We start from the raw sequence: 47050 nt of genomic DNA on the forward strand, positions 1-47050 counted from the left end.
GGGTCTGGAGGCGTACGACTCCGAGGTCACCGGCCAGACCGCCGTCCCGTCGCTGTCGCCCGAGGCGCTGGCGGCCGTCGAGTGTCGGGCGGCCCGGGGTCGGGCGGGCGGGTCCGGTGCGGGTTGCCACGAGAGAAGTGCGTCACAGGGCCGTGTGGTTCCGCCATCGGCCCCTCGGACCTACGCTCAAGGTCATGTTCGCTGCCTACGCCGCCCGAATCGACCGCGATCAGCCCCTGACCGGACTTGAGCTCGGCGAACGTCCCGAGCCCGAGGCCCGTGCCGGCTGGACCACCGTGACCGTCAAAGCCGCTTCGCTCAACCACCACGACCTCTGGTCGCTGCGCGGGGTGGGGCTGCCCGAGGAGAAGCTGCCGATGATCCTCGGCTGCGACGCGGCGGGCATCGACGAACACGGCAACGAAGTGGTCCTGCACTCCGTCATCGGCCAGACCGGCCACGGGGTCGGCCCCGACGAGCCCCGCTCCATCCTGACCGAGCGCTACCAGGGGACCTTCGCCGAGCGGGTCACCGTTCCCTCGTGGAACGTGCTGCCCAAGCCCAAGGAGCTCTCGTTCGAGGAGGCCGCCTGCCTCCCGACCGCCTGGCTCACCGCGTACCGCATGCTCTTCACCAACGCCGGGGTGCGGCCGGGCGACTCGGTCCTGGTGCAGGGCGCCGGCGGCGGCGTCGCCACCGCGGCGATCGCGCTCGGCAAGGCCGCCGGGCTGCGCGTCTTCGCCACCAGCCGTGACGAGGCCAAGCGGAAGCGGGCCGTCGAGCTCGGTGCCGTGGAGGCGTACGAGCCGGGCGCGCGGCTCCCGGCGCGCGTGGACGCGGTCATCGAGACCGTCGGCGCGGCCACCTGGTCGCACTCGGTCAAGTCGCTCAGGCCGGGCGGCACCCTCGTCATCTCGGGCGCCACCAGCGGCGACCGGCCCTCGAACGCCGAGCTGACCCGGATCTTCTTCCTGGAGCTCAAGGTCGTCGGCTCGACGATGGGTTCCAAGGACGAGCTGGAGGACCTGCTGTCGTTCTGCGCGGCCACCGGCGTGCGGCCGGTGATCGACGACGTACTGCCGCTGGACCGGGCCCGCGAGGGCTTCGAGAAGATGGCCTCGGGCGAACTCTTCGGAAAGATCGTGCTGACGACGTCTTGATGGACCGTCAGGTCTACTGATGGGATCTCCGGCACCGCGAACACACCGTCGTGCCGGAGGTTTCCCGTGTTACGTACGCCCCTCGCCGCAGCCGCCGTCGTCGCGGCCGCCCTCGCCGCCCTGCTCGCCCCGCCCGCCGCCCACGCCGGGAGTCACGGCGATGACGCCGGTCCGACACCCGCCGGCCGGACACCCGCCCTCACCGACGCGCACGGCCGGACCCTGACGCTGCGGGGCTGGAACGTCGAGGACAAGGCCGGCCGCGGCGAGAACGCCCTGGCCGCGGTCGCCGAACGGCACTTCCGCGACATGCGGGCCAAGGGCTTCAACTTCGCCCGGCTCCTCGTCTTCTGGGACGACCTGGAGCCCCGGCCCGGCCGGTACAGCCAGGCGTACCTGGAGAAGATCGAACGCGTCCTCGGCTGGGCGCAGAAGCACGACGTCCAGGTGCTGATCGACGCCCACCAGGACGTCTTCGGCCCGGCGTTCGGTCACCGCGGCGTACCGGAGTGGGCCACCCGGACGGACGGGCTGCCCTTCACCCCGCACCCGGACGACTGGTTCGCCGAGTACTTCGAGCCCGCCGTGCAGCGCGCCTTCACCCATCTCTACCAGGACGAGGACCTGCGGCGCGCCCAGGCGGAGATGTGGCGGGTCCTGGCCGATCGCTTCGCGGACCATCCGGCCGTCCTCGGCTACGACCTGATCAACGAGCCGATGGGCGAGCTGCGGGAGGGCGAGGACCTGCCCACCGCCGCCCGGCGGATCGAGCGGGAGCAGCTGACCCCGATGTACAACCGGCTCGCGGACGCCGTCCGCACGGTGGACCGCGACACCTGGCTCTTCGTCGAGCCCACCCCGATCGTCGGCGAGGGCGTCCCCACCGGCCTCGGCAGGATCGACGACCCGAAGGTCGTCTACGCCCCGCACTTCTACAACACGGCCATGGAGGCGGGCGCCGACTACGACCCGGCCGCGGGCTGGATCGAGGCGTACGAGCAGGCCGTCACCCGCTACCCCGAGGAGTACGGGGTCCCGGTGGTGGTGGGGGAGTGGGGGCCGCTCAACAACGCCCTGCCGAACATGAACCGCTTCTACCGGGACGCGATGGCCTCCCTCGGCCGGTACGGCTCCGGATGGGCCGGCTATGTGTGGTGCTACGGCGGCGGGTACTGCGCGGTGGACGGCGCTGGAGCCTTCCGTACGAACAAGGAGCTGACGGCCGAGCCGTACGCGGAGGCGGTCGCGGGCACGGTCCGCTCCTCCGCGTACGACTCCGGGAGCGGGGTCTACCGGCTGGAGTACGACTCCGCGCGGCGCGGCCCCCGGCAGACGGAGCTCTCCCTGCCCCCGGGGCGGTGGAAGGTGGCGGCCGACGGCAGGGCGGTCGTGCTGCGCGTGGAGCCCGGCAGGGCCTGGATCCTCGCCGCGCCCGGCACCCGGGTGACGGTCACCGCCACCCGGGGCTGACGGCAGCCGTCGCCCCCGTCAGCCAAGACCGTCCTCCGGGGGTGGTACGGCCGGGGTGGCAGCCCCGGCCCGACACCGGTCCGGGGGATCAGCGGTCGTGGTTCCGGCCCGGCGGGTGCAGCAGGGCCGTGATGTGAGCCGCCGCCGTCGACAGATGGCGGCGGGTCTCCGCCAGCTGGGCCGCGTCCACCCCGTGGTCGCGCGCCGCGTCGCGGATGTCGTCGCGGAAGCGGTCCAGGAGCCGGTCCAGATCGCGGGCCGGGTCGCCGGTGGGTTCGTACTCCTTCGCCCACTCCGACGCGGCCTCCTCGGCGGTCTCCGGCTGCTGAGCCGCCGCCTTGGGGTGCGTCGTCCCCGTCACCAGGCCGCCGAGCTGGGCGGTGAGGTCCGAGATGCCCTCCCAGACGCCCGAAGGCCAGTCGCCCCGCGCGAACCGGTCCTGGACCTGTTCCTGGATCTGCCGGGCGATCCGCTGGAACTCCTTCGCCTCTCGGCGCGCCGACTGGGCCTCGGCGCGGGCCTGGCGCGTCTGCTCCTTCCACTCCTGCTGGGCGCGGCGCAGCTCCTCCTTGGCGTCGGCGAACGGGGAGTCCTTGCGCCGGGTCTCGCTCGCCGCCGCGCGCATCTCGCTGCGCAGCTTGCCGGCCGCTCCGCGTACGTCGTCGCGGATCTCGGCGGCCAGCTCGGAGACCGACTCGCGGATCTCCCGCTCCAGATCGGCCAGTTCACCGCCGCGCCCGGCCAGCTCCGCGCGGCCGGCGTCGGTGATCGAGTAGACCTTGCGGCCGCCTTCGGTGGCGTGCGTGACCAGGCCCTCGGCCTCCAGCTTGGCCAGGCGTGGATAGACCGTGCCCGCCGAGGGGGCGTACAGGCCCTCGAAGCGCTCCTCCAGGAGGCGTATCACCTCATAGCCGTGCCGGGGGGCCTCGTCGAGGAGCTTGAGCAGATAGAGGCGCAGTCGGCCGTGGGCGAAGACGGGCGGCATGTCACAGCACCTTTCCGGGGGTGGTGGGCGCGTCGGGGGCGGACGACGCGAAAGGCTCGTCCTCGGCCGGTTCCGGGCGGCGCAACAGCGCGATCGAACCGGAGAGCGTGGTGGCCTTGAGTGTGCCCCGGCCCGTCCCGAGCGTGCCGGTGATGCTCTTGGCGCCCCACTGCCCGCCGACCCGCAGGTCGTCGAAGGCGTTGGAGACGGCGCCGCTGGTGGTGTTCGCCTCGACCCGGGCGTCCGCCGGGTGCGGCAGGCGGATGGCGACCTCGCCGGAGACGCTGGTCAGCCGGATGTCCGCAGGCGGCCCCTCCCGGTGGCTGGGGTCGAGGTCGATGACCATGTCCCCGCTGACCGTCTCCGCCTTGACGGAGGCGCCGGCGCCCTCGATCACCGTCACGTCGCCGGTCACCGAGTTGATCCGCAGGGCGCCCGTGACGGACTGGGCCTCCAGGCTGCCGGAGACGCTCTCGGCGCGGACCGGGCCGGAGATACCGACGAGCGTGGTGTCGCCCGTGACGCCCCTGATGTCCGTACGGCCCCGGATGCCGGAGATCACGGCGCCGGCGCCGACCACGCCCACCTCGACGTCCACGCCGGCCGGGACGGCGACGGAGACGACGGCCCTACGGTGGTGGCCCTTGCGGTCGAACCACTTGAGGAAGCCCTTCCAGTGCAGGTCCTCGTAGGTCACGGTCAGCGTCGAGCCGTCCTGGGTCACGATCAACGGCGGGCCCTCGATCTCCGAGACCTCCAGCCGCACGGTCGCCTCGTCGGTCCCCACGACGTTCACCGCGCCGTTCACGATGCGCACCTGGAGCCGGGACACGGGATCGGTCAGCGTGAGTTTCCTGGGCTCGGCGACGGACCACTCTGTCATGGTGCTGTCCTCCCGTATCGACGGCGCGGCGGCGCGGTGACGCAACATATCGCGTCTCTCCCTGAACACGATATATCGCGGTGCGGGGAAGTCAACCCCCTTCAAGCGGTGGCATTCGCCTACGTATGCGGACAAATTGACCTAGCGTATGGGCCATGAACGCGAGAACCGGACCGCGCCCCGTCGGGGCGCTGCTGCTCTGCCGTGCCGATCCAGCGGCGGTGCGTCCACCGGCCCAACTGCTGCGGGAACAGCTGCTCCTCGCCCCGGCCGGGACCGACTGGAGCGTGCTCGTCCCCGAGGGGAAGCCCTGGCTGCACGGCGGAGAACCCGTCGACCGGGTCGTCACCGGCTGGGCCACCGCGCTGGCGGTCTCCGCCGCCACCTGGCCCGTCCTCGCGCTCTGGTGGGACGCGGACCGGGCCGGGTTCACCCTCGCCGCCGGATTCCGCCGCACCGTCGGCTACACCTGGCTCACCGACGGCACCCCGGTCGGCGAGGACGAGGCCATGCGCACCTTCGCGGCCCGGCTCGCGCTCGATCCCGTTCTGGACCTCCAGGCCCTGGGGCAGCTCACCGAACCCGACGCAGAGGCCGACGCCGACACCCGGCTCCTCGGCCTCGTGGCCGTCCTCGCGCGCGTGGGCCTGCGGCTGCCGACCGGGCTCACCCCGGGCGAAAGCGCCGACCGGCTCCGCTCGGTCGCCCTCGCCCAGGGCGCCGAACAGCTCGAATGGTCCGGCTGGCGCGATGCCGTGCGGGCGGAACTGGACGCGATGGAGGGCGGCCGTCTCGGCCCGTACCTGCGCGGACCCCGGGCCCGGCTGATCGGCGCGGCGCAACTGGGCGCCGGTCTGCCGTTGCTCGCCTGGGGCATCACCCGCCGCAGCGGCGGCTGGACGGCGGCGGGGGCGCTCCTCGTCACGCACGGGGCGCTCGGTCTCGCCTACGACCGGCTGCGCGGGGCGTAGCGCTCGCGGGCCCGTCCGCCGGGGGCCCGCGGGTCTCAGGTCCTACGCGTCGTCCTCGTCCTCGTCGTCCAGACGGGCCAGCCAGGTCGCGAGGCGCTCCACCGGCACCTCGAAGTCGGGGTTGAGATCGACGAACGTACGCAGCTGCTCGGCGAGCCACTCGAAGGAGACTTCCTCCTCGCCGCGCCGCTTCTCCAGTTCCTCGATGCCACGGTCAGTGAAGTACATGCGATCAGGATAGGCCGTGTGTCCGACGGCCCCTCGCGCATGTCAGCGCCACGGTCTAGCCTTCTGCATCATCGTTCCGGGGAGCGGGGGGCCGCTGTGACGCATGGGATCGCTCGTGTACGGCTGGACGACGGGACGCCCGTCTGGGCCCGGATCAGCGGAGCCGAGGAGCTCGACCGGGGCGACGGTTTCCAGGACACCGGGATCGGCGACCGGGTCGTCTCGATGGCCGGCGGGCTCACGGACGTGGTGCGCGGGGTGGTCGGCTCCCTGCGGGCCGGGCTCGACCCGCAGGCGCCCGTGGAGGTCGCGGTCAGCTTCGGCATCGAACTCTCCGCCCAGGCGGGCAAGGTGATCGGAGTCCTCGCGGACGGCGGCGGCACGGCCTCGGTGTCCGTCTCCCTGACCTGGACCGAACCGGGCCCGACCCCCGAACCGGGCCCGACCGCCGGACCCGGCCCGACCGCCGAACCTGCCCCAACCCCCGGACCCGCCTCCGGGGCCGGTTCGGCGGAAGGTTCCGCCTCCGGCACCGGCCCCGGGCAGGCTTCCCCGCCGGTTCCCGCCCAGGCCACGTCCGGCGCCGCGCCCGACACCGGCCCGCGTCACCGCCCGGCGGCCGATGGCACCGTATGAGCGCCCTCGACGCTCTCGTGCGCTCCGCCCTGGTGCGCATCTCCGACCCCGCCGATGGGTATGACGGGCGCAGCGAGCGGTACTGGGGCTCCGGCTTCTTCATCGCCCCGGGCTGGGTCCTGACCTGCGCCCATGTCGTGGCCAAGGGGGGAAGCGCGGTGTGGAGACACGAGCGGGCCGTCGGCGTGGCCTGGCAGGGCGGGGCGGCCGCCGGGCAGGTGGTCCTCGCCGAACCGCACCCCGAGCGGTCCGAGCAGCGGCTCGACCGCTGGGACTTCCCCGACATCGCCCTCGTCCGCGTCCCCGGCGCCCAGGACGTCTCCTGCGTACGGCTCAGCGAACGCCCGCCCGTCATCACCCGGCCCATCCCGGTGAGCCTGCACGGCTGGTCCCGGCAGACCGGCAGGGCCGGGGTCCGCCAGGCCGTCGGCGAGGCCCACGCCGTCGACGGGCAGGCGCTCCTGCTCCGCTGGACGCTGCCCGTGGAAGGGTGCTCCGGCGGACCCGTCGTCGATCTCAACAGGGGCGCCGTCATCGGCCTCAACAAAGGACGGGGCAGGGACGAGGGCGCAGCCGTCCCCATCACCGCACTGCGCCGGCTCTACGACACACCCGGCGGCGAGATCCTCCACGAGGTCATGCGCGACCACGACCGCCACCACCTCGGCCGGTACCGCTCGCTCTCCGGCGACCCCGACTGGACCCGCGAGCAGATCCGGCTGCGGCCCCCCACCACCCAGGGCGTCGGCCCCGGGCGCCGCATCCACCTGTACGGGCGCCTCGCCGAACTGCCCCCGCCCGCAGGGCCCGGCGAGGTGATGAACCTCGTCGACGACGTCAAGCGCCGCGTCCTGCACGACGACTTCCGCTCCGTCCTCGAAGCCGACCCGCGCACCTGGCGGGAGGGCGTCGGACTCCTCCACGAACTGCGCGACCCGCTCCGGGAGGCGATCCAGGACCTCGGCCTCAACGCCGTCTTCCTGTACGCCGCACGGGTCGCCCGGCACGTCGTCGACCTGCACGGGGACAGCCCGGCCGTCGAGAGCCTCGTCCGCTGGATCACGGACGAGGCCGTGGAGGCCCATCCCGCCATCCAGCAGGAGATCGCCCAACTCCTCGCCTCCGGCCGCCCGGACGCCGTCGCCCCCGTCCCTGCCCCCGCGGCCGCCCTCGCGACCGCGACCGTACGAGAACCCGGGGCGCGCGCCGACGTCCTCGTGGAGATCGACACCCCTCACTACGGCACCCGCTTCCCCTGGCGGGTGAAGCTGCTCTTCGACGGGCGCACCGTCAGCCCGCTGCACGGCGACGACCGGGGGGTGGAGCGGGAACGGCTGCCCGAGACCCTGCGCGGACCGCTCACCGACGCGCTGCGCCGCGGCGACAGCGGCGAGCATCTGGCCGCCGTCGAGGCGGTGTTGCCGCGCGAGCTGTTCGACCTGCCCATCGACAGCTGGCGCCCCTCCTCCGACGACGAGCTCGTCGACGAGTTCTCGCTGACGCTCGGACAGCGCCGGATCGTGGTCATCCGTGACGCCGGCCGCCGCGCCCGGCCCCCCTCGCACGAGTGGCTCAAGCGCTGGCGGGCCGCCGAACACGAACCTCTCCGGGCCGTTCCACTGCGCGCCGAGGTCCTCGGTGCCGGCCTGAGCCCGCACACCGCGCACATCCGGCGCGAGACCCCGAGGGAGGCCTACGCCCGGCTCTCCGACGCCGAGGGCGGCGCGGTGCCCGTCTACTGCGGACGGGTCGGCAGCGGCGACGGCCTCAAGGCCATGGCCGCCGCGCTGGCCGCCGGCCACCCCCTGGCCCTGTGGCGGACCGGACCGCACGACCACACCGACTGCGCCGAGTTCCACGAGCGGGCCGGGCGGCTGCTCCTGGAGGCCGGGAAGGCCGAGGGCCTGCACCGCCCCGTCCGTACCCTGCGGATCAGAGCCGGCGACGAGGAGGCCGATCCGCGCGACCGGTCCGCCTACGCCTGGGCCGAGAACCTCGCCGTCCTCTTCGACCCGCCCGACCGGCCCCCGCACGACCCGCCGCTCCACGGTCCGCCGATGCTCGGCGAGGACCCCGCGTGAGGGCGCGGCGCGCGCGCCCGGCGCCTGCGCCGGCCAAGGCTCCGCACGGGCCGGCCCCGGGAGAATTGGTCCGGTTTGAGCATCGGCAGCTCCGCCCACGGAGCGGTACGTTCGACCTGCCCGGCCACCCCACCACAGCCAGGAGGAGTCCAGCGTGAACGATTGGCGGATCTACCGTGGTGCCGGCCATCCGCACGACGAGATACGGCGGTTGCCGCCTCCGCCCCCGTGGCGCGACTTCACCACCGGTCCCGACGACACCGACCCCGGCTCCGAACGGCGGCTCGGAGTCCGCCGCCGGCTCGTCCAGAACCACCATCCCCGGCCCGCCGAGACCGACGCCGTCAACGCCGCGCTCTACCTGCGCAGACCGCTCCTCGTGACGGGCAACCCCGGCACCGGCAAGTCCACGCTCGCCCACGCCGTCGCCCATGAGCTGGGGCTCGGCCGCGTGCTCCGCTGGCCCATCGTCAGCCGCTCGACGCTGCAGGACGGCCTCTACCGCTACGACGCCATCGGACGCCTCCAGGACGTCCAGCTGGAGCGCGCCCAGGCCGGGTCGCCCGTGCCCGCCGCCGCCCCGGCCGGCATCGGCTCGTACATCCGGCTGGGACCGCTCGGCACCGCGCTGCTTCCCTCCGAGCGGCCCCGCGTGCTGCTCATCGACGAGCTCGACAAGAGCGACCTCGACCTGCCCAACGACCTGCTGAACGCGCTGGAGGAGGGCGAGTTCGCCATCCCCGAGCTGGAACGGCTCGCCGACCGGGAGCCCGTGGTCGAGGTGCTCACCGACGACGGCCGCAAGGTGCCGGTGCACGGCGGCCGGATCCGCTGCAGCACCTTCCCCTTCATCGTGCTCACCTCCAACGGGGAACGGGACTTCCCGGCCGCCCTGTTGCGGCGCTGCATCCGCCTCGAACTGGAGCCGCCGGGCGAGGAGCAGCTGGGCGCCATGATCGAGGCCCATCTTGGGGCGGAGGCCGCCGCCGGCGAGCAGGGCCTGGTCAGCCGCTTCCTGAACCGTGAACCCGGCGAGGTCATCGCCACCGACCAGCTCCTCAACGCGATCTACCTGACCCAGCACGCCCCCCGCACCGAGCGGGTGACCCGGGAACGCATCGCGGACATGCTCATGCAGCCGCTCGATCAGCCGAGGTGATGGCCGGATGCATCGGATGCATCTGGAAGAGCTCACCCGCAGACTGCGGGCCGGTGGCCAGGACCCGACCGCCGAGGAGATGGCGGACGCGGTCTGGCTGGCCCAGTGGCTGCCGCACGCGCCCGCGGACCCGGGCGCGGAGCGGACCACCGGCCCGCCCGCCCCCGGCCCGTCCGGCGAGGGGCGCAAACGGGCCGGCGGCGCGGGGACGGAGCAGATCCGCGAGACCGGCCCCGCCCCCGACCTCCGCGGCGACCGCACCTCCGAGACCGTCGCCCTCCACATGGAGTCGGGCGGAGCCCGCCGGGGCGGCGCCGGCGTGCGCGGCGGCGCGGCCCTGCCCGTACGCGCGCCCGGCGCCAACGCCCTGCCCGGGCTGCTCGGCCTGCAGAAGGCGCTCCGTCCCCTGCGGCACTCCACCCTGTTCCCGCCCCGGCCGGGCGAGGGCCTCCTCGACGAGGAGGCGACGGCCGAGCGCACCGCCGCCGCGGGCATCCTCACGCCGGTCCTGCGCCCCGCCGCCGGCCGCCGCCCCGACATCCAGCTCCTCATGGACACCGGTCCCGCCATGGTCGTCTGGGCCAGGATGGTGGAGGAACTGCGCCAGGCCTGCCAGCAGTCCGGCGCCTTCCGCGACGTCCAGGTCCACCGCCTGTACGACACCGGCGAGGGCCCGCCGCTCGTCACCACCACATCGGGCACCGACGGCCGCCCCCGGCTGCGCCCGGCCGACCAGCTGCACGACCCCACCGGCCGCCGCCTCACCCTGATCGTCAGCGACTGCGTCGGACCCCTCTGGCAGCGCGGCGCGGTCCAGCGGCTCATCCACCAGTGGCCCCGGCAGTCCCCGCTCGCCGTCGTGCAGCCGCTGCCCCCGCGCCTGTGGCCGCGCACCGCGCTCACCGTCGAGCCCGGTACGCTGCTGCGCCCCTCCACCCCCGGCGGACACACCGTCTTCCAGCCCGACGAGGAGCCCTGGGAGCCGGTCCCGGCCGACAGCCGGGCCGTACCCGTCCTCACACCCACCCCGGAGGCGTTCGCCTCCTGGGCCCGGCTGTTCAGCGGCCACGGCGCCGGCCCGGTCCGCGGCTGGGCCGCCCGGATCGACCCGGAGGCGGTACGGCGGGAGCGCGCGGCGCCGCCCGCGGCACCGCCCCGGCCCCCGCGCGGCGACGACGAACTGCTGAGCGCCTTCCGCGCCGGAGCCTCGCCCGGCGCCCTCCGGCTCGCCGTCCACCTGGCGGCCGCGCCGCTGACCCTCCCCGTCATGCAACTGGTCCAGCGCGCGATGCTCCCCGACACCGGCCCCATGGAGCTGGCCGAGGTCCTCCTCAGCGGGCTGCTGAGACAACTGCCCGGCCCCTCCCCGTACCCCTGCTTCAGCTACCCCCCGGGCGTACAGCAGTACCTCCTGGGCTCGCTGGACCGCAGCGCGGCCGCTCTCGTGCTCAAGCACTGCTCGGCGTACGTGGAGCGCAACTTCGGCCAGAGCATGCGCAACTTCCCCGCGCTCGCGGCGGCCCGGCTCGCCGGCCACGACCCCGAGGACGAAGAGCCCGCGACGGCGGACGAGTCCGACGAGCCGACCGGCCCGCTGGGCCCCGAGCCGGAACTCTTCGCCCGCATCCCCGCGCGCGTGCTCCGCTTCTACCACCCCGACCTCGTCACCCCCGAACCGCTCGCCGAGGCCGAACGGCTGCTCGCGCGGGGCCGCGGCCAGTCCGACCCGTCGCTCCTCGCCGACGCCCGCGAACGGGCCGAGGCGGCGCTCCCAGACGATGCCGTCCGCGCCCGGATCGTGCTCGGCCGGATCCTGCACGCCGAGGCCGGCACCGGCGCCGTACGCGGCACACGGCGGCGGCACGAGCTGCTCACCCGGGCCGTGGCCGAGCTGGCCCGGGCCGCCGAGCTGGCCGGAACCGGCAGCCGGGAGTGGGCCGACGCCCGGCTCGAACTCGCCGTCGTCCACCACGCCCTGTGGCGCCACACGGACGACCCCGCCCACCTGGACGCCGCCCTCGACGCGCTCGCCGGAGACCCGGGAGACTGGCCCGAGACCGACCACCCCGCGCTCCACCTCCTCCACCTGCGCCGGGGCCGTCTGCTGCTCGCCCGCGGCGACGGCCCGGCAGCGGTCGCCGAACTCACCGCCGCACTGCGCCTGACCGAGAGCGGCCCCGTCCTGCTCGACCTTGCCGACGCCCTGCACCTCGCCGGAGCCGACCCGGCCGAGATCGCCTCCGTACTCGACCGGGCGGGCGGCACCCTCGGCGACAGCGCCGCTCTGCGGCTGCGCTGGACGACGGCCAGGGCCAGGCTGTACGACGCCGTCGGCGACGCGCAGGCCGCCGACGCGGCCTACGAGGAGGCCACGCTGCTCGCCCCGGACGACAGCGAGCGGCGCGGACGGATCCTGATGACCTGGGGCGAGTCGCTCATGCGCCGCGCCGCGGCCGACACCGGCACGCAACCGGTCGACCGGGCCGAGAGCGTGCTGCGCGAGGCCCTCACCCGCCTGCCCGCCGACGCTCCGGGCCGCGACCGTGCCCGGATACTGATCGGCAGCGTGCTCGCCCTGCGCTTCCACCGAGCCGGCTTCCTGCCCGACCTGTTCGAGAGCCGCCACCTCCTCGAACAGGCCGCCCGGACCACCCGGGACGCCGGCACGCGCTCCGAGGTGTGGCTGCAACTGGGCCGGGTGAGACTGGAGTTGAGCGAGACCGCCCGGGACGGCGTGCTCGCCGACGCGCTCACGGCGTACGAACGCTCCTGGGAGGACGCCAGGGCCGCCCACGGCGACACCCCGGGCACCGTCACCGGCGCCCGCGCCTTGCACGCCCAAGGCGCCGTCCTGCGGCTGATGGGGCGGAACGGACGGGCCCGTACGGTGCTGCGCGCCGCGGCCGAGCAGTGGTCGCGACTGGTGGCCGCCGGGGTGGAGGTGGACCGGAACGACGTCGAACGGACCAGGGAGTCGCTGGCCGCGACGGGCACCGGACGGGAGCGGGCCACGGCGCGGCTCTCCGAGGGCGACCGCCGCCGGATCGCACCGCCCTGGTGGGCCTGGAGCGAGACGGCCTGAGAGGCGAGCGCGGAGACGGCTGGATACGGGGGGCGTGAATGGGCGCAGTTGAGTCGAACGGGTTTCTGACTTCCTGGCGTCGGGAAGAACCGGTCCGCCGCTACGACCGTGGGGGACAGGCGTCGGTGAGGAGGAGCCGAGGGTGTTGGAGCACACGGAGTGGGCGACCGGTGTCGACCGGGACGCCGGTCAGGCTCCGCCCCTGCCCGATCTCACCGCTGTCGACCTGCGGACCCTGCGCGTCATGGACCATCCCGACCTCGTGGCCGCGGTCGACCGGGTGCTCGGCCGGTCGCTGGAGCTGGGCGAGTCCTGGGTCAGCGAGGGCAACCCCTGACGTCCACCGCGCCCACCGCCTTTTTCCGGTCAGATGCCGCCCACGGCCGGTGGCCGGTCCCGGGGGCGGACGATGACGGCCGCCCCGCTGTCCGCGGCCGACCTCGCCGAGCTGGCCAGGACCGGCCCGGCGACGTCCGCGATGGCCAGGCTCGACGCCGGACTCCGCTCACGTCGGCTGCTGCTCCTCAAGGCCCTGCTGATACGCGTCCAGCGCCGGCGCGAGAGCGTGGACGGCGCCGTGGTCCGGCGCTTCGAGGCCGCCTGGACCCTCCTCGAACAGGCTGAGCGCACCCACCCGCGCGTGGTCCGCGCGGTCCTCGACTATCCGACCACCGGAGCGTGGCTCGCCGCCGCGCTCGCCGCACCCGAGGGGCCCGCCCTCGACCGCAGGCTCGACCGGCTGGAGTCCATCGCCGTCACCGCCGCCCTGCGGGCCGGCTGCCCGCTCGACCTCACCGTCTCGGCGCCCGGTGGCGTCTTCTCCCTGACCGGCGTCGGACGGCTCCGGGTGGAGGAGGAGCGGATACGGCTGCGGACCGCCGCCAGGGTCGTACGGCTGGGCCCCGAAGGGTCCCGTACCGGCCACGCCGTCCTCCTCCTCGCCGACCCCCGCTCCGGCACGCTGACCGGGCTCGGCCCCGGCTGGACCCCGCTGCGCACCTTGCCCGGCGCCACCGCCGTCCTCGACGACCTGGACCCCTACCGGGTGCCACCGGACGGGGTCGGCGCCCCGCCCCGTGCCGCGACCGAGCACGCCCGCACGGACGCGGGCGCCTGGTCCGGGCGCTGGCGCGCCGCCCGCCACCTGCTGCGGCAGGTCGACCCGGCCCGCGCGGCGGAGGTGGCACGGGTGGTGCGGACGGTCGTCCCGCTGACCGCCGGCGGCCCCCGGCAGGCACCCATGAGCGCCACCCTCCGCGCGGCGCCCGGAGCCGTCCTCGCCTCCCTGCCGTCGAGCGCGCGGACGATGGCCGAAACCCTCGTCCACGAGATCCACCACAGCAAACTGGCCGCGCTGCACGAAGTCGTACCCCTGCACCGCCCTGGGCGGCCGGCCCGCCACCAGGTCGGCTGGCGCTCCGATCCACGGCCCATCGCCGGAGTGCTCCAGGGGGCCTACGCCCATCTCGCCCTCACCGACCTCTGGCGCCGGGCCGCCGCGACCGACGGGCTGCCGACCGCGTGGCGGACGGGGGCCGGGCAGCAGTTCGAGCGCTTCCACGATCAGGTGGGCGGGGCGCTCGCGATCCTGCTTGAATCCGATGAACTGACCATCACCGGGCGGGAGTTCGTCCGTGAAATGAACAGGCACCATGCGAGCCTCGACACCGGCCGCAAGGCCCGTGGGTAACACTGTGTCGACGAACGATGACAGCACGTGGCGCGTGAACGGAAGAGGGAGACGTTGATGGCGGAACAAGGGCGGTCGGGCGGCGCCGGGGCGCCGGAGCATGTCCTGGTGGTCTTCCCGGGCTATCACCGCCCCTGGGCCACCTGGATCGCACAGCGCCTCGAAGGCCACGGCCTCAGGGTCACCCTGCAACGCTGGGACCCCCCACGCGAGGTGCCCCTCGAGGACTCCCTCGGCGATCTGCTGCTCGCCCGCGGCCAGGTCCTCCTGGTCCTCAACGACTGGTTCTTCGAACTCGGCCCCCGACCGGCCGGCGAATGGAACGACGTCCTGCGCGGCTTCGTCGCCGCCCACGCCGACCGGTTCGCCGCCGTCAACCTCACCAACCGGCCGCTGCTCCCCGCCACCGCCGTCCTCGAACCCGTCAGCCTGTGGGGCGTGGGGGAGGACGAGGCCGAGGCCCGTCTGCTCTCCCGGCTCGCCGTCGAACCACGCCGCTCCGCGAACCGCCGCGTCCTGCCCGGAACGCTCGCCCGCTACCCCGACACGCCCCCCGAGATCTGGGGCGAGGTCCCGCGCCGCAACCCCCGCTTCACCGGCCGCGACGACCTGCTCACCGAGCTCCAGCAGCGCCTCATGGACGCCGAACGCGGCAACGCGGCCTGCACCCTGCTCGGCATGTCCGGCATCGGCAAGACCCAGATCGCCGCCGAGTACGCCCACCGCTTCAGCCCCGACTACGACGTCGTCTGGTGGGTCAACTCCGACGACCGCAACGTCCAGCGCGACCGCTTCGGCGAACTCGCCGCCGAACTGGGGCTCGCCGCGGGCAACGAACCCGGCGAACGCATCCGCGCCGTACGCGAGGCGCTGCGCAGGGGCGACCCGCAGTCCCGGTGGCTGGTCGTCTTCGACGGCTGGGACGACACCGACGGCGCCGGCGTCATGCTGCCCCACGGCCCCGGACACGTCCTGATCACCTCACGCAACCGCGGCTGGGGCGAGCACACCGACATCGTCGAGGTACCCAGCTTCGACCGGGCCGAGTCCACCGCCTACCTCATGCGCCGCGCCCCGCACATCACCGGGCCGGAGGCCGACGAGGTCGCCGCCGAGTTCGGCGACGTCCCCCTGCCGCTCGTCCAGGCCGCCGCCTGGCTCGGCGAGTCCGGCATGGAGGTCCCCGAGTACCTGCGCATGGTCCGGGAAGGACGGCTCTCCACCGTCGACGAACCCGCACAGGGCGACGGCTTCCCCAACGCCTCCCTCACCTCCTGGTCGATACTGATCAACCGGCTCCGACGCGCCCAGCCGCAGGCCGTCGAGATCCTCAGCCTGTGCGCCTCCTTCGCCCCCGGCCGGATCCCCCTCGGCGTCGTCCGCGCCTACCCCCAGGCCGACCTCCCCGAGGACCTGCGCTGGATGGCGAACGACCTGCCCGCCTGGACCCGTGCCCTGGACACGCTCGTCAACTACTCCGTCCTCACCCGCGAGACCCGCGGCCCCGCCAGCAGCACGGAGATGGGACCGCACCAGGAGTCCGTGCACATGCACCGGCTCGTCCACGACATCGTCTCCCGGCTCACCGACGGACCCCACCGCGCCGCCCACCGCAAGGCCGTCCGCACCCTGCTGGCCGAGGCGGACCCCGGCAACCCGATGGACAGCCGGCACTGGCCCCGGTACGCCGAACTGCTGCCGCACCTGGAGCCGTCCGGCGCCCTCACCAGCCGCAACCCGCGCATCCAGAACGCCGTCCTCAACTGCCTGCGCTACTGCTACCGCAGCGGCGAGTTCACGGCGGGCGTCCGGCTCGCCGAGAAGATCCGCACCAGCTGGACCGGGTTCATGGACCCCCTCTCCCAGCCCCTCCTCGACCTCACCACCCAGGAGGGCAACGTCCTGCGCTCCAGCGGCCGGTTCCGCGAGGCGTACCAGCTCGACCACGCCCTCCAGGAGCGGCTGCGCCGCGCCTCACCGCCCAACGAGCTCGGCATCATGCTCTGCAACGGAGCCATCGCCAGCGACCTGCGCCACCTCGGCCAGTACGCGGAGGCCGAGGCGCTCCAGCGGGACGTCCTCAACGAAGCCCAGCGGCTCCTCGGCGACACCGAGTTCGTCACCCTCGTCGCCCGCTACAACCTCGGCGTCGGACTGCGCCTGCTCGGCCGCTACCAGGAGGCGTACGAACTCGACGTCGAGACCCTCGCCCGGCGCGAGACCATCCTGCGCCCCCGGCACGCCAACACCCTGAACTCCAGCATCGCCTGCGCCCAGGACCTCCGGCTCCTCGGCCACTACCGGGACGCCCTGGCCCGACAGGAGTCCACCCTCCGGATGCACGTCCAGGTCCTCGGCCCGCTGCACCCGCAGACCCTCAAGGCCCGCGCCCAGCTGGCCCTGTGCCGCCGCAGGGAAGGCGGTTCCCAGCAGGACATCGGCGCGCTGATGTCCAGCGTCCTCGACCAGCTGGAACAGGTCCACGGCCGCGGCCACTACGTCACGCTCTCCTTCGTCAACGACTACGGCAACTATCTGCGCGAACACGGCGACCTGGCCAAGGCCAGGGACCTCATCGCCGAGGCCGAGGCCGGCTACCGCTCCCTCCTCGGACCGGCCCACCCCTTCGCCACCGGCATGCTCGCCAACACCGGCCTCGTCATGCAGGCCGCCGGGGAGCGCGCCGACGCCATGGCGATGCTGGAGGCGTCCCTGGCCGGCCTCTCCGCCTCTCTGGGCCCCGACCACCCCTGGGTCCTGGGCTGCGCGCTCAACGCGGCGGCGGCCCGGAACTTCAACGGCCGGGTCGCGGACGCCACCGAGCTCAGCCGCGACACCCTGCGGCGGGCCCGCCACGTCCTGGGCAACGACCATCCGCTGACCCTCTCCTGCCAGATCGCCCTCGCCGCCGACCTGCGCGGCCTGCGCGAGGTGGAGGAGGCCGGGAAGGTCGAGGAGGACGCGCTGCTCACCCTCACCCGCACCCTGGGCGCCCAGCACCCCCACACCCTCTCCGCACGCCAGCGGAACCGGCCCTACTGGGACTTCGAGGCGTACGTCTGATCTCACCGGACACGCCGGAGGCCCGGCACCCCTCGCGGGGTGCCGGGCCTCCGGCCGTACGGGAACGGACAGCGGGTCAGGCCTCGAAGACCTCGTTGACCAGCTGCTGCTGCTCGGCCTGGTGGCGCTTGGCCGAGCCGACCGCCGGGGACGAGGAGTGCGGACGCGAGATCCGGCGCAGGCGCTCGCCGTGCGGGATGTCGGCGCCGACCGCCAGGTCCAGGTGGTCGATCAGGTTGAGCGCGATGAACGGCCAGGCACCCTGGTTCGCCGGCTCCTCCTGCGCCCACAGGTACTTCTCGGCGTTCGGGTACTTGGCGATCTCGGCCTGGAGCTCGGCACCCGGAAGCGGGTACAGGCGCTCCAGGCGGATGATCGCCGTGTCCGTGACACCGCGCTTCTGACGCTCGGCGTCCAGGTCGTAGTAGACCTTGCCGGAGCAGAAGACGACCTTGCGGACGTCGGCCGCCTTGACCGACTCGTCGCCGATCACCGGGCGGAAGCCGCCGGTGGTGAACTCCTCCACCTTCGACGCCGCCGCCTTCAGACGCAGCATCGACTTCGGGGTGAAGACGATCAGCGGCTTGTGGTGCGGGTTGTGGACCTGCCAGCGCAGCAGGTGGAAGTAGTTCGACGGCAGCGTCGGCATGGCGACCGTCATGTTGTCCTGCGCGCACATCTGGAGGAAGCGCTCCGGGCGGGCGGACGAGTGGTCCGGGCCCTGGCCCTCATAGCCGTGCGGCAGCAGCAGCGTGACGCCGGAGGTCTGGCCCCACTTCTGCTCGGCCGAGGAGATGAACTCGTCGACGACGGTCTGCGCGCCGTTGACGAAGTCACCGAACTGGGCCTCCCAGATCACCAGGGAGTCCGGGCGGGCCAGGGAGTAGCCGTACTCGAAGCCCATCGCCGCGTACTCGCTGAGCAGCGAGTCGTAGACGTTGTAGTGGGCCTGGTCCTCGGCGAGGTAGAGCAGCGGGGTGTAGTCCTCGCCGGTCTCCTGGTCGACCAGGACCGCGTGCCGCTGGCCGAAGGTGCCCCGGCGGGAGTCCTGCCCGGACAGCCGGACCGAGGTGCCCTCCATCAGGAGCGAGCCGATGGCCAGGGTCTCGCCGAAGCCCCAGTCGATCGTGCCGTCGTCGATGGAGGCCGCGCGGCGCTGCATCTGCGGCATCAGGCGCGGGTGGACCTTGATCCGGTCCGGGATGTTGACCTGCGACTCGGCGATCCGCTTCACGACCTCCTGGGAGACCGCGGTGGTGACGGCGACCGGGAACTCGGGCTGCGGTTCCGGGCTGTGCGCCGGGGCCGGGGCGGAGGTGGCCTCGCGGACCTCGGCGAAGACCTTCTCCAGCTGGCCCTGGAAGTCCTGGAGCGCCTGCTCCGCCTCTTCCAGCGTGATGTCGCCGCGACCGATGAGCGACTCGGTGTACAGCTTGCGCACCGAACGCTTCTTGTCGATCAGGTTGTACATCTGCGGGTTGGTGAACTGCGGGTTGTCGCCCTCGTTGTGACCGCGGCGGCGGTAGCAGATGAGGTCGATCACGACGTCCTTGTTGAACGTCTGGCGGAACTCGAAGGCGAGCCGCGCGACGCGGACCACGGCCTCCGGGTCGTCGCCGTTCACATGGAAGATCGGCGCCTCGATCATGCGGGCCACGTCGGTCGCGTACATCGAGGAGCGCGACGACTCCGGGGCGGCGGTGAAGCCGACCTGGTTGTTGATGACGATGTGGACCGTGCCGCCGGTGCGGTAGCCGCGCAGCTGCGACATGTTCAGCGTCTCGGCGACGACACCCTGGCCGGCGAAGGCCGCGTCACCGTGGAGGGCGACCGGCAGGACGGTGAAGTCCGTGCCGCCCTTGTTGATGACGTCCTGCTTGGCGCGGACGACACCCTCCAGGACCGGGTCGACCGCCTCCAGGTGCGAGGGGTTGGCGGTGAGCGAGACCTTGATCTGCTCGCCGTCCAGGCCGGTGAAGGTGCCCTCGGCGCCCAGGTGGTACTTCACGTCGCCGGAGCCGTGCATCGACTTCGGGTCGAGGTTGCCCTCGAACTCGCGGAAGATCTGCGCGTACGACTTGCCGACGATGTTCGCCAGGACGTTCAGACGGCCGCGGTGGGCCATGCCGATGACGACCTCGTCCAGGCGGGACTCGGCGGCGGAGTCGATGACCGCGTCGAGCAGCGGGATGACGGACTCGCCGCCCTCCAGGGAGAACCGCTTCTGACCGACGTACTTGGTCTGGAGGAAGGTCTCGAACGCCTCGGCGGCGTTCAGACGGCGCAGGATCCGCAGCTGCTCCTCGCGCTCCGGCTTGGAGTGCGAGCGCTCGACGCGGTCCTGGATCCACTTGCGCTGCTTCGGGTCCTGGATGTGCATGAACTCGACGCCGGTGGTGCGGCAGTACGAGTCGCGCAGCACGCCGAGGATGTCGCGGAGCTTCATCATCGACTTGCCGGCGAAGCCGCCGACCGCGAACTCGCGCTCCAGGTCCCACAGGGTGAGGCCGTGCTCGGTGATGTCCAGGTCGGGGTGCTTGCGCTGGCGGTACTCCAGCGGGTCGGTGTCGGCCATGACGTGGCCGCGGACCCGGTAGGAGTGGATCAGCTCGAAGACGCGCGCGGCCTTGGTGACGTCGTCGTCGTGGGAGGCGTCGATGTCCTTGAGCCAGCGGACCGGCTCGTAGGGGATGCGCAGGGCCTTGAAGATGTCGTCGTAGAAGCCGTCCTCGCCGAGGAGGAGGTTGGCGACGATCCGCAGGAACTCGCCCGAGGCGGCACCCTGGATGACCCGGTGGTCGTAGGTCGAGGTCAGGGTCATGACCTTGGAGATGCCCAGCTTGTTCAGGGTGTCCTGCGAGGTGCCCTGGAACTCGGCGGGGTAGTCCATCGAGCCGACGCCCATGATGACCGACTGCCCGGGCATCAGACGCGGCACGGAGTGGACGGTGCCGAGGCCGCCGGGGTTGGTCAGCGAGACCGTGACGCCGGAGAAGTCCTCCATCGTCAGCTTGCCGACGCGGGCGCGCTTGACGATGTCCTCGTAGGCCTGCCAGAACTCGAAGAAGTTCAGGGTCTCGGCCTTCTTGATGCCGGCGACGACGAGCTGGCGGTCGCCGTTCGGCTTGACCAGGTCGATCGCGAGGCCGAAGTTCACGTGCTCCGGCTTGACCAGGGTCGGCTTGCCGTCCTTCTCCGCGAAGGAGTAGTTCATCGACGGCATGGCCTTGATCGCCTGCACCATGGCGTACCCGATGAGGTGCGTGAAGGAGATCTTCCCGCCCCGGGCGCGCTTGAGGTGGTTGTTGATCACGATCCGGTTGTCGAAGAGCAGCTTCACCGGGACGGCGCGGACGGACGTGGCCGTCGGCACCTCCAGCGAGGCGTTCATGTTCTTCGCGACGGCGGCGGCGGGGCCGCGCAGGGTGATCAGCTCGGGCCCGGCAGGGGCCTCGGTGGCCGGCGCGGCGGCGGCCGGGGCCTCGGGGGCCTTGGCCGCCGGGGCGGGGGCCTGAGCCTTGGCCGGGGCGGGCGCGGCCGGAGCGGCGGCGGCCGGCTTGGCGGGCGCCGGAGCCGGTGCGGCCTGAGCGGGGGCCGCCGGTGCGGCAGGCGCGGCCTGTGCGGGGCCCGCCTGCGGCGCGGCGGGCGCGCTCGGAACCGTCGGCGTGGCCGGCGGGGTCGGGGTGGCTCCGGCCGCCCCCGCGGCGGCGGGAGTGTCCGAGGAGCCGGGCTTGTAGTCGGCGAAGAAGTCCCACCAGGCACGATCGACCGAATTCGGGTCCTGGAGGTACTGCTGGTAGATCTCGTCGACGAGCCACTCATTGGCGCCGAAGGCGGTCGCAGGGTTCTGACCCTGCCCGTCTTGGTCGGTGGAGATGCTCGAGTTACTGGGGGACTGAGACGACACGGCGGTAACCGCCCTCTTCCGCTTCACAAGGTGATGGACAGCGGAAATAAAGGCTACGCCTCCCTGGCCGAGAGGTGCAGGCCGGGCACTCCAACGTCGCGCAAGTCACACTTGACGAGGTGTTTCGGGGCAGGGAATGGCGGGAAACAAGCGTGGTTCTGCCCTCTCCCGGGTAGGGGAGACGGGGGTTGCGACCCCCGGGGGCTCGCATCCCTGACCACGTACACGGAGAACGTGTCCTTCCGGTTCGACCCTACGTCAATCCCGTGCCGGAAAGCTGCCCGGAAGGGTGACCTGGATCCGGCAGCCGCGTGATGATTCGGCCACTCCGATCTCCCCGCCGTGCAGATCCACCGCCCAGCGGGCGATCGCCAGGCCGAGACCCGTACCGCCGTCGCTGCCCGGACCCGACTGGGCCGGCACCGATCCGCGGTTGAACCGCTCGAAGACCGTGTGCCGCAGCGCCTCCGGAATGCCCGGCCCCTCGTCCTCGACCTCCAGCGCCAGCGAGTCCGGCCACGGGCCGCGCCGGGCCCGTACGGTCACCCGGCCGTGCGCGGGCGAGTGCTTCACCGCGTTGTCGATGAGGTTGGCCATCACCTGGTGCAGCCGCTCCGCGTCCGCGTGCGCCGTCAGCTCGGGCGGCGACACGTCCAGGTGCAGATGGACGTCCGTACGGTTGTGCAGCCCGGAGCTGGAGGTGAGGCCGCGCTGCGAGGCGGCCAGATTGGCCTCCCGGAGCACCCCCGACAGATACGGCCACACCTCGAAGCGGCGTGTCCGCAGCGCGACGACACCGTTGTCGAGACGTGACAGGTCGAGCAGCGTCTCCACCAGGCGGCCGAGCCGCTCGGTCTGCTTCAGCGCCGTCCGCATCGTCTCCGGATCGGCCTCGGAGACGCCGTCGACGACGTTCTCGAGGACGGCCCGCAGCGCGGCGATGGGGGTGCGCAGCTCGTGCGAGACGTTGGCGACCAGCTCCTTGCGGTGCCGGTCGACGGCCTCCAGGTCGTCCGCCATCCGGTTGATCGTGGAGGCGAGGTCGCCCAGCTCGTCGCGGCGGCCCGCACCGCGCACCCGCCGGCTGAAGTCGCCCCGCGAGATCGACCCGGCCACCGTGTTCATCTCGTCCAGCGGCGCCGTCAGGGACTGCGCCACGAACTGGGTGATCAGCAGCGTCGCGATCATCGCGAAGATCGTGATGTAGCGGAACTCGGTGGAGGTCCGGATGGCCACCAGCGCGAGACAGGAGGTCAGCAGGACCGCGCCGACGACCAGTGTGCCCAGCTTGGTCTTGATCGAGATCGATATCCGGCGCCCGGTGCGACCCTCCCGTCGCCGGCTCACGGCGCCGGTGTCTCCAGCGCGTATCCGACGCCGTGGACGGTACGGATCCGCTCCGCGCCGATCTTCCGGCGCAGCGCCTTGATGTGGCTGTCCACCGTCCTGGTGCCGGAGGCGTCCGCCCAGTCCCACACCTCGGCGAGCAGCTGCTCACGGGAGAGGACCGCCCGCGGGGTGTTCGCCAGGCAGACCAGCAGGTCGAACTCGGTCGGGGTCAGGTGCACGTCCTCGCCCCGGACCCGGACCCGGCGCTGCGCGTGGTCGACCTCCAGCTCGCCGAGCCGCAGGATCCCGCTGCGCGGCGTCACCGCCGCCATCGCGGCCCGCTCGACCCGGCGCAGCAGGACGTGCACCCGGGCGGCCAGCTCGCGCATGGAGAACGGTTTGGTCATGTAGTCGTCGGCGCCGACGCCGAGCCCCACCAGCATGTCGGTCTCGTCGTCCCGCGCGGTGAGCATCAGGACCGGGACCGGGCGCTGCGCCTGGACCCGGCGGCAGACCTCCAGACCGTCGAAGCCCGGCAGCATCACATCGAGCACCATCAGATCCGGCTGCCACGCCTCGGCCGCGTCGACCGCGGCCGGGCCGTCGGTCGCCGTCTGGACGAGGAACCCCTCCGCCCGCAGTCGCGCGGAGATCGCATCCACGATCGTCGTGTCGTCCTCGACGACCAGCACCCGCCGCTGCGCGCCCGGAGTGGCCGCCGCACCGTGGTGAGTGGTGTGTGTCTGCTCCATTGCCCTGCCTTGCGTAGCTGATGTCGCTCAGCAGCGTAGAGGCAGCGGCGGCGTCCCGGCTACGCAGGCCGGATGGCGAGGTGCACCACGTCAGGGACGCCCCGGGCAACGGGGATCTCTTCCGTCCGTACCCCGCTGAATCCGGCATTCCGCAAGGAGTCTTCGAAATCGGCGGAGGGCCGAGCGGACCACACGGCGAGGACTCCGCCGGGGTTCAGACGCTCGGCGCAGGCCGCCAAGCCCTCGGCGCGGTAAAGGTTTTCGTTGCCGTCGGTGACGGTCCAGTCGGGCCCGTTGTCGATGTCCAGGCAGAGCGCGTCGTAGCTGTCGGGTGAAGTGCGGAGGTACTCCACGAGATCCGTGTGCAGGATCACGCTGCGCGGATCGGCGAGCGCCTCGCCGGAGAGGGCGGCCAGCGGGCCGGCGCGGTGCCAGTCGATGATGGCCTGTTCCCGCTCGACGACCGCGATCCGCGCCCAGCGCGGGTCCGCCGCGGCGTGTGCGAGGGAGAAGCCGACGCCCAGGCCGCCGATCAGGACGGAGGCGCCGTGGCGCCCGCCGAGTGCGTCCATCGCCGCGTCGATCAGCAGCCGTTCGGAGCGTCCGTCGGAGGTGTCCATCAGGAAGGTGCCGTTGGCGATGATCTCGAAGTGCTCGCCGCGCCGGCGCAGCACGACTTCGCCGTACGGTCCCTCGCGGCGGTCGAGGGTGACGGGGCTCGGCATGTTCACTCGCTCCGATCTCGGGCTCGTCGGGTCGTCCGGCCATCCTCCCGGAGCGCGCGTCTTCGGGACAAACCCGTTACGGCGCCGCCGGTCGGCCGGGTCGCGCGGCCGATGCGCGGGGGCTCGGACTCGCCGCAACAGGGCAACCCTCACCCGCGAGTTGGGCCTCTGTTCTACCGTGGGATCTCCGTCGTCCATCTAGGGGGATCGCCACATGGCAAAGGACGAGATCGAGCACATCCGCAAGGAGCGGCCGCCCGCCTCCATCGCTGCTCTGGCCGCCCGAAGCGGCCTGGACGACTGGATCGACACGTTCGCGACGAAACAGGGCTTCGGGTGGAGGAAGTGGCGGGACTGGAGGCTCTACTTCTTCAAGGGCGGTCTGATCGTCACGGCACCGGACGGCTATACGGCCGCGTACGACTGGGGGACCGTGCGCGTCCTGCAGTACCGCAGGACCATCAACGGCGGCGCCGCGGAAGCCTGCTCGACGCTGATCGACCCGGCGGGGAGCGCCCTGAACATAGGCTTCGGCAGACCTCCCTTGCTCAAGTCCGAGAAGACGGCCCTCGGTGTCACCTCGTGGGTGAACGGCGCCGGGTTCCTGTACCCGCACGTATGGGGTGACCACATCCAGGAGTGCGTCACCCGTGCCCAGCTGGCCGGGACGGTCACGCGCATCCAGCGGGGCGAGAGGGTGGGCTTCGGCCCCTACACGGTCGATCAGCAGGGCGTCTCGGACAAGAAGTACTCGGTCGCCTGGGCGGACCTCACCGAACTGGGCCTGCACACCGGGACCCTGATGTTCAACGGTTCCCAGAGGAGGTCGACGGCTCCGGAGATGTCGAAGGTGTACCAGGTCCCCAACCTCGACCTCTTCATGAAGCTGTGCCGGCATCTGAGCCCCCACCTGAAGGGCTGACCCCTCCACCCTGGAACACCTGACGGGCAGGACCGCACGCACATCGGCCCGTACCGTCCGATCGCCCGCCTCGGCGCGGGCGGGATGGGCCTGGTCCGCCTCGGGCGCTCCGGCATGGGACGTACGGTCGCCGTCGAGGTCGTCCCGTCACAGGAACGGAAGCGGGCGATCGCTCAGAGCGAACGCGCCGCGGGGAACATTCATGGGCTCACAAGCATTGAGTCGGCATAGCTCAACTTGACTGCCGAAGGGGAGATCATGACTGCTGACACCGCCGAGTCGACGGAGTACCCGACGCTCACCCTGCCCGTGCTGCCGCTCGACGACGAGGTCGTGCTGCCGGGGATGGTGGTGCCGCTCGACCTGTCCGACAACGACGTACGCGCTGCGGTGGAAGCCGCCCAGGCCGCCGCGCGCCCCGGGGGCGGCAAGCCGAGGGTGCTGCTCGTCCCCCGTGTCGACGGGACGTACGCCGGGACAGGCGTCCTCGGCACCGTGGAGCAGGTCGGACGGCTCTCCGACGGCGACCCCGGCGCGCTCATCCGGGGCCGCGACCGCGTGAAGATCGGCGCGGGGACGACCGGTCCCGGCGCCGCCCTCTGGGTGGAGGGCAGCGTCGTCGAGGAGACCGTGCCCGACCCGCTGCCCGGCGCCGTGACCGAGCTGGTCAAGGAGTACAAGGCCCTGGCCACCAGCTGGCTGAAGAAGCGCGGCGCCTGGCAGGTCGTGGACCGGGTCCAGCAGATCGACGGTGTCTCCGCGCTCGCCGACAACTCCGGCTACTCGCCCTTCCTCACCGTCGAGCAGAAGGTCGAGCTCCTGGAGACGGCCGACCCGGTCGCCCGCCTCAAGCTCGCCACCGCGCAGCTGCGCGACCACCTGGCCGAGCAGGAGGTCGCCGAGACCATCGCCAAGGACGTCCAGGAGGGCGTGGACAAGCAGCAGCGCGAGTTCCTGCTCCGGCGCCAGCTCGAGGCCGTGCGCAAGGAGCTGCGGGAGCTCAACGGCGAGGCGGAGGGCGAGGAGTCCGACGACTACCGCGCGCGCGTGGAGGCCGCCGACCTGCCGGAGAAGGTCCGCGAGGCGGCCCTCAAGGAGGTCGAGAAGCTGGAGCGGTCCAGCGACCAGTCCCCGGAGGGCTCCTGGATCCGCACCTGGCTCGACACCGTCCTCGAACTGCCGTGGAACGAACGCACCGAGGACCGGTACGACATCCAGGGCGCGAAGGGGGTCCTCGACGCCGAGCACGCCGGCCTGGAGGACGTGAAGGAGCGGATCACGGAGTACCTCGCCGTGCGCAAGCGGCGGGCCGAGCGGGGCCTCGGCGTGGTCGGCGGCCGGCGCGGAGGCGCCGTGCTCGCGCTGGTCGGCCCGCCCGGTGTCGGCAAGACCTCGCTCGGCGAGTCCGTCGCGCACGCGATGGGACGGAAGTTCGTCCGCGTCGCGCTCGGTGGCGTACGCGACGAGGCGGAGATCCGCGGCCACCGCCGTACGTACGTGGGGGCCCTGCCCGGCCGGATCGTACGGGCGATCAAGGAGGCCGGGTCCATGAACCCGGTGGTCCTGCTCGACGAGATCGACAAGGTCGGCTCCGACTTCCGCGGCGACCCGGCGGCGGCCCTGCTCGAAGTCCTCGACCCGGCGCAGAACCACACCTTCCGTGACCACTACCTGGAGGTGGAACTCGACCTGTCCGACGTCGTCTTCCTGGCGACGGCGAACGTCCTGGAGTCCATTCCGGAGGCGCTGCTCGACCGGATGGAGCTGGTGCGGCTCGACGGGTACACGGAGGACGAGAAGATCGTCATCGCCCGTGACCATCTGCTGCCGCGGCAGCTGGAGCGGGCGGGCCTGGAGCCCGGCGAGGTCGTCCTGGAGGAGGCGTCGCTGCGGAAGCTGGCGGGGGAGTACACCCGGGAGGCGGGCGTCCGCACCCTGGAGCGTTCGATCGCGCGCGTGCTGCGGAAGGTCGCGGCACAGCACGAACTGGGCGACCGGGAGCTGCCGTTCACGATCACCCCGGACGACCTGCGGGGCCTGATCGGGCGCCCGCACCACGTGCCGGAGTCGGCGCAGGACCCGGCGGAGCGGCGCACCGCCGTCCCCGGCGTCGCGACCGGCCTCGCGGTCACGGGCGCGGGCGGTGACGTCCTCTTCGTGGAGGCGTCGCTCGCCGACCCGGAGACGGGTGCGGCGGGACTGACCCTGACCGGCCAGCTGGGCGACGTGATGAAGGAGTCGGCGCAGATCGCCCTCTCCTTCCTGCGCTCGCACGGCGCGGAGCTGGAGCTGCCGGTCACCGGTCTGAAGGACCGCGGCGTGCACATCCACTTCCCGGCGGGCGCGGTCCCGAAGGACGGGCCGAGCGCGGGTGTCACGATGACGACCGCGCTGGCGTCGCTGCTCTCGGGCCGCCTGGTCCGTACGGACGTGGCGATGACGGGTGAGGTGTCGCTGACGGGACGGGTCCTGCCGATCGGCGGCGTCAAGCAGAAGCTCCTCGCCGCGCACCGGGCGGGCATCACGACGGTCGTGATCCCCAAGCGCAACGAGGCCGACCTGGACGACGTCCCGGCCGAGATCCTCGACAAGCTGGAGGTCCATCCGGTCACCGACGTCCGCCAGGTGCTGGAGATCGCCCTCTCCCCGGCGGAGGTCCCGGTCGGGGTGGCGGCGTAACGGCCGGACGACCTACGGCCCCCCGGGTGTGCCGCGCACCCGGGGGGCCGTCGGACGGGCGGAGGCTCAGCCGTTGGCCAGGGCCTGGACGCGGGAGAGGTCGCCGTTGAAGTGGTTGTGGTCGCCGACCGTCGGGCCGGTCGAGGTGTACTGCCACATCGTGTAGTACGGCCAGCCGGCCGGGAGTTCGCCCACCGTGGAAGCGTACCGGGCGATCCACAGCGGGCTGGTCGAACCGAAGCCGCTGTAGTTGCCCGTGCACTGCTTCCACCAGCTGGTCGCCGTGTAGATCACCGGGTCACGGCCCGTCCGGTACTTGTACCGGTTCACGAAGTCGCGGATCCAGGCGACCATCCCGGACTGCGTCTTGCCGTAGCAGGTCGCGCCGTACGGGTTCCACTCCATGTCCAGCGCACCGGGCAGCGTCTTGCCGTCCCGGGACCAGCCGCCGCCGTTGTTCACGAAGTAGTCGGCCTGCGCCGCGCCCGTCGCCGTGTCGGGCGTGGCGAAGTGGTACGCGCCGCGGATCATGCCCACGTTGTACGAGCCGTTGTACTGCTGCGGGAAGTACGGGTTCTTGTAGTAGGTGCCTTCCGTCGCCTTGACGTAGGCCCACTTCACCCCGCTGTTCCACAGGGTCGACCAGGCCACGTTGCCCTGGTGGCTGGAGACGTCCACTCCCTCGGTCTGGGTGGCCTGGATCGAGATGCCGCCGGGCTTTCCGCCCTGGCCGTCGTGCTCGGGCACCCCCATGCCCATCCAGGCGGAACCGCGGGCCGGCACCTGCCGGGCGCCGCGGTCGCCGGCGGCGGTCGCCGTGCCGGAGAGGGTGACGGGCAGGAGGAGGGCCAGGGCCGCGAGCGCGACGCCGGCGAGGGTCTTTCCGGATCTGTGCACGGGCATTGCGTGCCTCCGAAAGGCTCGGTGGGAGAGCGAGGTCGGCATGTCCTGGTGTGGACATGTCAGCGAAGACGCCGGGGCAGACGCTACGCACGTAGACCGGTGCGGCGGAAGGGGGCCTGGGTGCTGCCGTTGGTCTACTCCTGCGAAATACTGGTGGAGCTGCGGCGATGGACCGCGGTGAAAGAAAGTTTCAGCGGCCGGAAAGCGCGCGAGGGGTGCTGACGTGCACGGAAGCGGTACGGGAAGCGAAGGCGACCCCACCACGCCGACCACGCGAAGTGGTGTGGACCAGGAATTCCTGGCCCTGGAACGGGAACTGGCGGTCTTTCTGCGCCGCGCCCGCGCCCAGTCCGGCGAGATGGCCCGCGAGGTCCACCCCGAACTGGAGCCCGCCGCGTACGGACTCTTCGTCCGCCTCGACGACGCGGGGCCGCAGCGCGCCACGGACCTCGCCGGCTACTTCGGTGTCGGCAAGGCGACCATGAGCCGCCAGCTGCGCGCCCTGGAGGACCTCGGCCTCGTCGCCCGCGACCCCGACCCGGCCGACGGGCGCGCCTCGCTCGTGCGGCTCACCGAGGAGGGCAAGGGCCGCTTCCGGCGCGTACGGGACGCGCGACGCGGGCGGTACGTCCGCAAGCTCGCCGACTGGGACCGCGGCGAGGTCGCCGAACTGGCCCGGCTGCTGCACCAGCTGAACGCACGCGCGGAGAGCTGAGCCGCCGGGACGAGTCTTGTCGAGGCGCCGGGACGAGGCCTGCTGAGGCGCCAGGCCCCGTCTTCGCGGCCACGGCCTAAAGCTCCGCGTACACCGCCGTCGCGTCGTCGTGGCGCTTCCAGCGCCGCAAGCGGCCCGCCGCGTCCCGCGCCTTCGGCCCCCGGGCGCCCCGATCGCCGCGCGCCTCCAGCGCCCGTACGCGGCGGAGCAGCCCGTGCGCCCCCTCGTTCCGAAGCAGCCGGAAGCAGTCCGACCAGTCGCCCTCGCCGAACAGCTCCACCCAGCGCCCCGCGCCGTCCGTGAGCGCCGCCAGGGCCCGTACCGACGAACGGGCCGTCGTGCCGGTCACCGCGTGCCCCGCCACCGCCGGGTCGGCCGCGGCCGTGAAGAAGCCGCCCTCCTGGTTGCGCAGCAGATCCGTCGCCTCGACCGAGCGCAGGGTCTCCGGCGAGACGTGGTCCAGCCGGTCGTCGAGCACGGCCCGTACCGCCCCGTCCGGCGCCTCCAGGAGCAGGACGGCGTCGGACAGCACCAGGTGCTCCACCCGCTCCTCGTTCCAGCGGGCCATCGCGACCGTCGCCTGCGGAGTGCGTACGTGAGAAAGGTCACAGCTCTCGCGGTGGGCGTCCGCGGTGCGCCCGATTGCCAGCGACAGGATCTCGGGCAGCGTCATCTCGCGCCGAGAACTGGACAGTTCGGTCAAAGCTCCGCCGAGGCGCGAGGTGAACCAGGGGACGCCGTGCACACATCCGTCGTCCCCGGGGGGCGGGGTGACCCCGTCGAGCACCACCACCGTCCCGCCTGCGCCGGAGGCGGGCAGAGCTGCGGCTGCCCAGTCCTCGTTGGGGCGTTCGGAGGTGCCGGGGAGGGTGGCCGCTTCGGTGCGCATGAACCCCAGTCTGCCCCCGCCCGCATCACTCCTTCACAACCCCTCCAAACGGCCGGATATGGCCTGTACCAAGCCCTGCGAGGTGGGGGCGGAAGGCGGAACGGAGTCCTCCGCGAAGCTGCGGGCGGGCATCTTGCCAAAGCCCACGCGGAAGATCCAACCGGCGCCGCCCAGAGGCCCGCACCGGCCTCCCGGGGAAGTTGTTCGCCAACTCAGGAGTGTTGTTCACTCGTTCGGGTGGCGGAGCGGCCGATGCGCGTCCCCTTCCCAGAAGCGCTGGAATGGTCGGAAGCCGTACCAGGGGTGGGGGCGCTCTTTCATGTGACCGGTCGTCACCTCTGCTTCATGGGTGGACGAGTCGAGAATGCGAGCACCGGTGCAGAAGAAGCGGCCTCGGAGCAACAACGGCACGCGGAGCCAGAGCCCCGGTGACCCGTTGACCACGGGCGACGCCACGGGCCGCGGCACCGCTGACACCCCCGGAGCCCCCGGCAGCGAAAGCGCCCGCGGCGCCGACGGCCCGACCGGAGCACCCGCCGGCGACCGCACCCCGGGCGCCCCCGGTACCCCCGGCACTGCGGCCGTCGCCCCCGGTACCGCGAGCACGGCCGCCGCGCCGCCCGCCCGCCGCTCCCGGCGGGTCCGCAACCGCCTGATGGCCGGTGTCGCCCTCGTCGGCGTCACCGTCCTCGCCGCCGGCGCCCCCGTGATCCTCACCGCCTCCGGCGAACTGGCCGACTCCCAGCGCCTGGTCACCCTCGCCGAACTGGACCGCCAGGCCGTCACCCTCGCCCACTCCCTCGCCGACGAGCGCGACGAGGTCGTCGCCTACATCGCCGCGGGCCGGGACGAGCAGACCGGCGACAGCGAGGACCGGCGGCAGATCACCAACGCCCGCTCCAGCCGCGTCGACCGCCAGATCGACGAGATCCGCCCCGCCGCGCCCACCGAGCTGCGCCGCGACCTCGCCGGCCTGCCCTCCCTCCGCCGCACCGCCCTCACCGGCGAGGGCACGGCCCTGGAGGCCCACAAGGCGTACTCGGACGTCATCGCCAAGCTCCACGCCCTCGCCGAGGAGCTCGCCGAGAAGACCCCCGCCCGGGCCGCCGAGGCCACCCGGGCCCCCGCCGCCCTCGGCCGCGCCGTCGAGCAGGCCTCCGCCGGCCGCGGCCTGCTCCTGGCCGCTCTCGCCGTCCCGGAGCCGGAGTCCACCGGCACGTACTACGACCCCGTCACCGGTACGTACGTCGCGGCCGACGCCGACGGCGCGGAGGAGGCGGCCCGCACGCGGGACGCCCTGGCCGCCGCCGCCCAGCAGGCCCGGGTCCGCGAACTCGGCGCCCTCGCCGACTTCGACCAGGCCGCCACCGCCGAGGGCCGCGACTCCCTCGCCGCCACCGTCACCGGCCCGGACGTCAAGAGCGCCGAGCGCTATCTGACCCGTCTGACCGACCAGCCCCAGCTGAGCAAGTCCGAGCGGAAGACCGACCCGGACAAGCTGGAGGCCGCGCTCTCCGCTCGCATCGAGCAGATGCGGGGCGTCGAGTCCGCCCTGGCCACCCAGCAGGTGGAGCGGTTCGCCCAGCTCCGCGACGACGACGTCACCGCGCTGGAGGTACGCATCGCCTTCCTCGGCGGCTGCCTCCTCGTCGCCATCGGCATCTCCACCTATGTCGCCCGCAGCCTGACCCACCCCCTGGCGGCGGTGCGCATCGGAGCGGCCCGCCTCGCGGCCTCCCCCGAGACCGAGGAGCCGGTCCGCTTCACCGGCCGCAACGACGAGTTCGCCCAGGTCGTACGGTCCCTCAACACGCTCCACGGCAAGCTGGCGGCCCTCGCCGTCCGCACCGAGCGGCTCGACGGCGAGCGCGCCGACCTGGCCGGGGCCCGCGACGCCCTCGCCACCGAACTCGCCGCGCAGCGCGCCGAGCTCCAGGGCCACACCGCCCGGCTCACCGCCGAGCTCGAACGGCTCCGGAACAGCGTCCACCACACCTTCGTCAACCTCTCCCTGCGCAGCCTGGGCCTGGTGGAACGCCAGCTCGGCGTCATCGAGAAGCTGGAGGAGCGGGAGCAGGACCCGGAGCGGCTCGCCACCCTCTTCAAGCTCGACCACATGGCCACCGTCATGCGCCGGCACAGCGAGAACCTGCTGGTCCTCGCCGGGCACGAGCACGTCCACGGCCACCCGGGCCCGGTCCCGCTCGTCGACGTGGTGCGCGCGGCCGTCAGCGAGATCGAGCGGTACGAGCGGGTCACCATCCAATCGCTTCCGCCGCACGCCCAGGTCGCCGGGTTCGCCGCGGACGACCTGAGCCACCTGCTCGCCGAGCTCCTGGAGAACGCGACCGCCTTCTCACCGCCCGACGCCCAGGTCCAGCTCTCCGGCTGGCTCCTGGAGTCCGGCGAGGTGATGCTCTCCGTCCAGGACGAGGGCATCGGCATGACCGAGTCCCGGCTCGCGGAGCTCAACGCGCGCCTCGCCGAGGCCGACCCGGCCGGTGTCGAGGGGGAGGGGCTCGGCATCCGGGTCACCGCCCTGCTCGCCGCACGGCACGGCGTACGGGTGGAGTTGCGGGAGCAGAAGCAGGGCGGCATCGCGGCCGTCGTCGTGCTGCCGCTGCCGCTGCTTCCGACGGCCCCGCCGGCCACCGCCACGCCGACCGTGCCCGTCGGGGGCGCCGCCCCGGCCCTGAACCTCCCCGGCTCGGTCGCCGAGGCGAACTCCAACACGCTGCCGTCCCGCACCCGCGACCCGCTCGTCGAGGCGGCGGAACAGGCCATCGCGGCGGCGGACGAGACCCCCGCCGAGACGCTGGACCCCGAGCGGGAGGCGGCGGGGAACCCGGCCGAGACGACCCTGCACGTCCGTCTCCCCGACCCGCCGTCCGAGCCGGACACGCACGAGCGCGCCGCGGAGGAACCGCCGCACGCGGACGCCGAGGCGGACGCGCACGCGGACGCCCAGGCCGAACCCCACGCGGACTCGCAGCCGGAGCCGGAGACGGACGACGGCCTTGAGCCGGACGACCTCCCGGCGCCCGACGACCTCCCGGCGTCCGACGACCACCCGGAGGCCCAGCGGGTCACCGACAAGGGCCTGCCCAAGCGCACACCCCGGATAGTCCGCCCGGCGGACGGCCCGGCAGCCCCCCGCAAGGGTGGTGTGGACGCCGAAGCCCTGCGTCGCAGGCTCGGAGGGTTCCACCGGGGCGCCCAGGAGGGCCGCCGGGACGTGGAGGCCGAGATCGAGGCCGTACAGACCACACGTACCGAGGCACGTACCGAGGAGATGACGGGGGACACAGTCGAGGAGGCACGCAGTTGACTGCGACCGGAACATTCGGACTGAGCACAGAAGCCCGTAACCTGCACTGGCTGCTGGGCAACCTCGTCGAGGAGGTGCCAGGCGTGCGCTCCGTCGCCGTGGTGTCCTCCGACGGGCTGCTCCTGCTGTCCTCCGACCCCGCCCAGAGCGGCACACCGGAGGAGGTCCACCGCGCCACCGGCCCCAAGGGCTCCAGCGCCGATCTGGCGACCATCGTCTCGGGCATCGGCAGCCTCACCATCGGTGCGGCCCGGTTGATGGACGGCGGCGGGGTCAAGCAGACGATGGTGGCCATGGAAGAGGGCAGCGTCTTCGTGATGTCGATCAGCGACGGCTCGCTGCTCGGCGTCCACGCCACGCCCGACTGCGACATGAGCGTCGTCGCCTATCACATGGCGCTCTTCGTCGGCCGCGCCGGACACGTACTCACCCCCGAACTCCGCAGCGAGCTGCGCAAATCGATGGAGAGCGCCCAGTGACGTCCGCCTCCCACGCCCACTCCGCCAGGCTGCCGGTCCGCGGGGAAGGCCGCCGCCCGGCGCGCGTGCGCCCGTACTCGCTCACCGGCGGCCGCACCCGCTTCGGCCACGTCCTGCTCGTCGAGACCTTCGTGGCCGCGCTCGAAGCGCCGCCCGCCCGCAAGGTGATCACGGACGGCGGGCCCGGCGCCCGCGGCCTCATGCCGGAGATGCGGGCGATCGTCGAGATCTGCCGCCGGATGCGTACCGTCGCCGAGATCTCGGCGCTCCTGAAGATGCCGTTGGGTGTCGTCCGAGTGCTGCTCAGCGACTTGGCCGACCAGGGAAAGATCCGTGTGTACGGGACCGGTCACGCCACCGGCCAGCCCGACCGCGCGCTCCTCGAAAGGGTGCTGAGTGGACTCCGTCGCCTCTGACGTCTCCGCCGTCTCCGAGTCTCCGGTCCTCTCCGGAATCCCCCCGCAGCCCGATCCCGAGCCGCGGACCGCGTTTGAGTCCGAGGCCGAGTCCGAGGCCGAGGCCGCGAGGGAGCCGCGGGCCGAGGACGGCGCCCAGGACTGGCAGCTGGACCACACCCGGGCGCCGATCGCGACCAAGGTCGTGGTCGCGGGCGGTTTCGGCGTCGGCAAGACGACCTTCGTCCGTGCGGTCTCGGAGATCACCCCGCTCCAGACCGAGGCACTGATGACGCAGGCCAGCGAGGAGACCGACGATCTCTCCGCGACGCCCGACAAGCTCACCACGACCGTGGCCATGGACTTCGGCCGGATCACGCTCGACAAGGACCTGGTCCTCTACGTCTTCGGCACGCCGGGACAGCAGCGGTTCTGGTTCATGTGGGACGACCTGGTGCGCGGCGCGATCGGCGCGATCGTGCTCGCCGACACCCGTCGGCTGACCGACTGCTTCCCCGCGCTCGACTACTTCGAGAGCTGCGGGCTGCCGTACATCGTGGCCGTCAACCACTTCGAGGGCACCGAGCGGTTCGAGGCCGAGGACGTCCGGGAGGCCCTGACGGTGCCCCCGCACGTACCGGTCGTGATCATGGACGCGCGCAAGCGGTACAGCGTGATCGAGTCCCTGCTCGCGATGGTCGCGCACGCGCTCGAGGCGACTCCCGGATAACGGCCACCCCCGCACAAAGCTGATCATTCGTTAGGAACCCGCCATGCGGAAGATACTCATCGTCGGGGCCGGCCAGTCCGGTCTCCAGCTCGCCCTCGGACTGCAGTCGCAGGGGTACGAAGTCACCCTCATGTCCAACCGCACGGCGGACGAGATCCGGACCGGCCGGGTCATGTCCACCCAGTGCATGTTCCACACCGCCCTGCAGCACGAGCGCGACCTCGGGATCAACTTCTGGGAGTCCCAGGCCCCGCAGATCAAGGGCCTCGGCGTCTCCGTCGCCGCCCCCGACAGCTCCCGCGCCATCGACTGGGTGGGCATGCTCGACGGCTACGCCCAGTCCGTCGACCAGCGCGTGAAGATGGCCGGCTGGATGGAGACCTTCGCCCAGCGCGGCGGCCAGCTCGTCATCCACGGCGCCGCCGTCTCCGACCTGGACTACTTCTCCCGTGCCTACGACCTGGTCCTCGTCTCGGCCGGCAAGGGCGAGCTGGTCTCCATGTTCGGCCGCGACGCCGCCCGCTCCCCGTACAGCGAGCCGCAGCGGGCACTGGCCGTCGCGTACGTCCACGGTCTCGGCCCGCGCCCGGAGCACCCCGACTTCGACGCCGTCCGCTGCAACCTGGTCCCCGGCGTCGGCGAGCTCTTCGTCATGCCCACCCTGACGAACTCCGGCCGCGCCGACATCCTCTTCTGGGAAGGCGTCCCCGGCGGCCCCCTCGACGCCTTCCAGGGCGTCAAGGACCCCGCCGAGCACCTGGCGCTCACCCTGGAGCTGATGGAGAAGTTCACGCCCTGGGAGTACGCGCGCGCCACGAAGGTCGAACTGACCGACGCGAACGGCACCCTCGCCGGCCGCTACGCCCCGACCGTCCGCAACCCGATCGGCCGCCTCCCCGGCGGCGGTCTCGCCCTGGGCGTCGCCGACGTGGTCGTCGCCAACGACCCGATCACCGGCCAGGGCTCGAACTCGGCCTCCAAGTGCGCGGCCGCCTACCTCGCCGCCATCGTCGAGAACGGTGACAAGCCCTTCGACGAGGCCTGGATGCAGGCCACCTTCGACCGCTACTGGGACACCGCGCGGCACGTCACCAAGTGGACGAACGCGATGCTCGGCGTCCCCCCGGAGCACGTCCTGAACCTGATCGGCGCCGCCGGCCAGCTCCAGCCCGTCGCCGACCGGTTCGCCAACGGCTTCAACGACCCGGCCGACTTCGAGAACTTCTTCTACGAGCCCGAGAAGACGGCCGCCTACCTGGGCGCGGTCGCTCAGGGCTGATCGAACCCCTCGTCCGCGCCGTCCGTGGCTCCCGCCGGGAGCTCGGGCGGCGTGTACGTGTCCAGGGGGGCGGCTCCGGGGTCCGGGCGGACCGCGCCGAGCAGCGGGTTGGCGGCGATCGGGGAGACCTTGACCCGCCCGCCCGGTCGCGGGGCGTGCACGACCAGGCCCTTGCCCAGATAGATCGCCACATGGGTGGCCTCGGGGAAGTAGACCACGAGGTCGCCGGGGCGCAGCTCGCTCAGCGACACCTTCGGCAGCGTCCGCCACTGCTCCTGGCTGGTCCGCGGGATCGCCCGGCCGGCGCTCTGCCAGGCCTGTGAGGTCAGCCCGGAGCAGTCGTACGACTCCGGCCCCTCGGCGCCCCACACGTACGGCTTGCCGATCTGCCGCACCGCGTACCGCAGGGCCTCGCCGCCCGCCCGCGAGGGGGTGCGGGGGCCGTCGAGGGCACCGGAGCCGAGGAGGTCGCGCTGGGCTCCGGCGGTCTGGGTCCGCTCCAGCTCGGTCAGCCGGTCCAGCTGAGCGGAGGAGAGGGAGGCGAGCAGCCGCTCGACCTCCTTCAGCCGGGCCTGGACGTCGTCGCGCTGCTTCTTCTGCCGCTCGGCGAGCGTCCGCTGCCGGTCCAGCGCCTTGCGCGAGGCGCTCGCCAGCGCGTCCGCCGTCTTCTCCGCGCTTTCCAGGCCGCTGACGGCGGCCGCCCGGTCGCGGGCGGCGCGGACCATCAGATGCCCCTGGTCGAGGGCGTGCCGGGGGTCGCGGGCCAGCAGCAGCTGGAGGTACGGGGGGACCTCCGAGCGCCCCTGGTACTGCTGCCGGGCGAGCCGCCCGGCGGCGTCACGGCCCTCGGCCAGTGCCTTGCGGGCGGCGGTGAGCCGGGCGGTGAGCTTCTTGGTGTCGGCGGTCTGGAGCTTGAGGGCCTCTTCGGTGGCGTTGTAGGTCTCGGTGGCCTGTTCGGCCTGCCGGTAGAGGGTCCGGAGCCGGGTGAGGAGAGCGGCGACGGAGTCACCGCCGGAGGGTGGAAGCCACGCGGCGTCGTCGTCGGCGTCGACTTCGTCGGTGCCCTCGGCGTCCGCTTCTTCGGCCTCGACGTCTTCTTCGGCGGTCTCGGCCTCGTCGGCCTCTTCGGCGGTCTCGGGCTCTTCCGGGCCACCGGTCTCCGGGGCCTCCACCGGGGGGTCGGCCGGGTCGTCGGCGGTGGCCGCCGGAACCCCCGCCAGTGCCGTCGTCGCGGCGAGCACCCCCGTGCAGACCGTGCGCAGAAACCGTCCTGACACGTCATCACCTCCACGGAGATAATGACGTACCTAATGATGTGATTAACGCACTAAGGGGTGTTTCGGCCCCCGTGGCTCACTCGTCCGGCGGCGCCGTCGGCTTCGACCACGGCCACTTCAGCTCGCGGCGCTCGCGCCCGCCGGGGGCGTACTCGTAGACCCAGCCGCTCTGGATGCCGAGCCGTTTGGTGTGCCCGGCGGGCTCACGGCGGTAGGCGTGGACGGTCGGCGGCCCGCCGCCGGCGTCCGGGACCGGCACCTCGTACCACTTCGGCGGATGCCCGGTGGGTCCGACGAGGACGGACAGGACCTCGCCATCCAGCGGGCCGCCACGGAAGGGTGTGTTCTCGCTTCTCACCCCACCAGTCTCTCCCCTGCCGTCTGTCCGAGGTGGCAACGACCGTTACGCGCGAAGGCTGTTGACGGAGTTTTCAGGCATCCGTATGGTTGACCCCGCCGACTTCTCTCCTTCTTCGATGGGTGCCCATGCGCAGATCTCTACGCCGCTCAGGTCTCGCCCTCGCGGCTCTCGCCGCCGTTGCCGCCACCGTCATCGCGCCGCCCGCCGCCGCGGCAGACCAGCCCGTCGCATCCGGCTCGACGGTCGCCCGGCCTCTCACGCCCGTCACCGGCTCCAAGGCGAGCCTCGACTACAAGGACCTCACCGGCCTCGCGGACACGGTCGCCCTGGCCCCGGTCGGCATCGAGACGGTCCGCGCGACCTCCCACCGTGTCGGCCGCGCCTCCTGCTTCACGGACCCCGGCGACGAGGTCCTCAACTCGGGCTCCCAGGGCTTCTGCTGGGATGCCGAGGACACGAACACCACGGATTGGATGCCGCAGGGCGTCACCAGCAACACCACCCCCTACGCCCCGGTCGACGGACGCAGGATCGTCATCGCCTCCTGGTATAAAGGGGAGTGGGTGGACGGCAAGTGGGTGAAGAATCGCGCTTCCCGTATCACCCTCGCCGACGCCACGGACCGCAACAACATCCGGTACAGCCACGTCATGCTCGTCGAGCCCACGGGGAAGGGCTCGTTCCAGAGGCTGAAGACCCATGCCGACGCCGCCGTCTGGTACAAGAACCGGCTGTTCATCGGCAGCGGTCAGGGCTACTGGGTCTTCGACCTCGACAGGTTCTGGAAGGTGGACGCCTCGCGGTCGCACATGGGCCTGGGGCCGGACGGCGTCTTCGGCGCGGAGAACCACACCTACGTCCTGCCGGTCGTCGGCAAGTACCACAACGACGGCAAGAGCATCCAGAACCCCGACGGCACAACGCGGGCGTGCGGAACGACCTCGGAGTCGGACGTTACCGAGACGCCCTGCCACGCCGGGGCCTCTCTCGACCTGAGCGGTCCCGAGCCCGCCCTCGTCAGCACGGAGAACCTGCCCCGCGGTGCCAAGCCGTTCGTGGGCTACGGCGGCACGATCGCCCGCTGGCCCCTCGACCCGGCCAGCGGGCTGCTGAAGAGGGACGGTGCCGGCACGCTCACCACGTCGGCCGCCGCGGTGCTGACCTCGCCGATCCTCGGAGCCCAGGGCGTCGTGTCCCGCAACGGCACGTACGTCATTCCCGCCCCGTGTCCCGAGTACGTCGACGCGAGCGTGGACCCGAACGCCGTGGCGATGAACGGCTGCATCTACCGGGCGCTGCCCCATCAGCCCGTCCAGCTGTGGAAGCGCACCTCCAAGCACATCGAGAACGTCGCGTACGATCCCGCCCGCGACGAGCTGTGGATCAGCAACGAGCACACCGACCGCGTCCTCGAGCGTGTGCCGTGGCCTCGGTTCGGCGGACCGCTGCGACTGATCACGGACGCCGGCGACATCACGGGCGACGGCAAGGGCGACCTGCTCGCCGCGGACCACGCGGGTGAGCTGTGGAGGTACGACGGCGACGGCAGCGGCGGGTACGGCCGGCCCGCCCACCTCGGCGGTGGCTGGAGCGCCATGACCAAGCTGGTCGGCGGCGGCGACCTCGACCGGGACGGCATCCCCGACCTGCTCGCCGTCGACAACGAGGGAAGGCTGTGGCGCTACAGCGGCAACGGATCCGGCGGACACACCGCTCCCCAGCTCCTGGGCGGCGGCTGGAACGGGATCCGGCTCATGGCGAACGGCGGAGACGTGACGGGTGACGGCAACCCGGACCTCTTCGCCGTCGGCACCGACGGCCGTCTGTACCGCTACGACGGCAACGGCGCCGGCGCGCACGCCCCGCGCAAGGACCTCGGCGGCGGCTGGGGCGTCTACAGCCGGATCGTCGGAGCCGGAGACCTCACGTCCGACGGCAAGCCGGACCTCCTCGCCGTGGACGGCAGCACGCAGCACATGTACCGCTACGACGGCAACGGCGCCGGCGGCCACGCGGCGCCCGTCGACCTCGGCGGCGGGTGGACGGCCTTCGACGCACTCGTCGGGGTGGGCGACCTCAGCGGCGACGGCAAGGGCGCCCTCCTCGCCCGCAAGGCCGTCGACGGCGGCTTCCTGCTCTACGCGGCGGCGGGCAACGGCACGTTCGCCCCACCCCGCCCCTGGTCCTTCTGACCGGACGCGGTGAGGCCGCGCACCCCGCCCCCTCCCCGGCCGAGGGGTCAGACGAGGTGCGCGGCCTGGTCCACCACCGGGAGGACCCGGCGGACGAGTGAACCGACCGGGCCCCCGGCCCGTTCCTGGGCCAGGAGACGGCCGACGACCGCCGCCGTCTCCTCGTCGCTCGCCGCCGTCGCCGCGAGCAGGGCGACCAGATGGTCGACCAGCCAGTCCCGCAGCGCGTCGGCCGGGGGCTGCTTCTCCTCGTCCAGCCAGATCAGGGAAGCCGCCTCCACGGCCGCTATCCACGTCCGGACCATCATCCGCAGCCGGGGCCCGGGCCGACCGACGCCCAGGTGGACGAGGATCTGCTCGGCCGCGGCGCGCCGCACCTCGTCGACGATCGCCGTGGTCCGGGAGGTCTCGGCCACGCTGCCGCCCCGCAGGAGCGCGCTGAACCCGGCGTCGTGCTCGTCGACGAAGGCGAGATACCGGTCGAGGACCCGGGCGAGCCGCTCGGTCGCCGGCCCCACGGGCGGCTCGGCGAAGCACAGCTCCAGCTCATCGGCCGCGGAACGCAGCGCCGCCTCGTACAACTGCTGCTTCCCGCCGGGGAAGTAGCGGTACACGAGCGGTCGCGAGACGCCGGCCGCCTCGGCGACGTCGTCGAGGGAGACCTCGTCCGGCGCCCGGTGCGCGAACAGCGTCAGGGCCGCGCCGAGGAGCTGGATCCTGCGCTCCCCGACGCTGAGCCGGCGGTACGCGGGCGGCGCGGGCGTGGCCGGCGTGGCAGGACTGGTCATGCCACGCAGCGTAACTCCGCAGGGCGACACTCAGGCCAGCAGTCCGGAGGACTTCCACAGTCGGCGCCCGGGGCCCCGCAGCACGCCGATGTCGTCGAGGAAGTCGGTCAGCCGCTTGGCGCCCGACTGCATGACCTCACGGCGGTGTCCGCTCGCCTTCACCTGGGCGACCGCCTCCCGGCGGTCCAGGCCGACGTTCTCGTACACCCCCGGGTTGATGAAGCAGACGGAGAAGACGCGGGCCGCCTCGCCGCAGCTGAGCCGGGTGAACTCCTGCTCCCAGCGGGGCGCGGTCACCATCTGGCGCCGCAGCTCCTCGCGGGCGTACCGCACGTGCCGGGCCTCCTCGACCACGTGGATGCGGGTGACGCCGCGCACCAGCGTCTGGACGCGCTCGTCCGGGAAGGTCAGGCGCTGCATCCAGTCGAGGATCTCCTCGCCGAGGAGCGTCGCGGCGAAGGATCCGGGGGTGGTGGAGACGGTCTTCAGCACGCGCGCGAGGTTGTGGTAGACCCGCGGCACGGGGTAGCTCGGCGCGCCACCCTTCTGGATCATCCTGGCGAACATCATCGAGTGCCGGCATTCGTCGGCTATCTCGGTGAGCGCGTAGCGCACATGGCTGCTGGTGACCGACTTGTCGTAGATATGCCGGACGAGCAGCTGCATCAGAATGATCTCGAACCAGATGCCGAGCGAGGCGAGCGACGCGGCCTCGTGACGGGCGAGGTCCATCCGCTGGTCCTCGGACATCCGCTTCCACAGCGGGGTGTCGTAGAGGGACACCAGCTCCGGTGGCCAGAACCACTTGCCCTCCTCGACCGGTGCGTCCCAGTCGAGTTCGGTCTCGGGGTCGAAGGAGTGCTTGAGGGAGGACTCGAGGAGCCGCTCGGCGACCTGTTCCCGGTCGCGGAGGGGGCCGAGGGCGTCCCGGAGGAGGGTGAAGTCGTGCTCGGTCGAAGCGGTCATGACGGTGGGGCACCTCGCTGTGCTCGCAGTCTGGTTACCGGAGGTCACCCCTTATGAGACTGCGCGTCAGTAAGCCCGTCAATCCCCTGTGCGCGACTTGTTGACCCCGTGTCTACCAAGGTGTGAGCTGGAGGGCGGCCCGCTCAACGGCGCGGGTGAAGAGTGAAGGAGGCGTCGGTGTCGACGTACGACCTCTACGCGAAGGCTCCCGGGGATCCCATCTGGCCGGTACCGACGGCGGGTTCGGCCCGCTTCACCTGGGAGTACGAGGACGGCCGCGACCGCCTCCTCGCCCTCTACCAGAAGGGCAAGGACAAGCAGTGGGACGGCGCCAAGCGCATCGACTGGGAGCTGGAGGTCGACCCGTACGACCCCCTCGGCACCCCCGACGAGGTAATGGCCCTCTACGGCAGCCGGTACTGGGACCGGATGACCGACAAGGACAAGGGGGAGATGCGCAGGCACTACGCCTCCTGGCAGTTCAGCCAGTTCCTCCACGGCGAGCAGGGCGCCATGATCTGCGCCGCGCGGATCGTCGAGTCCGTCCCCGACCTGGACGCCAAGTTCTACTCGGCGACCCAGACCATGGACGAGGCGCGGCACGCGGAGATCTACGCCCGCTTCCTGCACGAGAAGATCGGGATGCTCTACCCGATCAACGACAACCTCCAGAGCCTGCTCGGCGACACCCTGCGCGACTCCCGCTGGGACATGCCGTACCTCGGCATGCAGGTCCTGATCGAAGGTCTCGCGCTGGCCGCCTTCGGCATGATCCGCGACACCACGGACAAGCCGCTGCCGCAACAGATCCTGGCGTACGTGATGCAGGACGAGGCCCGGCACGTGGCCTTCGGCCGGATGGCGCTGCGCGACTACTACCGCCGGCTGTCGGACGCTGAACTCCGCGAACGCGAGGAGTTCGTGATCGAGGGCTGCCACCTGATGCGGGACCGGCTGCGCGGGGTCGAGGTCCTGGAGAACTTCGGCATCCCGAGGAAGGAGGCGGCGGAGCTCTCCGAACGGAGCGAGTCCCTGCGCCTCTTCCGCAAGCTGCTCTTCAGCCGGATCGTGCCGTGCGTGAAGGACATCGGCCTGTGGGGCGAACGCCTCCAGAAGGCCTACCTGGACATGGGCGTCTTCGACCTCGGCGACTCCAGCCTGGACCTGCTGATGGCCCGGGACGAGGAGATGGCCGAGCAGCTCGACCGGGAGCGGTTCGCGACGGAGGAGCGTGAGCGGGTGGCGGAGGTGCGTGAGGCGATCGCGGACGGGGCGGCCGGGGCGTGACCGGGGTGACGTACCGTGCCCGGCATGAGCATGCCGCCACCGTCGCAGAATCCGCAGCCCCACCACCCGTACGTCGGGCACGTGCCGCCCCCGCAGCAGCCGGGGATGTACGGCGTGCCGCAGGGCCACCCCCAGCAGGGAGTGCCCCCGCAGTGCCCGGGGCCGGGCGCCTGGGGGCAGCCGCCCATGGGGCAGTGGCCGCCGCCGAAGAAGAAGCGGACGGGGATCGTCGTCGGCATCGCCGTCGGCGCCCTGGTCGTGGTCGGCGGTCTCGGCTACGCGGGCCTGACCCTCCTCGACGGCATCGGCGTCACCGGCTCCTTCCCCGAGGCGACGCACCGGCTCGTCGTCCCGAAGACCCTGCTGGGCGGCGAGTACAAGCTGGTCACCGACGCCTCCGAGACGGAGGGCAAGGAGGTCGAGGACACCTACGACCCCACCGTCAAGGACGCCAGGGCAGCCATCGCCGAGTACTCCGGCAAGGAGAACGCCGTCCTCGTCGTCTCCGGGTTCCACGGCCGCCTCAAGGACCCCGAGGGCACCCGCGACGCCATCCTCAAGGGCGCCGTCGACAAGCAGTCCACGCTGGTCGTCCCGCCGAAGGACTTCACACCGGCCGGACACGACGGCCTGGTCGTCACCTGCCAGGTCACCACCTCGAAGGACGCCACCGGGACCGTGAGCCTCCCCATGTGCGCCTGGGGCGACGGCAACACCGCCTCCTTCGTCGCCGTCGTCACCACGGAGTCGGCGGTCGCCGACCCGAAGACCGTCGACCTGGCCGAGATCGCCCGGACCACGGCCGAGGTCCGCGCCGAGATGCGCAAGCCGGTCACCGGCTGACACCCGCCTCGTCACACGCATGAGCCCCCCGGCGCGAGGCGCCGGGGGGCTCATGCGATGGAGCGGGGAATGATCAGCTCAGCGACTTGACGCTGCGCCAGTCGACCGAGAGGACGTTCTTGGCCGGTGCGTTGGTGTTGGTGGTGGAGGGGTAGTAGACGCGCATCTGGCCGTCGACGCCCGAGCGGGCCCAGATGTCGGGGATCTTGTCGCCGTTGACGTCGGGGATGCCGATCGCCGTCGAGACGTTGGCCTCGGTCCAGCTCGTGCCGTACTCCACGTCGCCGTTGAGCGAGTTGGCCGCCAGCTTGAGGGAGTCGAGGTTCACGCTGCCGGTTCCGGTGCCGGGCTTGCCGTGGCGGACGTACATGTTGCCGTTGTCCAGGTTGCGCCAGAGCAGGTCGGGGGTGCCGTCGAGGTTGATGTCGGCGATGTTGACGATGTCGCGGCGCTCCCAGGCGTCGACGTTCATCAGCGTGGCGGTCTGGAAGCTGGCACCGGTGTAACCGGACAGGATCCAGAACGCGGCACCGGCCTTCAGAGCCAGGTCGGGCAGCTTGTCGCCGGTGATGTCACCGACGGCCTTGAGCTGCGTCCACGTCGAGGGCGCGGGCGCGTTCGACGGGAGGCGGACCTTCAGCCGGTCGTCGACCTTGAAGCTGCCGTAACCGTCACCCGGGTAGAGCCAGAACTGGCCGTCCGGGGCCCGGGCGAACAGGTCGGTAGAGCCGTCACCGGGGTAGGCGTCCTGGTAGTGGGCGATCAGCGCCGCCTTGCCGGTGGCCGGGTCGTACCAGTGGCCCTGCGGGTGCATGACGGCCTTGCCGTCGGCGCCGACGGTGTAGGAGCCGGCGAGGCTGCCGTACAGGTCGCCGCCGACACCACCCGAGTAGCTGAACAGGTTGCCGCTGGAGTTGATGAGGAGGATGTCGGGAAGGTTGTCGCCACCCACGTCATGCGGGCCGTCGGCGGTGTCCCTGGGCTGGACGTACGTCAGGTAGTCCGTGCGCGCGCTCTTGTTGCCGAGCGAGTCGAACGCGTAGAGCTGCAGCCAGTTCGGCCCGGCGTGCGGCGGCTTCAGGTCGGGCACGGTGGCGACGCCGTCGACCGCGTTCACGTACTTGAGGTCGGTCCCGTCGAAGGCGTAGCTGAACTTGGCCGCACCGGGAGAGCTGAAGGTCATCGGCCCGGTGTTGCCGAACTTCACCGTCGCCCAGGTGGCGCCGTCGGAGGTGGCCCGCTTGAAGGGGGTGGTGTCCTCGTCGACGACGGGCTGCGGGGGTGCGGAGCCGTCGATGGTGATGCGGCAGGGCTCGGTGCCCGGCGGGTAGTACGTGGAGACGGCGCCGACCGCGTCGAGGGCCTGGACGTCCCACGAGTACGTCGCCTTGTCATCCAGCGGGAACGTGGCCGGGATGATCCGGGTGGCGGTTCCGCTGGTGTTCGGGGTGACGTCGACGGGGGCCGGGACCGTGCCGCCGGTCTTCCAGAAGCGGAAGCGCAGCTTGGACAGGTTGCCGTCGGCGTCCTTGGCGTTGGCCGACAGGGTGATGTTGGTCTTGCCGACGGTCACACCGGCGCCGGGGCCGGGGGTGCAGGCTCCGCCGGGGGTGGAGGTGCCGGCCGTGGGCTCGTTGGGCTTGGTGTTGTAGTCGACCTCCAGGGTGGCGGAGGTGGCGCGGAACTTGCGCCAGGTCTGGGTGTCGCCCTCGCTGCTGGCGCGCATACCGAAGGTGATGTTCGACCAGCCGCCGGTGGCGGCCTTCTGGGCCGCGTCCTTGACCGCGGTGTTGCTGAACGCCTCGTACTCGTCCGGGCAGGAGGTCGACCAGCCGTGCGCGAAGGACTTCGACTGCAGGTGCGTCGACCAGGACGGCTGCGCGTTCCACGTCGTACCGGTCGAGATCGATCCGGTCAGGTAGAACTTGAACTCACGGCTGGTGCAGGACCAGGAGTGGTTGTTGAGGACCTTGTACGACGCCCGGGTGACGGTCGCGTACTTGATGTTCGGCGAGAACTTCATGCGCCAGAACGAACGGGCCAGACCACCGGTGTCGCTCTCGTAGCCCACGCGGGCGTCGGAGGTGCCGGAGGAGAAGTTGGTGCCGTTGTAGAAGCTGGAGTTCGGGTACGGACGGTAGGCGGTCGTCCAGGCTTCCCACGCCGTGTTCAGCGTCGGGTCGACGAAGACGGGGAACTTAACACCCGGCTTGTCGAACAGGCCGGTCTCGGCCACGTTCAGGAACATCCGGGCCGTGCCGGTCTTGTCGCCGTCCAGCTCGACGGGGAGCTGGGCGGACTTCGCGCCGGGCTCGATACCGGTCAGACCGGACAGCTTGAGCACGTCGGCGGGGGTCGTGGTGGCGGTGCGGGGGGCGGCGTCCTTCAGCTCGGGGTCGCGGCCGTTGGAGTCCCACGCGAACGGCGTGGGGATCGAACCGACCTCCGTGCCCTTCTTGTCCAGGACCAGCACGCGGCCCTTGGAGGCGTCGAGCTGGAAGACGGCCGTCTTCGAACGCAGCCCGTACGCGACGGACTCCAGCGCCTCCTGCTTCGCGGCCTCCGGGGTCTTCACGATGAGGAGCTGGGCGAAGCCGCCCTCCTCACGAGCGACCAGGAGCAGGTCGACGCCCGGCAGGACCTCGGAGTAGAGGGCGCGCGGGCCGTCGAGGACCGGCTCGGGCAGAGCGCCGGGCCAGGTGTAGGCGATGGTGTGACCGGCGACGTCCATCTCGGCGAGCACGGACTCACCGGGCTGCGGAGCGCGGGCATACGAACGGTCCGCACGGCCCTTCTCGGCACTGCCGCTGGCGAACCGCACGGCGACGGGCGCGTTGACCGGCACGACGCCCAGCCCACGCGGCGCCTTCGCCGACCGGACCAGCTTGTTGTCGAC

At 72.3% G+C, this 47050-nt stretch carries 35 protein-coding genes; 21 read left to right on the top strand and 14 right to left on the bottom strand.

Going from position 1 to position 47050, the window contains the following annotated elements:
* Positions 1-194 precede the first annotated feature (194 nt).
* Positions 195-1160: a zinc-binding dehydrogenase gene (locus ACWDX6_RS26345; protein ID WP_403288428.1), complete on the top strand. Its 966-nt coding sequence runs from the start codon at positions 195-197 to the stop codon at positions 1158-1160.
* A 66-nt stretch (positions 1161-1226) separates the two neighbouring features.
* Entirely contained in the window at positions 1227-2630 is a 1404-nt protein-coding gene (locus ACWDX6_RS26350; RefSeq protein ID WP_451487367.1) for a cellulase family glycosylhydrolase, read from the top strand.
* Positions 2631-2718: 88 nt separating this feature from the next.
* Here ACWDX6_RS26350 and ACWDX6_RS26355 read toward each other — a convergent pair whose 3' ends face one another.
* The gene (locus ACWDX6_RS26355) at positions 2719-3615 is read right to left on the bottom strand and encodes a helix-turn-helix transcriptional regulator (protein ID WP_451487368.1); all 897 of its coding nucleotides are present in this window, start codon (positions 3613-3615) and stop codon (positions 2719-2721) included.
* Between the two features lies 1 nt (position 3616).
* On the bottom strand, positions 3617-4498 hold the full coding sequence (locus ACWDX6_RS26360; RefSeq protein WP_451487369.1) for a DUF4097 family beta strand repeat-containing protein: 882 nt from the start codon (positions 4496-4498) through the stop codon (positions 3617-3619).
* A 155-nt stretch (positions 4499-4653) separates the two neighbouring features.
* On the opposite strand from ACWDX6_RS26360, the gene ACWDX6_RS26365 reads away from it, so the two are divergent.
* A complete protein-coding gene (locus ACWDX6_RS26365; RefSeq protein ID WP_451487370.1) occupies positions 4654-5469 on the top strand; it encodes a hypothetical protein in 816 nt (271 codons plus the stop codon).
* Positions 5470-5511: 42 nt separating this feature from the next.
* On the opposite strand, the gene ACWDX6_RS26370 is transcribed toward ACWDX6_RS26365, so the two are convergent.
* A complete protein-coding gene (locus tag ACWDX6_RS26370; RefSeq protein ID WP_403288434.1) occupies positions 5512-5697 on the bottom strand; it encodes a DUF6104 family protein in 186 nt (61 codons plus the stop codon).
* A 96-nt stretch (positions 5698-5793) separates the two neighbouring features.
* Here ACWDX6_RS26370 and ACWDX6_RS26375 point away from each other — a divergent pair, with 96 nt between their 5' ends.
* The 7 genes from ACWDX6_RS26375 (at position 5794) to fxsT (ending at position 17408) form a co-directional block, all read left to right on the top strand.
* A complete protein-coding gene (locus tag ACWDX6_RS26375; RefSeq protein ID WP_451487371.1) occupies positions 5794-6333 on the top strand; it encodes a CU044_2847 family protein in 540 nt (179 codons plus the stop codon).
* Positions 6330-8414, top strand: a complete 2085-nt coding sequence (locus tag ACWDX6_RS26380) for a VMAP-C domain-containing protein (protein WP_451487372.1) — start codon at positions 6330-6332, stop codon at positions 8412-8414. Before ACWDX6_RS26375 ends, ACWDX6_RS26380 begins: the two co-directional genes overlap by 4 nt.
* Positions 8415-8568: 154 nt before the next feature.
* Positions 8569-9573, top strand: a complete 1005-nt coding sequence (locus tag ACWDX6_RS26385) for an AAA family ATPase (RefSeq protein WP_451487373.1) — start codon at positions 8569-8571, stop codon at positions 9571-9573.
* A 7-nt stretch (positions 9574-9580) separates the two neighbouring features.
* Entirely contained in the window at positions 9581-12655 is a 3075-nt protein-coding gene (locus ACWDX6_RS26390) for an SAV_2336 N-terminal domain-related protein (RefSeq protein WP_451487374.1), read from the top strand.
* Between the two features lie 142 nt (positions 12656-12797).
* Positions 12798-12992 carry a hypothetical protein gene (locus ACWDX6_RS26395; protein ID WP_356894450.1) on the top strand — a complete coding sequence of 65 codons (195 nt, stop codon included), beginning with the start codon at positions 12798-12800 and terminating at the stop codon, positions 12990-12992.
* A gap of 72 nt (positions 12993-13064) precedes the next feature.
* A complete protein-coding gene (locus ACWDX6_RS26400) occupies positions 13065-14345 on the top strand; it encodes an aKG-HExxH-type peptide beta-hydroxylase (RefSeq protein ID WP_451487375.1) in 1281 nt (426 codons plus the stop codon).
* Positions 14346-14402: 57 nt separating this feature from the next.
* Positions 14403-17408, top strand: a complete 3006-nt coding sequence (gene fxsT, locus ACWDX6_RS26405; protein ID WP_451487376.1) for an FxSxx-COOH system tetratricopeptide repeat protein — start codon at positions 14403-14405, stop codon at positions 17406-17408.
* Positions 17409-17484: 76 nt separating this feature from the next.
* Here the strand turns inward: fxsT and ACWDX6_RS26410 are convergent, their stop codons facing one another.
* From ACWDX6_RS26410 to ACWDX6_RS26425, 4 genes are all read right to left on the bottom strand, one after another.
* Positions 17485-21315, bottom strand: a complete 3831-nt coding sequence (locus ACWDX6_RS26410; protein ID WP_451487377.1) for a multifunctional oxoglutarate decarboxylase/oxoglutarate dehydrogenase thiamine pyrophosphate-binding subunit/dihydrolipoyllysine-residue succinyltransferase subunit — start codon at positions 21313-21315, stop codon at positions 17485-17487.
* Between the two features lie 258 nt (positions 21316-21573).
* On the bottom strand, positions 21574-22662 hold the full coding sequence (locus tag ACWDX6_RS26415; protein WP_451487378.1) for a HAMP domain-containing sensor histidine kinase: 1089 nt from the start codon (positions 22660-22662) through the stop codon (positions 21574-21576).
* Positions 22659-23396 carry a response regulator transcription factor gene (locus ACWDX6_RS26420; RefSeq protein ID WP_451487379.1) on the bottom strand — a complete coding sequence of 246 codons (738 nt, stop codon included), beginning with the start codon at positions 23394-23396 and terminating at the stop codon, positions 22659-22661. The genes ACWDX6_RS26415 and ACWDX6_RS26420 overlap by 4 nt, the downstream gene beginning before the upstream one ends.
* Positions 23397-23455: 59 nt before the next feature.
* Positions 23456-24121 carry a spermidine synthase gene (locus ACWDX6_RS26425; RefSeq protein WP_451487380.1) on the bottom strand — a complete coding sequence of 222 codons (666 nt, stop codon included), beginning with the start codon at positions 24119-24121 and terminating at the stop codon, positions 23456-23458.
* A 214-nt stretch (positions 24122-24335) separates the two neighbouring features.
* On the opposite strand from ACWDX6_RS26425, the gene ACWDX6_RS26430 reads away from it, so the two are divergent.
* Both ACWDX6_RS26430 and lon read left to right on the top strand, forming a co-directional pair.
* A complete protein-coding gene (locus tag ACWDX6_RS26430) occupies positions 24336-25043 on the top strand; it encodes a DUF6585 family protein (protein ID WP_451487381.1) in 708 nt (235 codons plus the stop codon).
* A gap of 258 nt (positions 25044-25301) precedes the next feature.
* Positions 25302-27722: an endopeptidase La gene (gene lon, locus ACWDX6_RS26435; protein WP_451487382.1), complete on the top strand. Its 2421-nt coding sequence runs from the start codon at positions 25302-25304 to the stop codon at positions 27720-27722.
* A 66-nt stretch (positions 27723-27788) separates the two neighbouring features.
* Here the strand turns inward: lon and ACWDX6_RS26440 are convergent, their stop codons facing one another.
* Positions 27789-28625 (bottom strand): lysozyme, encoded by an 837-nt coding sequence (locus tag ACWDX6_RS26440; protein ID WP_451487383.1) that lies wholly within the window; start codon positions 28623-28625, stop codon positions 27789-27791.
* A gap of 223 nt (positions 28626-28848) precedes the next feature.
* On the opposite strand from ACWDX6_RS26440, the gene ACWDX6_RS26445 reads away from it, so the two are divergent.
* Positions 28849-29340, top strand: a complete 492-nt coding sequence (locus ACWDX6_RS26445) for a MarR family winged helix-turn-helix transcriptional regulator (protein ID WP_451487384.1) — start codon at positions 28849-28851, stop codon at positions 29338-29340.
* Between the two features lie 76 nt (positions 29341-29416).
* Here ACWDX6_RS26445 and ACWDX6_RS26450 read toward each other — a convergent pair whose 3' ends face one another.
* Entirely contained in the window at positions 29417-30229 is an 813-nt protein-coding gene (locus ACWDX6_RS26450) for a hypothetical protein (RefSeq protein WP_451487385.1), read from the bottom strand.
* A 376-nt stretch (positions 30230-30605) separates the two neighbouring features.
* Here ACWDX6_RS26450 and ACWDX6_RS26455 point away from each other — a divergent pair, with 376 nt between their 5' ends.
* From ACWDX6_RS26455 to ACWDX6_RS26475, 5 genes are read left to right on the top strand one after another with little or no spacing between them, the layout of a single operon-like run.
* On the top strand, positions 30606-33557 hold the full coding sequence (locus tag ACWDX6_RS26455; protein ID WP_451487397.1) for a nitrate- and nitrite sensing domain-containing protein: 2952 nt from the start codon (positions 30606-30608) through the stop codon (positions 33555-33557).
* Positions 33554-34036, top strand: coding sequence for a roadblock/LC7 domain-containing protein (locus ACWDX6_RS26460; RefSeq protein WP_451487386.1), 483 nt, complete (start codon positions 33554-33556; stop codon positions 34034-34036). Before ACWDX6_RS26455 ends, ACWDX6_RS26460 begins: the two co-directional genes overlap by 4 nt.
* A complete protein-coding gene (locus tag ACWDX6_RS26465) occupies positions 34033-34452 on the top strand; it encodes a DUF742 domain-containing protein (RefSeq protein ID WP_451487387.1) in 420 nt (139 codons plus the stop codon). Before ACWDX6_RS26460 ends, ACWDX6_RS26465 begins: the two co-directional genes overlap by 4 nt.
* The gene (locus tag ACWDX6_RS26470; protein ID WP_451487388.1) at positions 34433-35161 is read left to right on the top strand and encodes a GTP-binding protein; all 729 of its coding nucleotides are present in this window, start codon (positions 34433-34435) and stop codon (positions 35159-35161) included. The genes ACWDX6_RS26465 and ACWDX6_RS26470 overlap by 20 nt, the downstream gene beginning before the upstream one ends.
* A gap of 43 nt (positions 35162-35204) precedes the next feature.
* Positions 35205-36440 (top strand): styrene monooxygenase/indole monooxygenase family protein, encoded by a 1236-nt coding sequence (locus ACWDX6_RS26475; protein ID WP_451487389.1) that lies wholly within the window; start codon positions 35205-35207, stop codon positions 36438-36440.
* On the opposite strand, the gene ACWDX6_RS26480 is transcribed toward ACWDX6_RS26475, so the two are convergent.
* On the bottom strand, positions 36431-37717 hold the full coding sequence (locus tag ACWDX6_RS26480) for an NlpC/P60 family protein (protein WP_451487390.1): 1287 nt from the start codon (positions 37715-37717) through the stop codon (positions 36431-36433). The genes ACWDX6_RS26475 and ACWDX6_RS26480 overlap by 10 nt on opposite strands.
* Before the next feature lie 76 nt (positions 37718-37793).
* Entirely contained in the window at positions 37794-38075 is a 282-nt protein-coding gene (locus ACWDX6_RS26485) for a hypothetical protein (protein WP_451487391.1), read from the bottom strand.
* A gap of 128 nt (positions 38076-38203) precedes the next feature.
* Between ACWDX6_RS26485 and ACWDX6_RS26490 the strand changes: the two genes are divergently transcribed.
* Positions 38204-40270 carry an FG-GAP repeat domain-containing protein gene (locus ACWDX6_RS26490; protein ID WP_451487392.1) on the top strand — a complete coding sequence of 689 codons (2067 nt, stop codon included), beginning with the start codon at positions 38204-38206 and terminating at the stop codon, positions 40268-40270.
* A 47-nt stretch (positions 40271-40317) separates the two neighbouring features.
* On the opposite strand, the gene ACWDX6_RS26495 is transcribed toward ACWDX6_RS26490, so the two are convergent.
* Together ACWDX6_RS26495 and ACWDX6_RS26500 are read right to left on the bottom strand one after the other, a co-directional pair.
* Positions 40318-41058, bottom strand: coding sequence for a TetR/AcrR family transcriptional regulator (locus tag ACWDX6_RS26495; RefSeq protein ID WP_451487393.1), 741 nt, complete (start codon positions 41056-41058; stop codon positions 40318-40320).
* Positions 41059-41088: 30 nt separating this feature from the next.
* Positions 41089-42024, bottom strand: coding sequence for an AurF N-oxygenase family protein (locus tag ACWDX6_RS26500; protein WP_403288460.1), 936 nt, complete (start codon positions 42022-42024; stop codon positions 41089-41091).
* Positions 42025-42201: 177 nt separating this feature from the next.
* On the opposite strand from ACWDX6_RS26500, the gene ACWDX6_RS26505 reads away from it, so the two are divergent.
* Together ACWDX6_RS26505 and ACWDX6_RS26510 are read left to right on the top strand one after the other, a co-directional pair.
* Positions 42202-43311, top strand: coding sequence for a ferritin-like domain-containing protein (locus ACWDX6_RS26505; protein ID WP_451487394.1), 1110 nt, complete (start codon positions 42202-42204; stop codon positions 43309-43311).
* Between the two features lie 24 nt (positions 43312-43335).
* Positions 43336-44154: a hypothetical protein gene (locus ACWDX6_RS26510; RefSeq protein WP_451487395.1), complete on the top strand. Its 819-nt coding sequence runs from the start codon at positions 43336-43338 to the stop codon at positions 44152-44154.
* Positions 44155-44227: 73 nt separating this feature from the next.
* Here the strand turns inward: ACWDX6_RS26510 and ACWDX6_RS26515 are convergent.
* A partial coding sequence (locus ACWDX6_RS26515; RefSeq protein ID WP_451487396.1) for a hypothetical protein occupies positions 44228-47050 on the bottom strand: 2823 nt, incomplete at its 5' end.

The sequence above is a fragment of the Streptomyces sp. NPDC003027 genome, from assembly GCF_053591435.1.

What these genes read in the sequence shown, in the direction of transcription:
- ACWDX6_RS26345 (WP_403288428.1), top strand. Translation starts at nt 195, where the DNA reads ATGTTCGCTGCCTACGCCGCCCGAATCGACCGCGATCAGCCCCTGACC.
- ACWDX6_RS26355 (WP_451487368.1), bottom strand. Translation starts at nt 3,615, where the DNA reads ATGCCGCCCGTCTTCGCCCACGGCCGACTGCGCCTCTATCTGCTCAAG.
- ACWDX6_RS26360 (WP_451487369.1), bottom strand. Translation starts at nt 4,498, where the DNA reads ATGACAGAGTGGTCCGTCGCCGAGCCCAGGAAACTCACGCTGACCGAT.
- ACWDX6_RS26365 (WP_451487370.1), top strand. Translation starts at nt 4,654, where the DNA reads ATGAACGCGAGAACCGGACCGCGCCCCGTCGGGGCGCTGCTGCTCTGC.
- ACWDX6_RS26370 (WP_403288434.1), bottom strand. Translation starts at nt 5,697, where the DNA reads ATGTACTTCACTGACCGTGGCATCGAGGAACTGGAGAAGCGGCGCGGC.
- ACWDX6_RS26380 (WP_451487372.1), top strand. Translation starts at nt 6,330, where the DNA reads ATGAGCGCCCTCGACGCTCTCGTGCGCTCCGCCCTGGTGCGCATCTCC.
- ACWDX6_RS26390 (WP_451487374.1), top strand. Translation starts at nt 9,581, where the DNA reads ATGCATCGGATGCATCTGGAAGAGCTCACCCGCAGACTGCGGGCCGGT.
- ACWDX6_RS26400 (WP_451487375.1), top strand. Translation starts at nt 13,065, where the DNA reads ATGACGGCCGCCCCGCTGTCCGCGGCCGACCTCGCCGAGCTGGCCAGG.
- fxsT (WP_451487376.1), top strand. Translation starts at nt 14,403, where the DNA reads ATGGCGGAACAAGGGCGGTCGGGCGGCGCCGGGGCGCCGGAGCATGTC.
- ACWDX6_RS26420 (WP_451487379.1), bottom strand. Translation starts at nt 23,396, where the DNA reads ATGGAGCAGACACACACCACTCACCACGGTGCGGCGGCCACTCCGGGC.
- ACWDX6_RS26425 (WP_451487380.1), bottom strand. Translation starts at nt 24,121, where the DNA reads ATGCCGAGCCCCGTCACCCTCGACCGCCGCGAGGGACCGTACGGCGAA.
- ACWDX6_RS26430 (WP_451487381.1), top strand. Translation starts at nt 24,336, where the DNA reads ATGGCAAAGGACGAGATCGAGCACATCCGCAAGGAGCGGCCGCCCGCC.
- lon (WP_451487382.1), top strand. Translation starts at nt 25,302, where the DNA reads ATGACTGCTGACACCGCCGAGTCGACGGAGTACCCGACGCTCACCCTG.
- ACWDX6_RS26440 (WP_451487383.1), bottom strand. Translation starts at nt 28,625, where the DNA reads ATGCCCGTGCACAGATCCGGAAAGACCCTCGCCGGCGTCGCGCTCGCG.
- ACWDX6_RS26450 (WP_451487385.1), bottom strand. Translation starts at nt 30,229, where the DNA reads ATGCGCACCGAAGCGGCCACCCTCCCCGGCACCTCCGAACGCCCCAAC.
- ACWDX6_RS26475 (WP_451487389.1), top strand. Translation starts at nt 35,205, where the DNA reads ATGCGGAAGATACTCATCGTCGGGGCCGGCCAGTCCGGTCTCCAGCTC.
- ACWDX6_RS26490 (WP_451487392.1), top strand. Translation starts at nt 38,204, where the DNA reads ATGCGCAGATCTCTACGCCGCTCAGGTCTCGCCCTCGCGGCTCTCGCC.
- ACWDX6_RS26495 (WP_451487393.1), bottom strand. Translation starts at nt 41,058, where the DNA reads ATGACCAGTCCTGCCACGCCGGCCACGCCCGCGCCGCCCGCGTACCGC.
- ACWDX6_RS26500 (WP_403288460.1), bottom strand. Translation starts at nt 42,024, where the DNA reads ATGACCGCTTCGACCGAGCACGACTTCACCCTCCTCCGGGACGCCCTC.
- ACWDX6_RS26510 (WP_451487395.1), top strand. Translation starts at nt 43,336, where the DNA reads ATGAGCATGCCGCCACCGTCGCAGAATCCGCAGCCCCACCACCCGTAC.